Source organism: Pseudomonas fluorescens (assembly GCF_000967965.1).
In the GTDB taxonomy this organism is placed as follows: Bacteria; Pseudomonadota; Gammaproteobacteria; order Pseudomonadales; family Pseudomonadaceae; genus Aquipseudomonas; species Aquipseudomonas grandcourensis.
Genome location: NZ_LACC01000033.1, coordinates 1 through 52,415, shown reverse-complemented (window position 1 = coordinate 52,415; position 52,415 = coordinate 1). Strand labels below are relative to the sequence as shown.

The following is a 52,415-nucleotide window of genomic DNA, read 5'->3' as shown; positions in this document are numbered from 1 at the left end:
GTATACGGAACCGTACGTACGGTGGTGTGAGAGGACGGCGGGGGCAGCCCCGCCTCCTACTCGATTCTTGGGTTTTGTATTGGAGGTAATGGCCTCATCGCGAGCAGGCTCGCTCCTACAGTTGATCGTGTTTATCTGGAAAGACCCGGTCCCCTGTAGGAGCGAACCTGCTCGCGATAGCGTCAGTACAAGCCCCCATTTCCTTCAGGCAAAAGAAAACCCCCGACCCGCCAGAGGCTGATCGGGGGTTTCGAGTAAGCGCCTTGCGACGCTTACCGGCTCAGCTTATTGGCAAGCTTCGCAATCCGGCTCGTCGATGGCGCAAGCCTTTGGCACTGGAGCAGGGCCGGCAGGAGCTGCCAGGACCGAGTCGTCACCGTGGTTGCCGCCGCTGGAAACAGCGTTCAGCTTGCCGGTGTTGATGGTCGACTTCTCGGTGCTGGTCGCAGCCAGGGCGCGGAGGTAGTAAGTGGTTTTCAGACCACGGTACCAGGCCATGCGGTAGGTCACGTCCAGCTTCTTGCCCGAAGCGCCGGCGATGTACAGGTTCAGCGACTGAGCCTGGTCGATCCACTTCTGACGACGGCTGGCGGCGTCGACGATCCACTTGGTGTCCACTTCGAAGGCAGTCGCGTAGAGCTCTTTGAGTTCTTGCGGGATGCGCTCGATCTGCTGCACCGAACCGTCGTAGTACTTCAGGTCGTTGATCATGACCGAGTCCCACAGACCGCGAGCCTTCAGGTCGCGAACCAGGTACGGGTTGATCACGGTGAATTCGCCCGACAGGTTCGATTTCACATACAGGTTCTGGTAGGTCGGTTCGATCGACTGCGATACGCCGGTGATGTTGGCGATGGTCGCGGTCGGTGCGATGGCCATGATGTTCGAGTTACGGATGCCTTTCTGTACACGGGCACGAACCGGTGCCCAGTCCAGGGATTCGTTCAGGTCGACATCGATGTACTTCTGGCCACGGGACTCGATCAGGATCTGTTGCGAATCCAGCGGCAGGATGCCTTTGGACCACAGCGAACCCTGGAACGTCTCGTAGGCGCCGCGCTCGTCGGCCAGGTCGCAGGAAGCCTGGATCGCGTAGTAGCTGACCGCTTCCATCGACTTGTCGGCGAACTCGACGGCAGCGTCGGAGCCGTAAGGGATGTGCTGCAGGTACAAAGCGTCCTGGAAGCCCATGATGCCCAGACCGACCGGACGGTGCTTGAAGTTGGAGTTCTTCGCTTGCGGCACCGAGTAGTAGTTGATGTCGATCACGTTATCGAGCATGCGCACGGCGGTGTTCACGGTGCGTTGCAGCTTGGCGGTGTCCAGCTTGCCGTCGACGATGTGGTTCGGCAGGTTGATCGAGCCCAGGTTGCAAACGGCGATCTCGTCCTTGTTGGTGTTCAAGGTGATCTCGGTGCACAGGTTCGAGCTGTGGACCACGCCCACGTGCTGCTGCGGGCTGCGCAGGTTGCACGGGTCCTTGAAGGTCAGCCATGGGTGGCCGGTTTCGAACAGCATGGACAGCATCTTGCGCCACAGGTCTTTGGCCTGGATGGTCTTGAACAGCTTGACCTTGCCCGGGTACTCGGTCAGGGCTTCGTAGTACTCGTAGCGCTCTTCGAAGGCCTTGCCGGTCAGGTCGTGCAGGTCCGGTACTTCGGACGGCGAGAACAGGGTCCACTTGCCGTCATCGAAGACGCGCTTCATGAACAGGTCAGGGATCCAGTTGGCGGTGTTCATGTCGTGGGTACGACGACGATCATCACCGGTGTTCTTGCGCAGTTCGATGAACTCTTCGATGTCCATGTGCCAGGTTTCCAGGTAGGCACACACAGCGCCTTTGCGCTTGCCACCCTGGTTAACGGCAACGGCAGTGTCGTTGACGACTTTCAGGAACGGCACGACGCCCTGGGACTTGCCGTTGGTGCCCTTAATGTACGAACCCAGCGCACGAACCGGTGTCCAGTCGTTGCCCAGGCCACCAGCGAATTTCGACAGCATGGCGTTGTCGTGGATCGCGTGGTAGATGCCCGACAGGTCATCCGGCACGGTGGTCAGGTAGCAGCTCGACAGCTGTGGACGCAGGGTACCGGCGTTGAACAGGGTCGGGGTCGACGACATGTAGTCGAAGGACGACAGCAGGTTGTAGAACTCGATCGCACGGTCTTCTTTCTGCTTCTCTTCGATCGCCAGGCCCATGGCCACGCGCATGAAGAAGATCTGCGGCAGTTCGAAACGCACGCCATCCTTATGGATGAAGTAACGGTCGTACAGGGTTTGCAGGCCCAGGTAGGTGAATTGCTGATCGCGCTCGTGGTTGATCGCCTTGCCCAGTTTTTCCAGGTCGAAGGAGGCCAGCACAGGGTTCAGCAGTTCGAACTCGATACCTTTGGCGATGTAGGCCGGCAGTGCCTTGGCGTACAGGTCGACCATCTCGTGGTGAGTGGCGCTTTCGGCCACACCGAGGAAGCCCAGGCCTTCGGCACGCAGGGTGTCCATCAGCAGGCGGGCGGTCACGAACGAGTAGTTCGGCTCACGCTCAACCAGAGTACGGGCGGTCATCACCAGGGCGGTGTTGACGTCGGTCAGGGCCACGCCGTCGTACAGGTTCTTCAGGGTTTCGCGCTGGATCAGGTCGCCGTCGACTTCTTCCAGGCCTTCGCACGCTTCGGTGACGATGGTGTTCAGGCGGCCCATGTCCAGCGGCGCCAGGCTGCCGTCGGCACGGGTGATGCGGATCGACGGGTGAGCGTTGACCGCTTCTTCGGTTGGTGCGTGGGCAGCGCGCTCTTTCGAACGACCGTCACGGTAGATCACGTAGTCGCGAGCGACTTTTTGCTCGCCGGCACGCATCAGGGCCAGTTCGACCTGGTCCTGGATTTCTTCGATGTGGATGGTGCCGCCCGATGGCATGCGACGCTTGAAGGTCGCGGTGACCTGTTCGGTCAGGCGGGCAACGGTGTCGTGGATTCGCGACGAGGCAGCAGCGGTGCCGCCTTCAACTGCGAGGAACGCTTTGGTGATGGCGACGGTGATCTTGTCATCGGTGTAGGGAACGACAGTGCCGTTACGCTTGATCACACGCAGTTGACCTGGCGCGGTGGCGGACAGATCCGAATTCGAATCGGCGGCCTGCGGCAAGGTGCCCTGCGGGTTCTCGCGAGTTGTGTCGGTTTGCATGGGGGGTGTCTCCACATTCTCTATGTTTGTTTGGGCACCATCACGGTGCCCACCGTTCCGTCCTGAAGCACTACAACCGGCGAGCGCCGGGCATAACAACTTCGGGACAGATCAGGAAGGGGGCTATAGGGCGCCGCTTCCATGCCGAAGTCTTTGGTCTCGTGCCGTGGGCGCAAGACCGGGGGTCCTTTGAGGTGACAGTTCAGGACTGCAACACCCGTACCGTTTTCACCACTTGGGGTCGAAATACAGTAGCCATCCGCACGCGCGGTTTGGTCTTTCAAAAATACGTATGGTTCAACCGGACAGAGGCAATAAAAGCGCTTGAAATTGGTGTCTGGTTTGTGTTTGGTTTTTTGCGCAAAACCCTACATCTAGGGGTTTTTTAGCGCCGGGGTACAAGATAATGCGTTTTAGGGGGGGATTGCAACGTACTACCTGTGGATAAACCTGTGCGTAAATTGTGTGTGAAAGAGGTAACCGGCGTGTAGGCCGCGACGCTGCTGGACCGGACCTTTTTTCAGCGATTTTCAACCATCGAAATCGCACGGGCGGATTTTTAAGGGCGCGAACCCTATCACAAAAAACCCTGTTGTCCGAACGCATTTACCCGCTTGTGTTCTCGACGGGCGGCGTTTATACAATCGGCCCAGCGTGTATACATATTTATCCCCCCGAATCATTACAAAAAGACGGGCGGATCCTTCCTTATTAGTGTTTTTGGCAAGCAGAGGTCACCCGTGGAGCAAGAAGCCTGGCAGGTATTGATTGTGGAGGACGACCAGCGACTGGCCGAACTGACCCGCGATTACCTGGAAGCCAATGGCCTGCGTGTATCGATCGAAGGCAATGGTGCGCTCGCGGCGAATCGCATCATCAAGGAACAGCCGGACCTGGTGATCCTCGACCTGATGCTCCCCGGTGAAGATGGCCTGAGCATTTGCCGCAAGGTCCGCGCCCGCTATGACGGCCCGATCCTGATGCTCACTGCCCGCACCGATGACACTGACCAGATTCTCGGCCTGGACCTGGGGGCTGACGACTACGTCTGCAAACCAGTACGCCCGCGTCTGCTGCTGGCGCGCATCCAGGCGTTGCTGCGCCGTAGCGAAACGCCCGAAGTCGCCCCGGAAAAACAGCGGCGTCTACAGTTCGGTCCGCTGATCGTCGACAACGCCTTGCGCGAAGCCTGGTTGCAGGGCAACGGCATCGAGCTGACCAGCGCCGAATTCGACCTGCTCTGGCTATTGGTGGCCAATGCCGGGCGCATCCTCTCCCGGGAAGAGATCTTCACCGCGCTGCGGGGCATCGGCTATGACGGTCAGGACCGCTCCATTGATGTGCGCATCTCGCGCATCCGCCCGAAGATCGGCGATGACCCGGAGCATCCACGGCTGATCAAGACCGTGCGCAGCAAGGGCTATCTGTTCGTTCCCGAGGCTTGCGTAGACCCGTCCCTGTGAACTCGATCTTCCTGCGTATCTATGGCGGCATGTGCGCCGCGCTGATTCTGGTGGCGGTGCTCGGTGTGCTGGCGTTGCACCTGCTCAATCAGGTGCGCAGCGAGCAATACCGCGAGCGCCTGGCCCACGGCACGTTCTCGCTGATGGCCGACAACCTGCAACCGATGAACCAGACCGAGCGCCACCGGGCTTTGCTGGTGTGGGAGCGGCTGCTGGGGATTCCGCTGGCGCTGAAAACCTTTGCCGAGACCGACCTCGACTTGACCCAGCGCACCCGTGTATTGCGCGGCCAGGCATTGGTGGAACAGACCGGGCCGCATGCGGCGAAGGTCTACAAACTGGTCAGCGACAAGGAGCAGTTGATGCTCACCGGGGAAGTGCAGCAGATCAGCGAGCAACTGGCCCGGGCGACCATCTACCTGTTGACCGATGAACTGGTGCGCACCCCGGTTGCCGACCAACCCTTGCGCCTGGCGCAATTGAAGGAAAGCAAAGGCTTCGGCTTCGACCTGCGCCTGGTCACGGTTGACGAGGCGGACATGGACGAAGACCAGAGCCGCCGGGTATCCGAGGGCGACACGGTGATGGCGTTGGGCAAGGGGGGCGATTCGATCCGGGTGTTTGCCGGCATGGTGGGCACGCCGTGGGTCCTGGAAATCGGCCCGTTGTATCAGATGAATCCTTATCCGCCGGAGTGGCTGGTGCTGATTGCCGCGCTGGGCCTGACGCTGATCGGTTTGATCGTCTATCTGTTGGTGCGCCAGCTCGAGCGACGCTTGCGTGGCCTGGAAGCCGCCGCCACGCGCATCGCCAAGGGCAGCCTGGAAACCCGCGTGCCGGCGCGCGGTGCGGACTCGGTGGGGCGGCTGGCGTCGGCGTTCAACGGCATGGCCGAACACTTGCAGCAGTTGCTGGCGATCCAGCGCGAACTGGTGCGCGCGGTGTCCCACGAATTGCGCACGCCGGTGGCGCGCCTGCGCTTTGGCCTGGAGATGATCGGTTCGGCCACCACGCCGCAAGCTCTGGAAAAATACTGCCAGGGCATGGACCACGACATCGAGGACCTCGACCGGCTGGTGGACGAGATGCTGACCTACGCGCGGTTGGAGCAGGGCTCGCCGGCGCTGAACTTTCAACGCATCGATCTGGATGCCTTGGTCGATCAGGTGATCGAAGAACTGTCACCGTTGCGCGCCGACGTCACGGTGCAACGCGGGTTGTGCTTGTCGGCCGCCGATAACGACGATGCCTGGGTCGAGGCCGAACCGCGCTATCTGCATCGGGCGATCCAGAACCTGGTGACTAATGCCATGCGTCACGCGCAATCCCGGGTGACCATCAGCTATCAGGTGGGGCAGCAGCGATGCCGGGTGGATATCGAGGATGACGGGCCGGGTGTGCCGGAGTTGGCGTGGGAGAAGATATTTACGCCGTTCCTGCGCCTCGACGACAGCCGCACCCGCGCGTCTGGAGGCCATGGGTTAGGCCTGTCCATTGTGCGACGCATCATCCATTGGCATGACGGGCGCGCGTTGATCGGCAAGAGCAAGAGCCTGGGCGGGGCGTGCTTCAGCCTGAGCTGGCCGCGCAATCAGGAGAAGCGTTGAGTTTTTTGGTGACTGTTTTGCCCGCGATGTGGGCCCGACAGGCGCCAAAAAACTCAGGCCTTGATGCTGACCAGACTCAACAACTGCCCGTCCTTGACCCCAAACTGCGCATCCAGCTCGGTGCCATTGCGCCATTCGCTGGACAAATCAGTGAGCAATCGCAACCGCACCTCACCCGACTCACGCCACTCCAGCACTTCGGCGTGTTCGAAATAAAAGCGTTGCTGAACGATCGGATAGAGCGCCTTGAACAGGCTTTCCTTGACCGAGAATGTCAGGGTGACCAGCAACGCCCGTTGATCGTGATCACCGGCCGCCAAGCGCTGGAGCTCCGGTGGATTGAGGATTTCCCCGGCCAGGCGTTCGGCCCGTTCGGCATTGAGCAGGTTTTCCAGATCCATGCCCAGGCCGCGCCAATGGCTTTTGTTCGCCACGATTGCCGCGGCCCGGCCTGTGCTGTGGGTGATCGAGCCTGTGATATGACCAGGCCAGACCGGTGCCCGGTCTTCACCGATGGCCGGAATGAAGCTCAAGCCTTCCAGTCGCTGTAGCGCGGCCCGGGCACATACCCGTCCGGCGAGAAACTCCGCCTGTCGTTTGGCCACCGAGCGCTGGATGCTTGCCGGCACTTCGACAGAGCTGCGCTGAAAGTCATCGCTGGCCAGTTGGGTGCTATCGAAATGAGTACTCAGCAGGACCGTATCGGGCAGCACAAACGGCAGCGGCCAATGGTCATCGAGGGGCGTACAGCAGGCAGGCAGGACGGGGGCTGGATTCATGTCGGGCATTTTGCCGTTAAGCACCAAGGCTGGGTAGTAGCGGCGTGGCTTTTGTGGCGAGGGAGCTTGCTGTGGCGAGGGGGCTTGCCCCCCGTTGGGTGGCGAAGCCACCCTAAAACCTGCAATCGCATTGTGTCAGATAGGGCGCGTTTGCCGGATATACGACTGCTTCGCAGCCGAACGGGGGCAAGCCCCCTCGCCACAGGGAGCCTTGCTCAGCTTCAGTCGCTGTATCTCAACCAAAGATCTTCTTGAAAAACGCCTGCATGTCCGCCCATGATTTTTCATCCGCGGCCTTGTTGTAGCCTATGTCCGGCCCGCCATGATCGCCATGGCCCAGTCGATCGGCATCCGGGTTGGTGAAGCCGTGCCTGGCGCCGTCGAGGCTGACGAACTTGTAGTCGGCACCTGCCTTGTCCATCTCACTTTTGAACGCCGTGATGTTTTCCGGGGTGACGATGCTGTCCAGCGCCCCGTGTTCCACCAGTATTTTCGCTTTGACACTGCCCGGCGTTGCTGGCGTGTTGGTCGCCAGCGCGCCATGGAAACTCACCACGCCCGCCAATGGCACGCCCTGTCTTGCGGCATTGAGCACCACGGCACCGCCGAAGCAGTAGCCGATGGCGGCGATTTTATGCGGGTCGGTCTGTGGCTGTTTTTTCAGCAGGTCGAGCCCGGCCTGAAACCTTGCGCTCGACACGGCACTGTCTTTCGCCACGGCTTGCATGAAAGCCATGGCGTCCTTGGGATGCTCGGTATTTTTACCGTCGCCGTACATGTCGATGGCCAGGGCGCTGTAGCCCAGGCCGGCGAGATCACGGGCGCGACGCTTGGCGTAGTCGTTCAGGCCCCAGAACTCATGCACCACCACGACCCCGGGGCGCGGGCCTTTGATGGCATCGTCATAAGCGTAATAGCCGATCATCTTCGTGCCGTCGGCACTTTGGTAGGGGATTTCCCGGGTCTGGATAGCGGCCTGGCTGAGCCCGCTCAGGGCCAGCAGGAGGACGGCGAGTAACAGGCGCATGGTCGGATCTCCTGTTGAAACGTGTCGAAACATACGGAAGGGGGCGGTTCAGCCCAGGTTCAGAGTGCGTTCAGGGGGAGTTCAGGGCGCGGTGCGTAACCTTGCCTCGTACCCAAAAAACAAACGGCACATGAGGAAACTCCCCAATGACTGGATTCAAAAAACTGCTTCTGGCATTCACGGTTCTGGGCGCAAGCACCGCAGCTTTCGCGTCCGACGACAACTTCGCCAGTCTTACTCTTGGACAGACCAGCGACAAGGTCAAAAAATCCCACGCCCTGAACGACAACCTCAATCACCCGAACGCCGATGGCGTAATCGGCAAGGACACCACCTGGGGTGTTCGTCTGGGCCAGCAAAACACCAAGGGCCGCTACTACGCCACTTACGACAATGTGTCGGGCTCCCACAATGGCATTAAACTGCGTCAGGAAAACCTCCTGGGCAGCTACGATCTGTTCTACCCGGTGGGCGGCAGCACCAAGCTGTTCGGTGGCGCCACGGCCGGCCTGACCAAAATGACTCAGGAGTCGCCAGGCTTCAGCCGCGACAGTGATATCGGCTACGCCATCGGTGGCCAGATGGGTGTGCTGCAACAGGTTTCGCAGAACGCCTCGGTTGAACTGGGTTACCGTTACCTGCGCAGCAACGCCAGCACCGAGATGAGTGAGCGCGGCGGTAGCAAGCAGGGTTCGCTGGACCTGACCAGCAGCGCCCAGACTTATCTGTCCGCCAACTACGCTTTCTGACAAGCGTTTCGTGAACGGCCTGCGCCGGATCAGCCCGAGTGACTGATCCGGCGTTGCCATGTTAGCTATTGAGGTGCGACGTTGCGCCTCTGGAGATATTGATTTGCCCGGGAGTGCAATATGAAATTGCTGGTCGTCGAAGATGAAGCGCTGCTGCGTCATCACCTGCAAACCCGTCTGACGGAGAGCGGCCACGTGGTCGAGTCCGTGGCCAACGCCGAGGAGGCGCTGTACCAGACCGCACAGTTCAACTTTGACCTGGCGGTGATCGACCTCGGTTTGCCGGGCATGAGCGGGCTCGACCTGATCCGCCAGTTACGCTCAGGTGGCAAAACCTTCCCGATCCTGATCCTCACCGCGCGTGGCAACTGGCAGGACAAGGTTGAAGGCCTGGCCGCGGGTGCCGATGATTATCTGGTCAAGCCGTTTCAGTTCGAAGAACTGGAGGCCCGCCTGAATGCCTTGCTGCGACGTTCCAGCGGTTTCACCCAGTCGACCATCGTCGCTGGCCCGTTACTGCTGGACCTGAACCGCAAGCAGGCGTCCCTCGACGAACAGCCGCTGGCACTGACCGCGTATGAGTACCGTATTCTCGAATACCTGATGCGCCATCATCAGCAAGTGGTGCCCAAGGATCGCTTGATGGAGCAGCTCTACCCGGATGACGACGAGCGTGATCCGAATGTGATCGAGGTGCTGGTCGGCCGTCTGCGCCGCAAACTGGAGGGGCCTGGCGGGTTCAAGCCGATCGACACCGTGCGAGGCCTGGGCTACCTGTTCAACGAGCGTTGCACTTGATCCGTTCGCTGCGCATACGCTTGATGCTCGCCGCCACGCTGTTGGCGGTGTTGTTCATGTTGGCGTTGCTACCGGCGATGCAAGGCGCCTTCAGCCTGGCGCTGCAGGACTCCATCGAGCAGCGTCTGGCATCCGACGTGACCACGCTGATCTCGGCCGCCCGGGTGGAGAACAACAGCCTGCAGATGCCGGCGCAATTGCCTGACGAGCGCTTCAACCTCACCGACAGCCGATTACTCGGCTACATCTATGACCGTGAAGGACATCTGGTGTGGCGTTCGAAGGCGACCCAGGAAGAACATATCAACTACAAGCCGCGCTACGACGGACGTGGCAGTGAGTTTGCGCGGATCCGCGAAGCCAATGGCCAGGAGTTCTTCGTCTACGACGTAGAGGTCAAGTTGCTCGGCGGCAAAAGTGCAGCCTTCAGCATCGTGGCGTTGCAGCCGGTTCGCGAGTACGAGCTGACCCTCGAAGGCCTGCGGGAAAATCTCTATCTGGGTTTTGGCGCGGCACTGCTGGTGCTGCTGGCGTTGCTGTGGATCGGCCTGACCTGGGGCTTGCAGGCTTTGCGGCGCTTGAGCCAGGAGCTGGACCAGATCGAAGGTGGTACCCGCGAAAGCCTCAGTGAGGAACATCCCCGGGAATTGCTGCGCCTGACCGGCTCCCTCAACCGTTTGCTGCACAGTGAGCGTGAGCAGCGCAGTCGCTACCGTGATTCCCTCGACGACCTGGCCCATAGCCTGAAAACGCCACTGGCGGTGTTGCAAGGCGTCAGTGAAGACATGGCCCAGCGTCCAGAGGATCGCGATCAGGCCTGGGTGCTGCAAACCCAGATCGAACGCATGAGCCAGCAGATCAGCTACCAGCTGCAGCGCGCCAGCCTGCGAAAAAGCGGCCTGGTACGTCATCAGGTGCACTTGCGACCGGTACTGAAAAGCCTGTGCGACACGCTGGACAAGGTCTATCGCGACAAGCGCGTGCACGTCGCGTTCGACCTGCCCGACCCGTGTTACGTACCGATCGAGCAGGGAGCTCTGCTGGAGATGATGGGCAACCTGCTGGAAAACGCCTATCGCCTGTGCCTGGGCGAAATACGCATCAGTGTGCGCGAAACCCTCAGCGGCACTGAGTTGTGTGTCGAGGATGACGGCCCCGGCGTACCACAGAATCAGCGCGCACGGATTCTCGAGCGCGGAGAGCGCCTGGACCGCCAGCACCCTGGGCAGGGTATCGGCCTGGCGGTGGTCAAGGACATCATCGAAAGCTACAGCGCCAAGCTGACCCTGGGGGATTCACCGATGGGCGGGGCGGCGTTCCGGATTCATTTTCCGGCGGTGTGAACGGATATTTGATAGCAGTCTTTTCGGGCTACAGGTATCAGGCGTTAAACGACCGGCAACAATGTTTTGTTGGCGTTCCGCCGTTTGGTGGCAAGTAATAAGCCCCGCCTTATTGACGACATGCACACGCAGAGCCTGTGTTGGTTGCATGAGTGGATAGGGGCTGAAGCGTTACAAGCCACCAATGGAGATAAAAATGGAAAGGAAGAAAGTTTGGCTGACGTTTGACGACGGTCCTCGGCAAGCCCAGACCGAAACCGTGCTCGAAACACTGGAGCTGTTTGATATCAAGGCAACGTTTTTTATTGTTGGCAATCTGGTTGCCAGGCATGGCGAGCGTATCAAGCGCATCCTGGACGAAGGGCACCGGATCGGCAATCACACTTACGATCATCTAAGACTGGTCGGTCAGGACAAAGATACCATCATCGATCAAATCAAGATGACGGAGCAGGCACTGACTCCCTACCAGCAGCCGGACCTGATCATGAGGCCGCCTTATGGCGCTCACGATGCGATGGTCGATCGCACTGTCGCCGAGTTGGGGTATCGGCAGGTTCTCTGGAGCGTGGATACCCTGGACTGGAGCAGCAACTATCAACCTGGGGGCTGGGTATCCCATGGTGTTGAGCAAATAAGGAAAAGAAAGAACTCCATTGTGCTGATGCATGACATACACGCGACCACGGCCAATAATCTTGGCCGGTTCATCGGACAAATAAAACTGCTGGGCGATGTGGATTTCGAATCACCAGCCACACTGGCGATTCCGCCGGTCAGTCAGTTGAATATGTATGTGGTTGTAAGGGGCGATACATTGTCCAAAATTGCCAGAGAGTTTTATGGTGATGCTGCCAAGTACCCACTGATCTTTAATGCGAACAGGTCGGCGCTGGATCATCCAGACAAAATTTACCCTGGCTTGTCACTGATCATCCCGCCTCTGGAGTAAGCGTTCGCAAATCCTGGACGGGGTATTACCGGGTGCGTTCGGGAGACGCCAGTGATCACTGCGCAACGCAGGTGCTGAAACTCAGCTCTCCTGCGCCCGATATGCCCCTGGCGTCAGCCCCGTCCACTTCTTGAACGCCCGGTGAAACGCCGACGGCTCGGAAAACCCCAGCTGCTCGGCGATCTGTTGCAACGACAGGTCGGCGCGGCTCAGGTGATAAATCGCGATATCCCGGCGCAACTGGTCCTTCAATTCCTGAAAGCTCGAACCCTCTTCCCGCAAATGCCGGCGCAGGGTCTGCGGGCTGATGTGCAGGTGCGCGGCCACGGCTTCAAGGTCAGGCCAGCGTGAGCTGTCGCGACTGAGCAAGCGCCGCAGGCGGCTGCTCAAACTGTCGCCATCGTCCGGGCGCGAGAGCAGGTCGGCGGGGGAGCGCTCGAGGAAATGCTTGAGGGTACGTTCGTCCTGCAGCAGCGGCATGGCCAGGTAGCGGCTGTGAAACAACAGGCTGCTCTGGGGCCTGGAAAACTCAAGCGGGCAGGAAAACAGCAGGTCGTACTCGGCGCCGTGTTCCGGCCGGGGGTAGCTGAACGTGGCCTGCTCCAGGCGAATGCGCTGGCCGATCAGCCAGCTGCCGAAGCGGTGCCAGATCACCAGCAGGCTCTCGCTGAGGAAATGATCCGGGTCCCAGAGTTGTGAGTCGTCCAGGCTCAGGCGCACCCATTCATCTTCGCGGCTCAGGGTCAAACGCGGAGCCCCGGGGAATAGGCTATAAAACAATAAGCCGCGATGGAGTGCCTTATCCAGGTTGCGGCAGTGAATCACGGCATGGCACATCATCGCGAAGCTGCCCGGCCTGCTTGGGGCTTGCCCGAACCCCAGGTACTCGTCGTCCAGCGCCAGCCACAACGCCTGGATCAATTGGGTGAATTGCTCCGGAGCGATGCGTGCCCGGGGCTCGTCCAGCAACTCGGGGCTGATTCCCAGTTGCTGTAGCAGGTCCGAATAGTCGTAGCCGTGCCGATGCGCACCACCCAGGGCGGCGCGGGCGAAATGACTGGCGATGGTGCGTTCGCGCATGGCAGTAGATCTGACCGTTGATCGACGGATGTTAGCTGCGCACCGCGGGCATGAACAGGGCGGATATCCGCCAAATAGCAGGACGACTGTTAATGGAAGGGCGGAAATCCGCCACATGCTTATAACCGTTCGGTGACAGGGAGTTCGCTGCAACCCCGGAGATCAAAAGGCTTGCAGGGTTTTTACGGAAGGTGGCACGGGCCTTGCGATACAACGAGCAGATGCCTGCCGTTGCGCAGCTCGAAAAAACAAATCCCTCCAGTGCAGGAGGGTTCGCAATTGCGGTGTTGCGGGCAACAGATGGATGTTGTCACCGGGCACCCTTGAGGAACTTTGCAATGACGACTCGTCAGCCACTGTACAAATCCCTGTATTTCCAGGTGATCGTTGCAATTGTCATCGGTATTTTGCTCGGTCACTTCTATCCGCAGCTCGGTGTGGCGGTAAAGCCGCTGGGTGACGGGTTCATCAAACTGATCAAAATGATCATCGCCCCGATCATCTTCTGCACCGTCGTCAGCGGTATCGCCGGCATGCAGGACATGAAAGCGGTCGGCAAGACTGGCGGTTACGCACTCCTTTACTTTGAAATCGTTTCGACCATCGCATTGCTGGTGGGTCTGGTCGTGGTCAACGTCGTGCAGCCAGGCGCGGGCATGCACATCGACGTAAGCACCCTGGATGCCTCCAAAGTCGCTACCTACGTAGCGGCTGGTGCTGATCAAAGTGTCATCGGCTTCCTCCTCAACGTGATCCCGGCCACCATCGTTGGCGCATTCGCCACGGGCGACATCCTGCAAGTGCTGATGTTCTCGGTGATCTTCGGTTTCGCCCTGCATCGCCTGGGTGCCTACGGCAAGCCGCTGCTGGACTTCATCGATCGCTTCGCCCATGTGATGTTCAACATCATCAACATGATCATGAAGCTCGCGCCGATCGGTGCCTTCGGTGCCATGGCGTTCACCATCGGTGCCTACGGTGTCGGCTCGCTGGTGCAGCTGGGTCAACTGATGGCGTGCTTCTACATCACCTGCCTGCTGTTCATCCTGATTGTGCTGGGCTCCATCGCCCGCCTGCACGGCTTCAGCGTGCTGAAAATGATCCGCTACATCCGTGAAGAACTGCTGATTGTGCTCGGTACTTCTTCTTCGGAATCGGTGCTGCCACGCATGCTGGTCAAGATGGAGCGTCTGGGCGCGCAGAAATCTGTCGTGGGTCTGGTGATCCCGACCGGTTACTCGTTCAACCTCGACGGTACCGCCATCTACCTGACCATGGCCGCGGTGTTCATTGCCCAGGCAACCGATACGCACATGGACATCACGCACCAGATCACCCTGCTGGTGGTGTTGCTGCTGTCCTCCAAAGGCGCTGCGGGTGTGACCGGTAGCGGCTTCATCGTACTGGCTGCCACCCTGTCCGCCGTGGGCCACCTGCCGGTCGCCGGCCTGGCGCTGATCCTCGGTATCGACCGCTTCATGTCCGAAGCCCGTGCCCTGACCAACCTGGTCGGTAACGCCGTGGCCACCATCGTTGTGGCCAAGTGGGTCAAGGAACTGGACACCGACGTGTTGCAAGCGGAGCTGGCATCGGGCGGTCGCGGCATCGCCGACGAGCCTAAAGACGATGCACTGGGCCACGTCGAAGGGGCAACCCCGACGAACGCCAAGTAAGCCTTGTTGTAATGAAAAACCCGCTTCGGCGGGTTTTTTCATGCCCGGCGATTGAGCGCAACGGTCACTGCACGTGGCGTATAAGGTGATTGCTGCAAAGCAATCGGCTGCCTAGGCTGTGGGCATCGTTAAGGGAGAACGCTCATGTTCGGTCCACTGGCATCACTCAAGGTTCTGGATTTCTCGACACTGCTGCCGGGGCCGTTCGCCTCGTTGCTGCTGGCGGACATGGGCGCCGAAGTGCTGCGCATCGAATCACCGACCCGCATGGACCTGCTGCGGGTGTTGCCGCCCCACGATCAAGGTGTGTCAGCCAGTCATGCCTACCTCAATCGCAACAAGCGCAGCCTCGCCCTGGACCTCAAGCAGCCTGAGGCGCTGGAGGTGATCAGGTCGTTGCTGCAGGACTACGACATTGTGCTCGAGCAGTTCCGCCCAGGTGTCATGGAGCGTCTGGGCCTGGGTTACGAAGCCCTGAGGGCGATCAATCCGAAATTGATTTATGTGTCGATCACCGGCTATGGCCAGACCGGCCCCTACAAGGACCGCGCCGGCCATGACATCAACTACCTGGCCCTGTCCGGGCTGGCGAGCTACACCGGCCGTGCCGACACCGGGCCGCTGCCGTTGGGCATGCAGGTGGCGGATGTCGCCGGTGGTTCGCTGCACGGAGTGATTGGTTTGCTGGCGGCAGTCATTGCCCGGCAGCAAACCGGTCAGGGTCAGCACTTGGATGTCAGCATGACCGACTGCGCGTTCAGCCTGAATGCGATGGCAGGTGCCGGGTATCTGGCCTGTGGCGTCGAGCCGGCTCCGGAAAACCAGGTGCTCAACGGTGGCAGTTTCTACGATTACTACCGCTCCCGGGATGGGCGCTGGCTGTCGGTGGGCAGCCTGGAACCGGTATTCATGAAACAGTTGTGCACGGCATTGGGGCTGGAGGAATTGGCCGGCCTCGGCCTGTCACCGCAACCGGCGCATCAGAAACAGCTTAAAGACGCGCTGAGGGTCGAGTTCGAAAAGCATGACTTTGCCGAGTTGCGTACGCTGTTCGCCGAACGGGATGCGTGTGTCGAGCCGGTATTGAGCCTGGGAGAAGCGCTGCATCATCCACAGTTGCAAGCGCGGGAGTTGGTGACCGACGTGCCCCGTGGCGATGGCTCGTCCCAGGCGCAGATGGCGTGTCCGCTGAAGTTTTCGCAAGGGTTGCCTGAGCCCCGGCATATTGGCGCGGCGCTGGGGCAGCATACGGATCAGGTGTTGGGGGAGTTGGGGTTCAGTGCTGAGCGGATTGCTCAATTGCGGTTCGCCAAGGTAGTTCTCTAGCGTCTGCCTGCGAAGAGGTTAGTACGGCCAGCACACATCCCGCTACTCGACCCGCATCTCCCCACTGAACACCAAGGTATTGCGACACCGCCGGCACAGGTACCGCCGTCCCTGCCGAACCAGGCTGTGGCGCTGTGCCGAGAACGGGAAGTCGCTGTCGGCGCACGGACACTTGTAGATGTAGCGGGTCACGCTGCGGCGTTTGACATCATAGGTGTGGCAGCGGTTGGGCGGCAGTTCGTACACGCCGCGCATGATCAATTGCCACTCTTCGCCATGGGGCTGGATGCGGTCGCCGAACAGCTGGTGGGCGATCAGATGTGCGACTTCATGGGCCACGGTCTGCTTGAGGAAATCTTCGGTGTTTTCCCGGTACAACTGCGGGTTGAAGCGCAGCAGGTTCTCGTGCAAATGCGCGACACCGGCTTTTTGCCCGCGCAGCTTGAGGCTCACCACGGGGCGCTTGAAAGGTCGTTTGAAAAAGGATTCGGCTAGTTGGAAACAGTCTTCGACGCGGGTATTGAGTTGCTCGGGCATGCTTGATGGATCTCCAGAGCGGTCGAGTATGCCGCAACCCTGGGACCTTGCGAATCGCCAAGGTGCCGAATGGTCGTGTGCCGTCTCGTTGCTGAAGAATGAAAAGGCCGCCTTGCGGCGGCCTTTGTCAGCAGTTCCGATTTTCAGTGATGAGCGACTAACTGGTGTAGACCGGGCCCACGCCGAGTCCCCAGACAATGACTGTGAACGCCATGATGGCGACCAGCACCACCAGGCCTACGGCGAGCACCGAACTTGAAAACAGGAAGCCCTCGTCAGATGGAATGTTCATGAATGTCGGCAAGCCCACATACAGCAAATACACCGTGTAGCAGATGGCGGCGGTGCCGACGATCATCCCCAGCCACAAGTGCGGGTACAAGGCAGCGAGTCCGCCGATGAACAACGGTGTGGCGGTGTAGGTTGCAAACGCAATGCAACGGGCGAGGCTTGGGTTGGCGTCATAGGTGCGGGCCATCCAGTGGATGAACGCGCCCATTACCGCAACACCACCGAGCATCGCCACGTACGACATGATCGTCATCCATATCGCGCTTTCTACGGTCAGCATCACGGGAGCCCGATTGCCGATGACCCAGCCGACCTGCGTGGTGCCAATAAAGGCAGACACGGCGGGGATCGCCGCCAGAATCAGTGTATGGGTCAGGTACATGTGGCTGATGCTTTCCTCCTGGTCGCCACGGATTTCTTTCCATTCTTGGTCAGGGTGGGTGAAGAGCCCCACTACGTGATGGATCATGCCAGTCACTCCTCTTGTTTTACCGTCGCCCCCCAGTGGAGCGCCTACGGGCCAATGCGGCCAAGTAAGTCATAGGTCTGAATTTGTATGTGACCTTATGTCGCAGTATAGGGAGGAGTTTCCCCAGAGGGAGTAGGGGCTTTAGAGCAAATCGCGCTGTAAACCCGGTTGTTAATCGCTGCAGGGTCTGTAGGTGAGCTGGAGATGTTGCCCCCTCGCCACAAGTGCAAAGAATTTGCGTAAAATGCCGGCCTTTCGTCACACCTCACGGATTTCGCGTCATGGGCACTCTCACGGTCAACCAGAACAAACTGCAAAAGCGCCTTCGCCGACTGGCCGGTGAGGCAGTTGCCGATTTCAACATGATTGAAGACGGCGACAAGGTCATGGTCTGCCTGTCCGGTGGCAAGGACAGCTACACCATGCTCGATGTGCTGATGCACTTGCAGAAGGTCGCGCCGATCAAGTTCGAGATCGTGGCCGTGAACATGGACCAGAAGCAGCCGGGTTTCCCGGAGCACGTGCTGCCGGCCTACCTCAAGGAACTGGGGATCGAGTACCACATCGTCGAGAAAGACACTTACTCGGTGGTCAAGGAACTGATTCCGGAAGGCAAGACCACCTGCTCGCTGTGCTCGCGCCTGCGTCGCGGCACGCTCTATACCTTCGCCGATGAAATCGGCGCGACCAAGATGGCTCTTGGTCACCACCGCGACGACATCGTCGAAACGTTCTTCCTGAACATGTTCTTCAACGGTTCGCTCAAGGCCATGCCACCGAAGCTGCGCGCCGACGATGGTCGTAATGTGGTGATCCGCCCGCTGGCCTACTGCAACGAAAAAGACATCCAGGCCTACTCGGACTTCAAGCAATTCCCGATCATCCCGTGCAACCTCTGCGGTTCCCAGGAGAACCTGCAGCGTCAGGTGGTCAAGGAAATGCTGCTGGACTGGGAACGCAAGACCCCGGGCCGTACCGAGAGCATTTTCCGCAGCCTGCAGAACGTGATCCCGTCGCAACTGGCGGATCGCAATCTGTTCGACTTCACCAGTCTCAAGATCGACGAAAGCGCCGCATCGCGCTTCGTCAATGTGGTCAACCTCTAGTCAAAAACTGTAGGAGTAAGCCTGTGGCGAGGGGGCTTGCCCCCGTTGGGCTGCGAAGCGGCCCCAAATCTCTGATGAGCCAAAGATTTTGTGAGTGCTGCGCACTCAAACGGGGGCAAGCCCCCTCGCCACAGGTCGCTCCCACATTTGGTTTTTGTTTCATTCCTCAGGAGAGGGCATGCGCGATTACAAGTGGCTCAATGAATACTGTCTGAACCGCTTCGGTTCGGCGGCTGAACTGGAAGCCCATCTGCCCGTTCCCAAAACCCCGGCGCAACTGCGCAAAATCAGCGACGATCGCTACCTCTCGACGATGGCGTTGCGGGTATTCCGTGCCGGGCTCAAGCACAGCCTGGTGGATGCGAAGTGGCCGGCCTTCGAAGAAGTGTTCTTCAAGTTCGACCCGGAAAAAGTCGTGCTGATGAGTGCCGAGCACCTTGAACGCCTGATGCAGGACACGCGGATCATCCGTCACCTGGGCAAGCTCAAGAGCGTGCCGCGCAATGCACAGTTCATATTGGATGTGGCCCATGAAAAGGGCAGCTTCGGTGCGCTGATCGCCGATTGGCCGGTGACCGATATCGTCGGGCTCTGGACCTTCCTGAAAAAACGCGGACATCAGTTGGGCGGTCTGTCGGCCCCGCGTTTCTTGCGGATGATCGGCAAGGACACTTTTGTGCCGAGCTATGACGTGGTCGCGGCATTGAATGCGCAGGACATCATCGACAAGGTGCCGAGCAGTCTGCGCGACCTGGCGTTAGTGCAGGACGTGTTCAACCAGTGGTATGAGGAAAGTGGCGGGCGGCCGATGAGCCAGATTTCGATGATGCTGGCTTACACAGTGAATCATTGAGACCGAGTCGCCCCAATCGCGAGCAGGCTCGCTCCCACATTGGATCTGTGTCGTTCACAAAATCCCCTGTGGGGGCGAGCTTGCTCGCGATGGCGTCAGATCAGGTGGCAGAGATTTCACCTTCACCCACCAGCTTGCGGTTCAACTGATACCGCCAGCGCACATACAACAGTGCCGAACAAAACACCGCCAGACTCGCGCCCATCTCCAACAAACCGAAGATTTGCCGGTTCGGGTCATAGGCAGCCAATGCGCCCTTGATGAAATACAGGTTCACTACAAAGCACATCCACGAATGCCCGCGAGGGCTGCCGATGATCATCCCCGGTGCCAGAATCAGCAGTGGCACCAGCTCGATCAACAGAATCACCCAGGGGCGTGCCCCGTGCAGGTCGGCAATCGCCAGGTAGTAAACACACAGCAGTCCCACCAGGCCGAAAAAGCACAGCAGGCTGATGGCGCGCATCGCCTTGACCCGTGGTTCGAGCCATTCGAGGGCGGGCAGGATCTTCGGCTTCTTGGCCACCTCAGCTCTCCAGTTTCTGTGCAGTCTTGGCCAGGCGCATACCCAGCGCGCGGCACAACGCCACTTCATGGGCATCCAGACCGCTTTTGCCGTCGGCACCGGCGTGGTGGCTGGCGCCGTATGGCGTACCGCCGCCCTGGGTTTCCAGTAGCGCCGACTCGCTGTAGGGCAGGCCGGTGATCAGCATGCCGTGGTGCAGCAGTGGCAGCATCATCGACAGCAGCGTGGTTTCCTGGCCGCCGTGCAGGCTCGCGGTGGAGGTGAATACACCCGCCGGTTTGCCCACCAGGGCGCCGGTCAGCCACAGGTTGCTGGTACCGTCGAGAAAGTACTTGAGTGGCGCGGCCATGTTGCCGAAACGGGTCGGGCTGCCGAGCGCCAGGCCGGCGCAGTTCTTCAGGTCGTCGAGGCTGGCATACAGCGCGCCTTCGTCGGGAATTTCCGGCGAAACGGCTTCGCACTCGGTGGAAATCGCCGGCACCGTGCGCAGGCGGGCCTCAAGCCCGGCCTGTTCGACACCACGGGCGATCTGCCGGGCCATTTCGTTGGTCGAGCCGCTGCGGCTGTAGTACAGGACCAGAATGTACGGTGCGCTCATGGCAACAGTTCCAGGATCTGCTCCGGTGGGCGGCCGATGATGGCCTTGTCACCGACTTCGAGAATCGGTCGCTCCATCAGTTTCGGGTGGGCGGCGATGGCGGCGATCAATTGCGCTTCGCTCAGGCTGCTGTCAGCCAGGTCGAGGGTCTTGTACTCGTCCTCGCCGGTGCGCAGCAATTGCCGGGCGCTGATCCCGAGTTTGCCCAGCAGGCCTTGGATCTGCGCGGCGTCCAGCGGGGTTTCCAGGTAACGGACCACGGTCGGCGTCAGGCCACGGGCTTCAAGCAGTTCGAGCGCACCGCGGGATTTCGAGCAGCGCGGGTTGTGATAAAGCGTCAGATCGGTCATGAGCGGGTCGCATCTTGCGTAAGGTGGCGGCTATTCTAACTGTGCAACGCGCAATCCAGAACCGTGAGAGGCGATGGGTCGCAGGTGCATTCAATTTTTGACAAGGAACACGACATGACAAGGCGACTGGCAGCAGCATTGGCGATCATCGGAGCGTTGATGCTGGGGGGCTGCGGTAATGACTATGGCATCGACCAAGATGGTCATAAAATCGCCTCTGACCGCCTGGATGGCAAATGGCTGGTGCTCAACTACTGGGCAGAATGGTGCGGACCTTGCCGTACCGAGATACCGGAGTTGAACACCCTGGCCGAGCAGCTCAAGGACAAGAAAATCGGTGTGTTCGGAGTCAATTTCGACAACGTCCAGGGGCAAGAGCTGAAGGGCGCGAGCGAGAAACTGGGGATCAGGTTCACCGTGCTGGCGCAGGACCCTTCCGAACTGTTCGAGTTGCCGCGCAGCGAAGCGTTGCCGGTGACCTACATCATCGATAACAAGGGCAAGGTACGTGAGCAGTTGATGGGTGAACAGACGGCGGCGGGGGTGATGGCGAAGCTTGAGGCGTTGCAGGCTAAAAACTGATCGGATGATCGATTCACTGTGGCGAGCGGGCTTTTTGTGGCGAGGGGGCAAGCCCCCTCGCCACAGGTTTCTCGGGATACCCAGGGGGGATCAACCCTCCTCAAGCCACCAACGCAGCGGCTTGCCTTCGGCTGGCCAGAAGCGTATTTGCTCGATCGGGGAGACGTCCCAGCGCTGGACGTTTTCCAGGGCCTGAAGGAAGCGTTTTTCCTGTTCCATCAGCGCCGGCGCGCAAAATTTGCGGGTGCTGCCGATTTTGCCGAAGGTCAGTTTGTCGCCATCGAGGGTGTACGGCGCAAACCAGTGGTTGCAGCCGCCATTGCCGTAGGCCCGGCCGTCTTCGCCGAGGGTGATGGTCAGGTGGCTGTAGTCCATCAACGGCCGCTCGCCAATCCATTCCAGAATGTAGCTGCTGTTCTGTTGCAGTTGCACCGGCTCGGCGGCGCAGCCCAGCAGGCTGGCGCCGACCATGGCGGTCAGAGCGAGGCGTTTCATCACGCAGGCTCCTGGCATTTCGGGCACAGGTGTTTCTCGCCGACAGTGGTCCAGCCCAACTCGGCAATCCGCGCGGTGGCGGCAGGCTTTTCGGCCTTGTTGCCCAGCTTGGCATCGACGGCGAACTCGAAGCTCAGCTCTTTGGCGCAGCTGTCACAGTTCACTTGCCAGGTGTGGATGGCCAGTTCACCGAACACCGGGCCACTGGCCACCGCGACCCATTGGCCGGGCGGGTTGATCAGGTGGCGAACCGTTTCGACGGTCAGGCGCATGGACAAGTCCTTCGCACCCTTGAGGGTCACGACCAGCACGTCATTGTTGCGAATCGAACCACCGTTGCCAGTGACTTGATAACGCCCCGGCACCAGGGCGCGGCATTCAGTGAGGGTGTGTTGCGGGTTCATCAGGCTGTAGCGGAAATCGTGTTCGACCATGGGTCCTCCAAATATGCGCGATATGCTAGCACGGGCTTGCACGCCGCATCGCGCAGGCAGATGACCTTCGATCCGTTTCAGTTTCCCGTCACCAGGTTTTCCGGGGTGCCCGCTGCCCAGGCTGAAATGTTGCGCAATGTGATGGTGGCAATCGCGTCCAGCGCTTCGCGGGTCAGGAAGGCCTGGTGCGCAGTGACGATCACGTTAGGAAAGGTCAGCAGCCGTGCCAGCACATCGTCTTGCAGCGGCAGGTCGGAGCGGTCCTCGAAGAACAACTGCGCCTCTTCCTCATACACATCCAGCCCGAGGTAACCCAGGCGACCGTCTTTCAAGGCATCGATCAGCGCCGGGGTGTCCACCAGGCCGCCACGCCCGGTATTGATCAGCATCGCGCCCGGTTGCATGTGCGCCAGGGATTGACGGTTGATCAGGTGCTTGCTCTGCTCGTTGAGCGGGCAGTGCAGGCTGATGATCTGCGATTCGGCAAGCAGCTGCGGCAGGCTCAGGTAGCGCGCGCCGAGGGCTTTGACCTGTGGGTTGGGGTAGGGGTCATAGGCCAGTAACTGGCAGCCAAACCCGCTCATGATTTTGGCGAAGGTCGCGCCAATCTGACCGGTGCCGACCACGCCGACGGTCTTGCCTACCAGGTCGAAACCGGTCAGCCCCTGTAGTCTGAAATCCCCATCTCGGGTGCGGTTGTAGGCGCGGGGCAAGCGGCGGTTGAGTGCGAGGATCAGCGCCACTGCATGTTCGGCCACGGCGTGGGGCGAATAGGCCGGGACGCGCACGATGGTCAGTCCCAGACGCTTTGCCGTCGGCAAGTCGACATGGTTGTAGCCGGCCGAACGCAGGGCGATCAGGCGTGTGCCACCGGCGGCCAGGCGCTCGAGCACCGCCGCGCCGAGGTCATCATTGATGAACGCGCAGACCGCTTCATACCCTTGGGCGAGCGCTACCGTGTCGAGGCTCAGGCGCGCAGGCTGAAATTGCAGCTCGATGCCGGCCGGTTGCTCGGCCGCGAGAAAGCTCTCGCGGTCGTAGTTCTGGCTGCTGAAAAGAATCGTACGCATGCGGTGCTCCTTGAAGGTGGCCTGCACCGTTGAGCAAGCCTGCATTCGACAGTCGTCAGGTTAGCTCGCCGGCAGCCTTTAACGATTGCGCTGCATCAAGCATTCATGCGCGCCTGGGCCGCCAGGCGATTGATTGCCCGGTCGAGCTCATCCAGTGCCACGCTGGCTTTCGGGTCCTGTTGCTTGAGCAGGGTTTCGCTGCGTTGGCAGGCCGCACGCAATTGCGGTACGCCGCAATAACGCGTCGCGCCATGCAGGCGATGGACCCGTTCGATCAGGGCGTTGTGGTCGTTGCTTTGCTGAGCGAGGCGGATGGCTTCGCGGTCGGCTTCCAGGGATGCGAGCAGCATCGCCAGCATGTCCGCCGCCAGATCTGCCTTGCCGGCGGCCAGACGCAATCCTTCGTCGTGGTCGAGCACCAACAGGTCATGGGCACCAGCATGCCCATCGCCGGAGCGCTCCGGGCTGTGATTGCGCAGCGCCAGGCCGGTCCATTTCAGCACCACCTGGGCCAATTGCCGTTCGCTGATCGGTTTGGTCAGGTAGTCGTCCATGCCGCTTTGCAGCAGCGCGCGTTTTTCGTTGGCCATGGCGTGGGCGGTGAGGGCCACGATCGGCAGCGGGGTGCAATGGCGTTCGCTTTCCCACTGGCGGATCGCCTCGGTGCTCTGGCGACCGTCCATGCCGGGCATCTGCACGTCCATCAACACCAGATCGAATGTCTCGTTCTGTACCGCCTTGATGGCAGCATAACCGCTTTCCACCGCGAGCACCTTGGCGCCCATGTCTTCGAGCAGGGTCTGCACCAGCATCAGGTTGGCCGGATTGTCGTCGACGCAAAGTACCTTCGGGGCACGGCTGGACACCGGTTCGCCCGGTTCGCTGCGCATCGGTCGCGGGTTGACCAAGTCAGAAAGGGAGCGGCGCAGCTTGCGGGTGCAGGCCGGTTTCGCCTGGAGCTGGCTGTGGGGGTTGGGCACGGAAAGATGGAACAGCGTCTGTTCCGTGGTCGGGCATAGCACCAAGACTTTGCAGCCAAGATGCTCGAGGTCCCAGATGTGCTGGTTGAGGCGTTCCGGCGGCATGTCGTTACTGGTGATGCCGAGCACGGCAAGCTCGATCGCCTGGTCGGTCTGGTGGGCGGCGGTGACGCCATTGGTCAGGCTTTCCAGGGTATTGAACGGTGTGGTGCTGAGGCCGCAGTCTTCCAGTTGATGCTGCAACGCCTGCCGCGCCAGTTCGTGGTTTTCCAGTACCGCCACCCGTCGCCCGAGCAAGGGCGCGGAGGGCAGGTCTTCGGCATCGTCGCGGGTTTTCGGCAGGCTCAGGCTGATCCAGAACTCCGAGCCTTCCCCCGGCGTACTGTCGACGCCGATCTCACCGCCCATCTGTTCGATCAGGCGCTTGGAAATCACCAGGCCCAGGCCAGTACCGCCGGGTTGCCGTGACAGCGAGTTGTCGGCCTGGCTGAAGGCCTGGAACAGGGCGCGCACGTCCTGGTTCGACAGACCGATGCCGGTGTCCTGAATGCTGATGCGCAACTGCACGGTGTCTTCGTGTTCTTCTTCGAGCATGGCGCGGGCGACGATGGTGCCTTCGCGGGTGAACTTGATCGCGTTGCTCACCAGGTTCGTCAGGATCTGCTTGAGCCGCAGCGGGTCGCCTACCAGTGACAGCGGCGTGTCCCGGTACACCAGGCTCACCAGTTCCAACTGCTTGGCGTGGGCGGCCGGGGCGAGGATGGTCAAGGTGTCCTGGAGCAGGTCGCGCAGGTTGAACGGAATATGGTCGAGCACCAACTTGCCGGCCTCGATTTTCGAGAAGTCGAGAATCTCGTTGATGATGCCCAGCAGGCTGTCGGCGGACTTTTCGATGGTGCCCAGGTAGTCGAGCTGGCGTGGGGTGAGCTCGCTTTTTTGCAGCAGGTGGGTGAAGCCGAGAATGCCATTGAGCGGCGTGCGGATTTCATGGCTCATGTTGGCCAGGAATTCGGACTTGATCCGGCTCGCTTCCAGGGCTTCCTTGCGCGCCAGGTCCAGCTCGATGTTCTGGATCTCGATGGTTTCCAGGTTCTGGCGCACGTCTTCGGTGGCCTGGTCGATGCTGTGCTGCAATTCTTCCTGGGCATTTTGCAGGGTGCCGGCCATGCGGTTGATGCCGGAGGCCAGCTCGTCCAGTTCCTGACTGCCGAGGGGTGGCAAGCGGGTTTCCAGATGACCGTCCTTGAGTTGGGCCACGGCCTGCTTGATCTGGCTCAACGGCCGATTGATCGTGCGGCCCATGCGCAGGGCCAGCAGTGCCGCACCCGTCAGTCCCGCAATGATCAGCATCAGGCTGGCGAACAGGCTGCGGTAACCACGCAAAAGCATGCTGTTATGGGACAGTTCAAGCTCGACCCAGCCCAGCAGGCGATCGGCTTCTTCGGGAATCACGTCCCCGGCCAGGTTGCGGTGTTTGCCGAATACCGGCAGCAGATAGCGGGTCGCATCGTTGCCACTGCGGCGCAGCATCTGCGTGCCACTGCCGGAAGGTGTCTGGTTGAGCATGGTCGGGCCGGCGTGGGCCAGCAGCGTGCGGTCAGGAGCCAGGAAGGTCACCGCCCGCACGTCGGTTTGTTCCAGGGCCTGGGTGGCGATGCGTTCGAGCAGTTCGTTGTCCTGATGGCCCATGGCGGGCGCCGCCAGTGGGGCCAACTGCTCGGCGATCATTTCGCCGCGCTGCATGAGCTGGATGTGCAGGTCAGCCTGTTGCATCCAGGTAAAATAACCCCCCAGCACCAACGCCATCAGGCTGGTTGGCAACAGGGTCAGCAACAGCACGCGGCCTTTGATTCCCAGTTTCTTGAGCACGCATCTCTCCTGCATCCCGCTATTTATAGACCCGTACATGCATCCGCCATGCACCACTTGCGCAGTGTAGCGATTTGCTCGCGGGCAATCCTCGTAAAAATGGTGCCGTCATTCGTCGGTCCGGGCGGCTCTTTGGCAAAACGGACAAACCGTGGGTTGCCCCTGGCGAGGCAATCTTGAATAATCACTTAACTGAGAATTGTTTGCAGATAGTCATGGCTCCCATCACTGCTGGCCTCCCCCGAATCCTGTCCATCGAAGACGACCTTGTGCTCGGCGCCTACGTGCATGAGCATCTGGACCGCAGCGGCTTCCAGGTGACCTGGTGCCAGAACGGTCAGGAAGGCCTGGATATTGCCCGCAGGGAACCTTTCGACGTGGTGCTGATGGATATCCTGTTGCCGGGCATGGACGGCCTGGCGGTGCTGACCCAATTGCGCCAGAGCCATTCCACCCCGGTGTTGCTGATGTCGGCCCTCGGTGCCGAGGCCGATCGCATCAGCGGCTTTCGCCTGGGGGCCGATGATTACCTGCCCAAGCCCTTCAGCATGGTGGAGTTGAGGGTACGCATCGAAGCCATTCTGCGGCGGGTGGCACTCGACCGTCGACCCGCGCCCGCAGTGCTGGCCTCGTCAATGGACAGCCTGCGTTTCGACGATGAAAGCTTCGAGGTCTTTTACGGCGAACAGGCCGGTGGCCTGACCCGCAGCGAGTATCGGTTACTGGAGACGCTGCACCGCAGCGCCGACGAAGTACTGAGCAAAGCCTTCCTTTATCAACAGGTGCTGCAGCGCGGCTACGCGGCCCATGACCGCAGCCTGGACATGCACATCAGCCAGATCCGCCGCAAGCTCAAGGCCATTGGCTACACCGAGCGTGAAGTGCGCACGGTATGGGGCAAGGGCTACATCCTGAGCGCCGCCGATGAAATGTAATTTGCCGGGCAGGCATTCGCTGTTCTGGAAGCTGGCTTGTCTATTGGTCGCTTTCTGCCTGCTGATGATCTGGCTGAGTTGGTCTTGGGGACGTTACATGGAGGAGCGTAACCAGTTCCTCTCCGATGAGGCTCGCGGCACCCTGTCCGGTTATGCCGCCGAAGCCGAGCAGGCGTGGCAGCAGCGCCAGAACGTCGGTGTCGATGACTGGCTGCAAGGCATGCATCATCGGGAAAAAGGCTGGGTCGGTGTCATCGGCGGTGATTTGCAGTCCTTGAGCAACCAATCGCTGACGGACAAGGAAGTCGAACGCCTGACTTTTTTGCGCGGCCTCGATTGGCCAATCCACAAGAAAGGCCAACCGTGGATGCGCATACCGTTTCCCGGTGATCCGTCCGCCGGCAGCCTGGTGATCGAGCTGCCCAAGCGCTTCGTACCCGGGCGTTACCGGGTGTTCTGGCGGGTGATCACCAATGGCGTGATTCCGGGATTGTTCACCTTGCTGCTGTGCGTCGGGCTGTATCGCGTGTTGGTGGTGCCGCTCAACAGCTTGCGTGAACAGGCCAATGCCTGGCGTGCCGATCAACTGAACGTACGGCTGTCGACCCGGACCACCAATCGATCGGATGAACTGGGTGAGTTGGGGCGGGCGTTCGATCACATGTCTGAGCGCCTGCAAAGCACCGTGGCTTTGCAACAGCAACTGCTGCGCGATCTGTCCCACGAGTTGCGTACCCCCTTGAGCCGCCTGCGAGTGGCCAGTGAAAGCGAGCAGGGGCTGGAGCCATTGCGCGAGCGCATTGGTCGTGAGGTCGATGGCATGCAGCGCTTGGTGGAGGACACGCTGCAACTGGCGTGGCTTGATACCGAGCGCACCCGATTGCCCGACGAAGCGATCCAGATCCAGGCCCTGTGGGAAATGCTCACGGAGAACGCCTGCTACGAAAGTGGCTGGCCCGATACGCAGTTGCAATGCACGGTGGATGCATCCTGCTGGGTTCGCGGTCATCTCAACACCCTGGCCCAGGCGTTGGAAAATATTCTGCGTAATGCCATTCGTCATTCGCCGGCGGGAGGCATTGTCCAATTGGGCGGTCGTCGTGATGGCGATTTCTGGCACCTGTGGCTGGAGGATCAGGGTGGCGGTGTGGCAGAAGCTGATCTGGAGCGGATCTTCCTGCCGTTCACCCGACTCGACGGTTCGCGGCCGGGGGATGGTGGGTTTGGCCTGGGCCTGAGCATCGCCAGGAATGCGGTGCAGCGTCAGGGTGGACAGCTGTGGGCGCAGAACACCGGGAGCGGGTTGCGGATGAATATGTGCTTGTTGGCGGATGCTAATAGCGCCAGTGCCGACGCCATCGCGAGCAGGCTCTCTCCCACATTGACCGTGTTTGAATCGCGAAACCTGTGATCACCGCGGTACCCTGTGGGAGCGAGCTTGCCCGCGAAGAGGCCCTCAAGTTCACCGCAAAATATCTGCTTATTCCCATTAACCATAAGCACCATACTTTGCGTGATATGGCCTGCGAACGTTTGCCGGTATGATAGGCACCCCCGCAGTCTGGATTGCGAATACGCCATGACCTTGCAGTACCCAACCATCGCCGATTGCGTCGGCAACACTCCGCTGGTTCGTTTGCAGCGCCTGCCCGGCGCCACCAGCAATACCCTTTTGCTCAAGCTCGAAGGGAACAACCCGGCGGGTTCGGTCAAGGACCGTCCGGCGCTGTCGATGATCACCCGCGCCGAACTGCGCGGGCAGATCCACGCTGGCGATACGTTGATCGAGGCGACCTCGGGCAACACCGGGATCGCTCTGGCCATGGCCGCCGCGATCAAGGGTTACAGGATGATCCTGATCATGCCGGACAACTCCAGCGCTGAGCGCAAGGCAGCCATGACGGCCTATGGCGCCGAGCTGATTCTGGTCAGCCAGGAACAGGGCATGGAAGGCGCCCGTGACCTCGCGCAGAAGATGGAAGCCGAAGGTCGCGGCAAGGTACTGGATCAGTTTGCCAACGGTGACAACCCTGAGGCGCACTACACCACCACCGGTCCGGAAATCTGGCGCCAGACCCAGGGCACCATCACCCATTTCGTCAGCTCCATGGGCACCACCGGCACCATCATGGGCGTGTCGCGCTACCTCAAGGAGCAGAACGACAACGTGCAGATCATCGGCCTGCAGCCGATGGAAGGCTCGGCGATCCCGGGTATCCGTCGCTGGCCTCAGGAATACCTGCCGAAGATCTACCAGGCCGACCGCGTGGACCGCATCGTCGACATGGCCCAAAGCGAAGCCGAAGACGTGACCCGTCGTCTGGCCCGCGAAGAAGGCATTTTCTGTGGCGTGTCCTCGGGCGGTGCCGTGGCGGCAATGCTGCGCCTGTCCAAAGAAGTTGAAAACGCGGTGATCGTCGCGATCATCTGCGACCGTGGCGACCGTTACCTGTCGACCGGCATTTTCGACGCGCCCAACTGATGGCCAAACATGAAAGAGGCCTGCGCTTCCAGCCCACCGGCGGCAGCAAGGCCCCGCAAGTCCCGACCGGCAAAAAGCAGCGCCTGACCATCGAGCGCCTGGCCAATGACGGTCGCGGTATCGCGTTTTTCGAAGGTCGCACCTGGTTCGTCATCGGCGCATTGGCCGGTGAAGAGATCGAGGCGCGCGTCCTCGGTGCCCACGGCAAAGTGGTCGAGGCGCGCACCGAACGGGTATTCAAGGTCAGCGAATTGCGCCGCCCGGCACCGTGCGCACATGCCGGCCGCTGCGGCGGTTGCAGCGTGCAGCATCTGCCCCACAACGAACAGCTTGCCCTGAAACAGCGCATGCTCGCCGAGCAGTTGTCGAGGGTCGCGGGCGTCGAGCCCGAAGAGTGGGCGGCGCCATTGAGCGGTGCGGAGTTCGCTTACCGGCGTCGCGCCCGCGTGGCGGTGCGCTGGGACATGAAGGCGAAAAAACTCGAAGTCGGTTTCCGTGCCGCCGGCAGCCAGGACATTGTTGGCATCGATGACTGCCCGGTGCTGGTACAACCCTTGCAACCGATCATGAGCCGCTTGCCGGAGATGCTGCGGCGCTTGAGCAAACCCCAGGCACTCGGGCATGTGGAGTTATTCAGCGGCTCGACGCTGGCCGTGTTGCTGCGGCACATGGCGCCGTTGTCCGACGCCGATCTGACGATCCTCAAGGATTTCTGCGCGTTCCATGAAGCCCAGTTGTGGCTGCATGGCGACGGCGAACCGCAACCGGTCGAGGCCGATCAGTCGTTGGGCTATCGTCTTGAGCAGTGGGACCTGGAACTGGCGTATCGTCCCGGGGATTTCATCCAGGTCAACGCCGCCGTCAACGAAGCGATGGTCGCCCAGGCACTGGACTGGTTGAGGCCGACAGCGGATGAGCGCGTCCTCGACCTGTTCTGTGGTCTGGGCAACTTTGCCTTGCCGCTGGCCAAGGCCGCTCGTGAAGTGGTGGCGGTCGAAGGCGTGCAGGTGATGGTCGATCGGGCAGCGGCGAATGCGGCTAGTAATAATCTGCATAACGCGAAGTTTTTTCAGGCCGATTTATCCCAGCCTTTGACGGACGCCGAATGGGCCGCCGAAGGCTTTTGTGCGGTACTCTTGGACCCACCGCGTGACGGTGCTTTCGAGGTCGTGCGCAAGCTCAAGAGCCTTGGCGCCGAACGTTTGGTGTATGTGTCGTGCAACCCTGCAACTCTGGCGCGCGACACGGTCGAATTGATCAAGCAGGGCTACCGGTTAAAACGTGCCGGGATTCTCGATATGTTTCCTCAAACGGCACATGTCGAGGCCATGGCGTTATTTGAAGCGAGCTAGGATGCTCGTCTGGTCCGACTGGCCCGCCCGTGCAGCCGCGCACCCAGCCCGACGTGGGCGCACGGGCAACGAAGGTCAGCGATTTGACGCATTGAATCTGCGTCGTAGGGAAGGTAAGCAAGATGGTACAGGTGAGAGCACACCAGCCGATCAACACCGACGGCAGTATCAATCTCGAGGCTTGGCTCGATCATGCGGTCAGTGTCGATCTGGCACTGGATCGCGAAGCCTTGAAAGAGGCCTGCGAGTACGCTCGCGAGGCCGAACAACAAGCCAATGCGGCACAGAATCTGTGGTCGGAAGGTAACTCGACTTTCCGTACCGGGCTTGAGATCGCCGAGATCCTCGCCGACCTCAAGCTCGACCAGGATTCACTGGTCGCCGCGATCCTGTATCGAGGCGTGCGCGAAGGCCAGATCAAGTTGCCGGCCGTCAGCCAGCGCTTCGGTCCGGTGGTGTCCAAGCTCATCGACGGCGTGCAGCGCATGGCCGCGATCAGCGACAGCCTGAGCCCGCGCAAATCCCTGGTGCTGGGCACCCAGGGCCAGGTGGAAAACCTGCGCAAGATGCTGGTGGCCATGGTCGACGACGTTCGCGTTGCCCTGATCAAACTGGCCGAACGCACGTGCGCGATCCGCGCGGTGAAGACCGCCGACGACGAAAAACGCAACCGCGTGGCCCGTGAAGTCTTCGACATCTACGCTCCGCTGGCCCATCGCCTGGGTATCGGTCACATCAAGTGGGAACTGGAAGACTTGTCCTTCCGTTACCTGGAACCGGACCAGTACAAGCAGATTGCCAAGTTGCTCCATGAGCGGCGACTGGATCGCGAGCGTTTTATCAGCGATGTGATGAGTCAGCTGAAAAACGAACTGCAGGCCACCGGCGTTGATGCCGACATCAGCGGCCGGGCCAAACACATCTATTCGATCTGGCGCAAAATGCAGCGCAAGGGGCTGGAGTTCAGCCAGATCTACGACGTGCGTGCCGTGCGTGTGTTGGTGCCGGAAATGCGCGATTGCTACACCGCGCTCGGCATCGTCCACACCCTGTGGCGACACATCCCGAAAGAGTTCGACGACTACATCGCCAACCCCAAGGAAAACGGCTATCGCTCGCTGCACACCGCGGTGATCGGGCCCGAGGGCAAGGTGCTGGAAGTGCAGATTCGCACCCACGCGATGCATGAAGAAGCCGAACTCGGCGTGTGCGCGCACTGGCGCTACAAGGGCACCGACGTCAAGTCCGGTTCCAATCACTACGAAGAGAAAATCTCCTGGCTGCGTCAGGTGCTCGAATGGCACGAAGAGCTGGGTGACATCGGTGGCCTGGCGGAACAGTTGCGGGTCGATATCGAGCCGGACCGGGTCTACATCTTCACCCCGGACGGTCACGCCATCGACTTGCCGAAGGGCGCGACCCCGCTGGACTTCGCCTACCGCGTCCACACCGAAATCGGTCACAACTGCCGTGGCGCCAAGATCAACGGGCGCATCGTGCCGCTCAACTACAGCCTGCAAACCGGTGAACAGGTCGAGATCATCACCAGCAAGCACGGCACCCCGAGCCGCGACTGGCTGAACCCGAACCTGGGCTACGTCACCACGTCGCGAGCACGGGCGAAGATCGTTCACTGGTTCAAGCTGCAGGCTCGCGACCAGAACGTCGCGGCCGGTAAAACCCTGCTCGAGCGCGAGCTCAATCGCCTCGGCCTGCCGGCGGTGGATTTCGACAAGCTGGCCGACAAGGCCAACATGAAAACCGCCGAAGACCTGTTCGCCGCCCTCGGTGCCGGGGACCTGCGCCTGGCGCAACTGGTCAACCTGGCGCAGCAACTGGTCGAGCCGGAGCGTGGCAACGAGCAGCTTGAACTGATTCCACGCAAGGCCACCGGATACAAACCGGGCAAGCGCGGCGACATTCAGATCCAGGGCGTCGGCAACCTGATGACCCAGATGGCCGGCTGCTGCCAGCCGCTGCCGGGGGATGCCATCGTCGGTTACATCACCCAGGGCCGTGGCGTGAGCATTCACCGCCAGGACTGCGCCTCGGTGCTGCAACTGAGCGGGCGGGAGCCAGAGCGGATCATCCAGGTCAGCTGGGGCCCGGTACCGGTGCTCACCTATCCGGTGGACATCGTCATCCGCGCCTACGACCGTTCCGGTTTGCTGCGTGATGTTTCGCAGGTGCTGCTCAACGAGCGGATCAACGTGCTGGCGGTCAACACCCGCTCGAACAAGGAGGACAACACCGCGCTGATGTCCCTGACCATCGAGATTCCGGGGCTGGATGCATTGGGGCGGTTGCTGGGGCGGATTTCCCAGTTGCCGAACATCATCGAAACCCGGCGTAACCGTACGCCGTGATGGTGTTCATGTCTGGCACCGTTCTACTGTGTGAGCGAGCTTGGCTCCGGGCGGCGATCCGACGATGGCTGCTTGAAGGACACATTGATGTTGAATGTGACGACGCTATCGCGAGCAAGCTCGCTCCCACAGGTTCTCGCAGAGTTTAATAAATGTATTCACTTGAAGACCTGCTTCACCTGATGAACCGCCTGCGCGATCCGCAGTACGGTTGCCCGTGGGACATCAAGCAAACTTACGCCAGCATCGTCCCCCACACTCTGGAAGAAGCCTACGAAGTCGCCGACGCCATTGAGCGCGGTGACTTCGATCACTTGCAGGGTGAGCTGGGCGACCTGTTGTTCCAGGTGGTTTATTACAGCCAGTTGGCCCGGGAAGAAGGGCGCTTCGAGTTCGCCGGCGTGGTCGACAGCATCACCCGCAAGCTGATCCGCCGCCATCCTCACGTGTTCCCCACCGGTGATCTGTATGCGCCAATGGATGTCCCGCGCCTGAGTGAAGCGCAGGTCAAGCAGCGTTGGGAAGAGATCAAGGCCGAGGAGCGCGCGGAGAAATCTTCAGCCCCCGAACAGCTGTCGTTGCTTGATGACGTCCCCGCGGCCTTGCCGGCGTTGTCACGGTCGGCGAAATTGCAAAAGCGCGCAGGGCAGGTCGGTTTCGACTGGCCGGACGCCTTGCCGGTGCTCGATAAAGTACGTGAAGAGCTCGATGAAGTCCTCGAAGCCATGTCGGAAAATGATCCCGAGGCCGTGGCCGACGAGATCGGCGACCTGCTGTTTTCCGTGGTCAATCTGGCGCGGCATCTCAAGGTCGATCCGGAAACCGCACTGCGTGGCGCCAACAGCAAGTTTGAAAGACGCTTTCGTTTTATCGAACAGGCATTGCGCGACACCCGCCGTCCCATGGAAGATTGCACCCTCGAAGAGTTGGACGCCTTGTGGGGCGAAGCCAAACGTCAGGAAAAGAATTTGCCCAGCTGCGGTTGAGCAGTAGCCTAAGTGAGTAATAAGCACCATGAGCATTTCCCTTCGCGACCAGTTGCTCAAAGCAGGGCTGGTCAACCAGAAGCAGGCCAAGCAGGTCAGCAAAGACAAGCAGAAACAGCAACGCCTGGCCCACAAAGGCCAGATCGAGCTGGATGACTCCCAGCAACGCGCGGCACAGGAAGCCATGGCCGAGAAAGTCAAGCGCGACCAGGAGCTCAACCGCCAGCAGCAGGAAAAGGCTGAGGCCAAGGCCCGTGCCGCGCAGGTCAAGCAATTGATCGAAGTCTCGCGCCTGCCGAAATTGACGACCGAGGATTACTACAACTTCGTCGACGACAAGAAGGTCAAGCGCATCTCCGTCAACACCCTGATGCGCAACAAGCTCAGCAGCGGTTCGCTGGCCATCGTGCATCACGCTGGCGGGTACGAAGTGATTCCGCGCGAGGCTGCGCTGAAGATTCAGGAGCGCGACCCGCAACGCATCGTGCAGTTGAATGTGCAGACCGAAGAAGTCAGCGTCGAGGATGATCCGTACGCAGCCTACAAGATCCCTGATGATCTGATGTGGTAATCGCTTCTCTGGCATTACATGTTTGTTAGTACATTGCTGGATTAATCAATTGAACCCGAAAGATCGCGTCGATACGATCTCTCGGGTTTTCTTTTGCCCGAAATATTCTCAGGGGAGAGAACTAATGGAATGAACTTCAATGAATAAGGATATTCTCAATGCTGGTAAGTATCGCCTCGTTACGCCAACCCACTTTTAAATCGCAGCTTTCACGGCCGCGACAACTCGATCAATCCATTCACGATTATCTTGACGACGAGCTTGTCGCGCGAGCGGAGCTTGTACGCCGAAAGATCAAGATTGCTGCGAAAGCTGCTCGCGACGATCACGGCGGGTCTGCTTGCGTTTTCGTAACCTTGCCTGAGTTTTTCTGGAACATTCCCTGGCACGAAGTCCGCAATGAGCAAGAACTTCACGAACTGAACTCTGCCTATCTGACGAAGGTGACCGAGTGTGTGACGCTGTTGATAAGCGATCTGCCAGTGGAACTGTACGGCAAGATCGTTTTATTGGCGGGAAGTTGTGCGACGCTGATCAAAGTGGGAGAGGGGGAGTCGAGCTATTACGATGTCGTTAATTATGTGCTGACCATTTCCAATAAGGAGTACGAGGCTGACATTCCGCTTATGTCGATGTGGCCGAAACGTTATGTGTCTGGAATCGATTTTGGAAGGCATGTAGGCGCGGAAGACGGGTACTGGTTTTTCAAGTTGTTCGATGAGGTCGTGGTAAGGGTAAAGAAAGTCAGTGATGTACGGGCCGAGCACAGTTACTTTGGTGGTTACGAAGGGATATTCATTAATAGTCTTGTCGCGGGTTGCCCATTCGGTATCAACTTGTGCCTAGATTATGCGGTGTTGAAAGACGGTGAACGGGATAAGGAAGTTGAACAGGCGGGGGCAAAAATCGATTTTCTGATTGCCTGTGGCATGAACTTCGATTACGGCAAGCGTCATCTGTCTTCGCTTCAGTTTGCCGTCCGCAATGACGGCATGGGTGATGGTGAGTGCGAGGTGGTGAAACTTGAGGCGGGCTGGATCGTCGGTGTTGTTCCTTCGGTGGAGATCGACGACTCGCTTCATTTAGCGGCCATTCAGATTGCCTGAGCCGCGTCCTCCGGTCGCAGCCTGCCCGTGCGGGGAGGGGGCAGGCTGCATGGTGTGGAGTCTGTCTTCAACCGGTTGCGAGCTCGCTTTTGCGCTCGAGCATTTCCAGTTCGGCCCTGTAGTTTTGTGCGTCGATCTCGGAATGGAACATCCCGACCAGCAGGTCTTGTTGATGCACATCCCAGATCCGGATACCGGCGGCTACACCCTCGTGGGATTTATGTGAATCGTCGCGTTCAGTTACTTTTACAGTCATCTGCTAGCTCCAATCTCTGTTATCTGCAGCAAGGCGTGTGCAGGCCTTTGTTATATGTTTTGTTAGCTTGCTAAGTAAATAACTGAGTTTGGTAACGGTTTTTTGCAAAAACGGAAACAGTCCTGCAGCCCGCTAAACACGCGACATTCGGTCACAGGGCATTAAGTTTCATGACAAAAGCTTCATCTTCAGAACGCACCGCAGACGCTTGTAGGAGTGAGCCTGCTCGCGATAGCGGTGGGTCAGTTACCAGTGATGTTGCCTGGAATACCTCTATCGCGAGCAGGCTCACTCCTACAGAGGACTTGTGTATGTCTTGAGGCTTTTCTCAAGGCAAAAAAAACGCCCCGAACCAGTCGGGGCGTTTTCTTGTGCGGCGTTATGGTGGGGTGTTACTTGCCCTGCCAGCGCTTCAGTACCAGGGTGGCGTTGGTGCCACCGAAACCGAAGCTGTTGCTCATCACGGTGTTGATGGTGGCGTTTTCGCGGGTCTTGGTCAGCACCGGCAGATCGGCCACTTCAGGGTCGAGTTCGTCGATGTTGGCGGAGCCGGCAATGAAGTTGCCTTCCATCATCAGCATGCAGTAGATCGCTTCGTGAACGCCGGCGGCGCCCAGCGAGTGACCGGACAGGCTCTTGGTGGAGCTGATGGCCGGAGCCTTGTCGCCGAACACTTCACGCACACCTTTCATTTCCGCGACGTCGCCGACCGGGGTCGAAGTGCCGTGGGTGTTCAGGTAGTCGATCGGGGTGTCGACGGTGGACAGTGCCTGCTGCATGCAGCGGATCGCGCCTTCGCCACTCGGGGCAACCATGTCGTAGCCGTCGGAGGTCGCGCCGTAGCCGACGATTTCCGCGTAGATTTTCGCGCCACGGGCCAGAGCGTGTTCCAGCTCTTCAACCACGACCATGCCGCCACCGCCGGCGATGACGAAACCGTCACGGTCGGCGTCGTAGGCACGGGAAGCTTTTTCCGGGGTGTCGTTGCGCTTGCTGGACAGGGCGCCCATGGCGTCGAACAGGAACGACTGGCTCCAGTGCTCTTCTTCACCGCCACCGGCGAAGACGATGTCCTGCTTGCCCATCTGGATCTGTTCCATGGCGGTACCGATGCAGTGAGCACTGGTGGCGCAGGCAGACGCGATGGAGTAGTTCAGGCCCTTGATCTTGAACGGAGTGGCCAGGCACGCGGAAACGGTGCTGCTCATGGTCCGCGTTACGCGGTATGGGCCGACGCGCTTGACGCCTTTCTCGCGCAGGATGTCCAGCGCTTCCATCTGATTCAGGGTCGATGCGCCACCGGAACCGGCGATCAGGCCGGTACGCGGGTTGGACACCTGCTCTTCGGTCAGGCCGGAGTCGGTGATGGCGTCTTTCATGGCCAGGTAGGCATAAGCTGCCGCGTGGCCGACGAAGCGATAGATCTTGCGATCGATCAGTTCTTCAAGGTTGAGGTCAATGGAGCCGGAAACCTGGCTACGCAGACCCATTTCGGCATATTCCGGGTTGAACCGGATGCCAGGGCGGCTTGCACGCAGGTTAGCGGAGACGGTCTCTTTGTCATTGCCCAGGCAAGAAACGATGCCCAGACCAGTGATAACGACGCGGCGCATGCGGATAACCCTTAGAAGTTGTCAGTGGAGGTGAACACGCCGACCCGGAGGCCTTCGGCGGTGTAGATTTCGCGACCGTCGACAGTGACCGAACCGTCGGCGATGGCCAGGTTCAGCTTGCCCTTGAGGACGCGCTTGATATGAATGTTATAGGTGACTTTCTTGGCGGTCGGCAGGACCTGGCCGAAGAATTTCACTTCGCCCGAACCCAGCGCACGGCCACGGCCCGGCAGGCCTTGCCAGCCCAGGAAGAAACCGACCAGTTGCCACATGGCGTCGAGGCCCAGGCAGCCCGGCATCACCGGGTCGCCTTCGAAGTGGCAGGCGAAGAACCACAGGTCCGGATTGATATCCAGCTCGGCGACCAATTCACCTTTGCCGTACTTGCCACCTTCTTCGCTGATAAGGGTGATGCGATCAACCATCAGCATGTTCGGGGCGGGCAGTTGCGCGTTACCAGGGCCGAACAGCTCACCGCGACCGCAGCGCAGCAGGTCTTCCCGGGTAAAGGCGTTTTGTTTGGTCATGCGAGCTCCTCAATAGTCCCATGCGGCAGGTGGGGCAAATCTTCCCGGCCGATCGAAGCGTTCATGCCTCGAACCGGCAGCCTACTCATAGACTATTGCGTTGTGGTGAAAGTCACAGCACCAAGGACATGAATGTACACTTGTGCACTGAAATTATTATTCAAGCCCCTTTTCGGGCCTGTTCGGGTGACTAAGACTGCCGCACTTTCGCCTTTCACGCCAGTCGCAGATGCTCGAAAGGCCTGTACTACTGCACCCATCGCTGCAGAATTTGCTGCAGATCAGTCCGTTTGAACGGCTTGGCCAGGTAATCGTTCATCCCTGCCGACAGACAGGCTTCGCGGTCACCCTGCAAGGCGTTGGCGGTCAGGGCGATGATCGGCAGGTCGGTGCAGCCGGGTAGCTTGCGGATTTGTCGGGTGGCTTCATAGCCATCGATGATCGGCAAGCGGCAATCCATCAGGATCGCTTCGAAAATCAGGCTCTCGGCACTGCGTACCGCCTGCGCGCCGTCGGCGGCGACACTGACCTTGAAGCCCAGGCTGCGCAACATGGCTTCGATGACGGTCTGGTTGACCGGGTTGTCTTCGACCAACAGCACATTGCGCCCCTCGCCATTGCTGTTGCGCGATTGCGCGCGAGGGGGCAATAGCGGTTGGGTCTGCTGGTGCAGAGCCAGGGGAATTTCCAGGGTGAACACCGAACCGCGGCCTTCCTCACTTTGTGCGCGCAAGGTGCCGCCCATGCGTTCGGCCAGGGTACGGGCAATCGGCAGGCCCAGCCCCGTGCCGCCGTAACGTCTTGAAATGGAGCTGTCGGCCTGCTGGAAAGCGTTGAACATCAATTCCAGGCTTTGCGCCGGGATGCCGATGCCGCTGTCGCGCACGGTGCAGGTGAACCACAGCAACTCGTGGTCCAGCGACTGCCACTGCGCCTCGATGGTGACGCGGCCCTGCTCGGTGAATTTCAGTGCATTGCCAACCAGGTTGACCAGTATCTGCCGGATACGCGTCGGGTCGCCCTTGGCCTGCAAGCCGCGCATGTCGTCGGGGATCATCAGTTGCAGGTCCAGACCACGTTGCGCGGCGCTGTGCTGGAACGACTGGGCGCAACTGCCGATCAGGTCGGCGAGGTTGAACGGGATGTGCTCCAGTTCCAGCTCTGAACGTTCGATCCGCGAGAAATCCAGGATGTCGTTGATGACCTTGAGCAAGTGCTCGGTGGATTCCGAGGCCAGCGCCGCGTATTCCACCTGTTCCTCGGTCATGTCGGTGGTTTCCAGCAACTGCAGCATGCCCTGTACGCCATTCATTGGCGTGCGCAGTTCATGGCTCATCATGGCGAGGAAATCGGATTTGGCGTTGTTGGCCTTTTCCGCTTCTTCGCGGGTCTGGATCAGCTGCGCCATGGCCTGATGCTGTTCGCGGCTGGCCTGCTCGAGACCGCTGGCGAGGTTGTTGATGTGTTGCGACAGCGCCCCCAGCTCGGTGTCATCGACAATCGGTAGCGGTGTCTTGTAGTCGCCGTCCTGGATCGCCTTGACCGCATTGCCGATATCGCGGATCGGTTGCGACAGGCTGCCCGCCAGACGCCGGGCCACAATGAAGGTAAACAGCAGGGCAAACAGTGCCAGGATGGCGGCCTTGAGCACGATTTCCTGTTGGCGCCGGCTGAAGGCGTCGTTGGAAAGCCCGACGATCACCCGGCCTAGATAGTCTTCGACAGGGGCCACGGTGGCGGTTTTGCTGCTCTGGAAAAAATCATTGTGCAAAGCGATGCGCTGGAGCCGTATCGGTGCCTGGAACACTTCGAGCTGTTGCGCGCGATTATGATGTTCGTTCGGTTGTTCGACGTACACCAGAACCCGGTTGGCGCTGTCCTGGATTTCCAGAAAGCTCACGTTGGGTGTGGCCAGCGTCGCCTTGAGCAAGGTGTCGAGCACTTCGATGTTGCCCGAAATCACTCCGTACTCGGTGGCCGGGGCCAGTTGATTGGCGATCAGCTGGCCGGTGTGGGTGATTTCCTGACGCAGATCCTGAATACGCACGAACGTGAAGAAACTGATCAGCAACAAGGTCAGCAGCAGTGCAGGGCCGAGGCTGATCAGTTGGGTGCGGGTGTTGATGTCCCAGCGACGGCGCAAACTCATGGACGGCGTTCTCCTTCAGCCAGCAGTGTGGCGACAGACGCTTCGTTTATCTGTTCGATACCCAATGAACGCGCCACCTGCGGATTGCTCGCGACCTTGAATCGATGGGGATAGTACGTGTGCGGCCAGGTGGCCGGAGGCCGGTCGAGCAATTCGTCGAGGACCGCCAACCAATCGCTCTGATCGCTATAGGTACTGGCCAGGCTCCCGGCCTTGACGAATCCGGCGTTGGGTCCGATCAGCGCCACTTGCCGGGAGTAGCTGCTCAGCAGCAGGTTCTTTGCGGTTTGCGGGTTGTACAGGTCGGCATCGTCCAGGCCCAGCAACACGTCGCTTTTATTTAGCAGGGCCTGTAATGGACGACTGTCGTGAATGTTGTCCCAGCGCTGGGTGACCACCTCAAGATCCAGGGGGAGGGCGGCCTGACGCAGCTCATTCAAGAGGAATTCACTGTGGGTGTCGTAGAGCACGCCGACGCGTCTGGCCTGGGGCAACAGGGTGCGGGTCAAGCGCAACTGGCGATCCAGTGGTGGATCGCTCCATAGCAGGCAAAGGCGTGCAGGCAGCGAGTTGTTCAAGCGCTGCCGGGCCTGCAGGCGGCTGATGCGCAATACCAGTGTCGCCGGGCCCTGGGCGTTCTGCAGGCGCCAGTCGAGGCTGGGCAGGTCGAGCAGTATCAAGCGGATGTTTTCCGGCAACTTGTCCGGTATCGGCATTTTGGCCAGCGTCTGGAAGCGTACGCTATCGCTTGGTCGCAACTCGCTCAGGGCCTGGGTAAACGCCCGCACAGCGGGGCTGTCTTCGGCACCCGTGAGCAAAATGTCGGCCGCATTACTCGCCAGGCTGCCCAGCAGGCCGCTTGATAGCAGGCAGAGTATGGCCAGCAGCCGACCCAGGGTCGGCATTCTGCAGGCCGGACGATTCGGCATCTTAAAGCTCCAGCTCCGCGCTGAAATACATTACGTGGCGCTGGTCATAGTTGTTGTCGATGAAGGTGGTCGGCTGATTGTCCAGCCGTTGCTGGAGCACTCCGGCCAGCTCCAGGCTGGCCTTGCCCAAGGCGATACGTTTGGCGATGCGCGCATCGACCCGTTCGAAGCGGTAGCCGTTGAGGGCGTCATCGCCATAATAGAAAAGCGCACTGTTCCAGCCCTGGCCCCAATCGCGCAGCCATCCGGCCGAACCACTGTTGCTTGCAGTCTGCCTGGCATCCAGCGGATTGCTGGCGTCGGCATCGACGTAGGCATAGGTCAGTCGCAGGCGATCGAGGCTGCCGACACGCCAGTCGAGCTGGGTTTCGCCCCCCGAAAAGCGTGCCTTGTTGGCGTTGCTGGCGATGTACTGATTGTTGCGCAGCGGTTCACTGATCATGCCGGTGATTTCGTCGTGGAACAGCTTCACGTCGAGCGCCAGCCCCGGTTCGGGAAAATAGCCGTTGTAGCCCAGTTCCCGGGAGCGCATGTGCTCTTGGTCGAGGTCGCCGGGGCCACGGGTCTTGACGAAATAACGGGCGCTGGACTGGCCAAAGGCGCCGGGCTTGAGGTTGGTGACCTGATAACTCCAGTTGACGTTGTTCTCGAACATGTCCGGTGAACGGACGGCCTCGGAGTACACCGCACGCAAGCCGTGACGCGGATTGATCAGGTAGTTGACCGCCATGCGAGGTGTCAGCGAACTGCCGATCAACCGGGTGTCCTCGAACATGGCACCGCCTTGCAGCAGCCAGTGTTCGGTGGCACGCCACTCGAACTGGCCGAACGCCCGCCAGATGGTGTCATCGAGAGTGCCATTGAAGTAGGTCTCGGAATCGGCCCGGTCGTAACGATAGTTCAACCCGCTGACCAGCCGCAGGTTATCGGCAAGGCTCAGGGTGTCCTGCAGTTCGAGGTCGTAGCGCGACTCTCGGGTGCTCTGGTCGATGTCGCCGCAAACGGTCTGGCTTGCGCCGTTGCGCCATTGATCGAGCACCTGATTGGCCAGCGCCTGCTCGGCGAGCGTGCCGGCCGGCGCACCAGGGCCGGTGAAGCGCGTGATATTGCGGGCCAGGCGTTCGGTGTAGTTCGGGTTCAATTGCCAGAGTTCGGTCAGTTGCGGGCTGAAGGATATTTCAGCATCGCAGGCGCGCCAGGTTTGCTGACGATCCCAGTGTTGGGCCGAACCCTGGATATAAAGGCTGTGGTCGGGATCGATGTCCAGGTTCCAGCGCAATGACCCGGCGTAGTCCTTGGCGGTGACGTCGGAGTCGTTGCCCGCGCGGGTAATCCCCGGGAACACCGGCCGGTAGGTATAGGGCCGTTGGTTGGTGCCATCCTTGGCATTCAATTGCCAGTCGAGGCTTTGCCGTTCGTCGAGGCTCTGGCTGACGGCGAGATTGAAGCGATCGAGGCGACGGCTGTCATGGTAGTCCGCGCCGGTTCGATCGGTGTCGAAGCCGTCGTCTTGCTGGCCGGACAGGGACAGGCGCATGTCACCGTCCTCCCAGCCCAGGCCCTGGCTGGCGTAAAAGTCGTTGATGCCGCGCTGGCCCTGGGTGACCTTCATGCGCGTACCGTGACTGTCGGCCGGCCGCCGGGTAATGATGTTGACCACCGCCATCAGGGCATTGGCGCCGTAGCTGACGGTATTCGGTCCGCGAAAAACTTCGATGCGCTCGATATCTTCCATGGCCACCGGAATGTCGCTCCAGTCGACGGTGGCCAGGCCGGCGCGATACACCGAGCGCCCGTCTATCAGCACTTGCATGCGTCGCGCTTCAGTTGCATTGGTGCCGTGGTAGTTCACCGCTGCCTGGTTGCCGCTGATGTTGCCGACCATCATCCCCGGCACCAGACGCAGCAGTTCACTGATGTCGCGGGCTCCGCTGGCGTGGATCAGGGCGCTGTCAATCACCGTCATGCTTCCCGGCACGGCCGCCGGCGACTGCTTCAGGCGCGTGGCGGTGAGCACTTGCGGCAGTGGTTCACTGTCCAGGAACAAGTCGTCGGCCAGCACCGGCGAGCTGAAAATCAGCGCCAGTACCAGAGGCGAATGCGGTGAAGGAGAGCCCGGAGACACAACTGATCCCTGTCAGTGATTGTTGGCGCGCATGTTAACCGAGCCGAATGACTTTTCCATTCACGATGTCTGCATTTTCCTCGGTTTTATTGGTCTTCTTCCTACGGTTGCAGGTATTTGATGTCGGGGCTGGCCGCCGAGGGGCTGCCCCGTATAATGCCGACATCGCCACTGGTATGGATTAACGGATTGCATATGACTGAACAGCGCCCGATTGCGGTCCTGGGAGGCGGAAGTTTTGGAACCGCCGTGGCTAATCTGCTGGCCGAGAACGGGCATCAGGTCCTTCAGTGGATGCGTGACCCCGAACAGGCCGAGGCCATTCGGGTCAATCGCGAAAACCCGCGTTACCTCAAAGGCATCAAAATTCTGCCCGGCGTCACACCGGTCACCGACCTGCAAGCCACCCTGGACGCCTGTGACCTGTGTTTTGTCGCATTGCCCTCCAGCGCGCTGCGCTCGGTGCTGGTGCCGCACGCCGAACGCTTGACCGGCAAATTGCTGGTGAGCCTGACCAAAGGCATCGAAGCCCACACGTTCAAGCTGATGAGCGAGATCCTCGAAGAGATCGCCCCGCAGGCGCGCATCGGCGTCCTGTCCGGACCCAACCTGGCCCGAGAAATCGCCGAACATGCACTGACCGCCACGGTGGTCGCCAGTGAAGACGAAGAACTCTGCCAGCAGGTTCAGGCCGCGCTGCACGGGCGCACCTTTCGTGTGTACGCCAGCGCCGACCGTTTCGGCGTGGAACTGGGTGGGGCGTTGAAAAACGTCTACGCGATCATCGCCGGCATGGCGGTGGCGCTGGGCATGGGCGAAAATACCAAAAGCATGCTGATTACCCGGGCATTGGCGGAAATGACCCGCTTCGCGGTGAATCAGGGCGCTAACCCGATGACCTTCCTGGGACTGGCGGGCGTGGGCGATCTGATCGTGACCTGTTCGTCGCCCAAGAGCCGCAACTATCAGGTCGGTTTCGCCCTCGGCCAGGGCCTGAGCCTGGACGAGGCGGTCACGCGCCTGGGTGAAGTCGCCGAAGGGGTCAACACCCTTAAAGTGCTCAAGGCCAAGGCCCAGGAGGTTGGCGTGTACATGCCGCTGGTCGCCGGTCTGCACGCGATCCTGTTCGAGGGCCGCACGCTGGAGCAGGTCATCGGACTGTTAATGCGTGGCGAGCCGAAAACCGACGTCGACTTTATTTCCACCAGTGGTTTCAACTAATTTCACGCTTGCCAGAAAAGCAGGGAGTTGCGCATGAACGATCCAAAAGTAGAAGCCAAGTACGAATCCATCCTGCTGCGGGTGCTGTGGATGATCCTCTTCGTGCTGGTGTGGCAAGTGGCGCAGTTCATCCTCGGCGCCGTCGTGCTGGTGCAGTTGATCTATCGTTTGTTCTATGGCGCCCCAAGCGCCAGCCTGATGAATTTCGGCGACAGCCTGAGCCAGTTTCTGGCGCAGATCGGTCGTTTCGGCAGCTTTCACAGCGACCAGAAGCCCTGGCCGTTCGCCGACTGGCCGACGCCGCGTACACCGGAAGGTGAGGCGCCGCATGTCGTGGCACCGGCACCCCATCCGACCCGAGATGAGGAACCCAAGCTATGAAACTCTGGGTATTGCGTCATGGTGAAGCCGAGCCTTATGGAGCGCGACCTGATTCCGAGCGGGCACTGACCGACCACGGCCGCAAGGAAGTGTTGAGCAGCGCCGCGCGGTTGATGGGTGAGCCGCTGACGGCGATCTATGCCAGCCCCTACCTGCGTGCACAGCAGACAGCGCAACTGGTGCGCGAGGCATTGGGCTTCGAGCCCGAGATCCGTACCGTCGAATGGCTGACCCCGGACACCGACCCGGACAAAGTGGCCGAGCAACTGGTATCGGTGAGCAACGTCCTTTTGGTCAGTCACAACCCGCTGGTGGGGCATTTGTTGAGTTACCTGCAACATGGTGCCGGGCATCCGCCGGAAAAAGTCAGCACCGCCGGGTTGGCCGAACTCAAGGGCGATGAGTTACTGATCGGGTCGATGAAACTCGACAGCATCAAGCACCCTTAACACCGCTTTTCTGTGGGAGCGTGGCTTGCCCGCGAAGGTATCGACTCGGTTTACCTGATAAACCGCGGCGCCTGCATCGCGGGCAAGCCACGCTCCCACAGGTACGTCATAACCCGAAAAGTTTTGTATGAAATAGTCAACCAAGCACTTGCTTGGTTGGCTACGCTTGCTCCAGACCAAAATCACAGGAGCGAGTCGCATGTCTGCTGCTTTTCGTTTGCCACTGGACGTCTTCTACGAGCGTGAGGCCCGTCATCCCCGCCAGCGCTTTCTGGTCCAGCCTGTCGGAGGCGGCCAGGTCGAGACCTTGACCTGGGCCGACGTCGGTCATCAAGCACGCTGCGCCGCCCACTGGCTGCGAGCGCGGGAACTGCCGCAGGGCAGCCATATCGCCCTGATCTCGAAAAATTGTGCGCACTGGATCATTGCCGATCTGGCGATCTGGATGGCCGGGCATGTGTCGGTGCCGTTGTACCCAAACCTGACCGCCGAGACCGTTGCCCAAGTGCTCGAACATTCGGAAGCAGCGCTGGCGTTCATTGGCAAGCTCGATGACTGGCCAGGCATGTCCCGTGGCGTCAGCCCCGACCTGCCGACCATCAGCCTGCCCCTGCATCCTCCCGGTGACTTTGATTTCAGCTGGGACGACCTGCAACGCAGCTCGCCCATCCAGGACAATCCCAAGCCTGACGCCGATCAACTGGCGACCATCATTTACACATCCGGCACCACGGGCATGCCCAAGGGCGTGATGCACAGCTTCGGCAATCTGGGGTTCGCCACGACACGCGGCACTGCGTTGTTCGGCCTCAACGAGTCGGACCGGCTGTTGTCCTACCTGCCGCTGTGCCACGTTGCTGAGCGGATGTTCGTCGAACTGGCGTCGATCTATACAGGTCAAACAGTGTTTTTCGCTGAGAGCCTCGATACCTTCCTCACCGACCTGCGACGTGCGCGCCCGACCGCACTGTTTGGCGTGCCGCGTATCTGGACCAAATTCCAGATGGGCGTGTACAGCAAGATCCCGGCAAAACGTCTCGACTTCCTGCTTGGCCTGCCGATCATCGGCAAACGGGTCGGGCATAAAGTCCTCGCCGGGTTGGGGCTGGACGCGTTGCGCATCGCGTTGTCCGGCGCAGCTCCGGTGCCGCAGACCTTGTTGCAGTGGTACCGCAAACTGGGGCTGGACGTGCTGGAGGTCTACGGCATGACCGAGAGTTGCGGCTACTCCCACATCGGTATGCCGGGCCAGAACAAACCGGGCTGGATCGGCAAGCCTTGCCCGGAAGTCGAAGTGCGGATCGCCGAGACGGGGGAGGTCATGGTGCGCAGTGGTGCGACCATGCTCGGGTATTACAAGGAACCGGAAAAAACCGCCGACACCATTACCGAGGACGGCTTCCTGCGTACCGGCGACAAGGGCGAGCAGGACGCCGAAGGCAATCTGCGCCTGACCGGACGCCTGAAGGAAATCTTCAAGACCAGCAAAGGCAAGTACGTGGCCCCGGCTCCGATTGAAAATCGCCTGGCCGTGCATTCGCGCATCGAACAGGTCTGCGTGGTGGGCGATGGTTTGAGTGCGCCGCTGGGTTTGTGCGTGTTGTCGGCGGTCGGCCAGCAGGATGCCGACGGGGCCGCGCGCGCCGGCCTGCATTCGAGCCTGGAAAAATTGCTGGAAGAGGTCAACGGCGCCCTCGACAAGCATGAACAACTGCGGCGCCTGGTAGTGGTCAAGGACAGTTGGGCCGTGGAAAACGGCTTTCTCACCCCGACCCTGAAGATCAAGCGCAACGTGATCGAAGCGGCTTACGGTGAGCGCTTTGAGGAATGGAGCGAGCGCAGCGAAGCGGTGCTGTGGCAGGATTGATTCACGAAGAAAACCAACAAGGAAATTCTGCGATGAGCTTGTGGCGCACCACCCCGAACATCGAGCAGTTGAACGCAATCCAGAAAAACACCATTGGCGAAGTGCTGGACATCCGTTTCGAGTCCTTCGACGAAGAGTCCCTGACCGCCAGCATGGTCGTCGATCACCGCACCCATCAGCCCTACGGCTTGCTGCATGGCGGTGCCTCGGTGGTGCTGGCCGAATCGGTCGGCTCAATGGCCAGCTACCTGTGCATCGATGCCAGCAAATTCTATTGCGTGGGCCTGGAAATCAACGCCAACCATTTGCGCGGCCTGCGCAGCGGACGGGTGACGGCGGTGGCCAAGCCGATCCACATCGGCCGCACGACCCACGTCTGGGACATTCGCCTGACTAGCGATGAGGGCAAGGCCAGTTGTGTGTCGCGACTGACCATGGCAGTGGTGCCATTGGGTGAGAATCCACCGACTCGTTGAACCAAAGCCATAGCTTTGACCGGACTGTCATCATTCCTGTCAGTTACGGTCATTGCTGTAGGACGCGGTCTTGCGGACAATCGACGTCTGTTCTCGCTCATGGATTTGCAGGTATGTCGCAACAGATCTTTTTCGCCCACGCCAATGGTTTTCCTTCGGGGACCTACGGCAAGTTGTTTGCGGCGCTGGCACCCGAGTTTCAGGTGACGCATCTGGAGCAGCACGCCCACGATCCGCGTTTCCCGGCGGACGACAACTGGTACAACCTGGTGGATGAGCTGATCCATCACCTGCAACAACAAGCCGAACCCGTGTGGGGTGTCGGTCACTCCTTTGGTGGCGTGCTGCATCTGCATGCGGCGTTGCGCTGCCCTGAGCTGTATCGCGGGGTAGTGATGCTCGACTCGCCCGTGCTGACCCGCACCGACCAATGGGTCATACGGGCGGCCAAACGCTTTGGTTTCATCGACCGCTTGACCCCGGCCGGGCGCACCCTGGGTCGCCGTGAAGAATTCGCCGACCTGGAAAGCGCCCGGAAATATTTCGCCGGTAAAACCCTGTTCCGCGGTTTCGACCCGGAATGCTTCGATGCCTACCTGCAACACGGCTTGCACCAGGTCGGCGACAAGCTGCGCCTGCGGTTCGACCCGGCCACGGAAATCAGCATCTATCGCGGTGTGCCGCACACCAGCCCGGGCAGCACCCGGCAGTTGCAAGTGCCGCTGGCGGTGGTTCGCGGGCACAACAGCCGCGTAGTGATGCGCCATCACGCCAGTTCGGTGGACCGCCTGCCGCTGGGCGAGTCGTTGACCATGCCCGGCGGCCACATGTTTCCGCTCGAACGTCCCCTTGATACCGCTGACATGCTCAAAGGCCTGTTCTATCGCTGGGGCGGCCGTCGACAGCAGGATTGCGCATGAACCACGTCGTCGAAGAAGTCCGCCTGAGCCTGCCGCACATCGAACTGGCGGCGCACCTGTTCGGTCCTGAAGACGGTCTGCCGGTGATTGCCCTGCATGGCTGGCTGGACAACGCCAACAGCTTTGCCCGTCTGGCGCCGAAGCTCAAAGGCTTGCGCGTCATCGCGCTGGACATGGCCGGTCACGGTCATTCCGGGCATCGCCCGCCGGGCGCCGGTTACGCCATGTGGGACTATGCCCACGATGTGCTGCAAGTCGCCGAACAGCTAGAACTGCGCAAATTTGCGCTGATGGGGCATTCGATGGGCGCCATCGCTTCGCTGATCATCGCCGGGTCGATGCCCGAACGGGTCACCCACCTGGCGTTGATCGACGGCATCATTCCTCCTACAGACAAAGGTGAAAACGCTGCCGAGCGCATGGGCATGGCCCTGCAAGCTCAACTGGATTTGCGGGAGAAGCGCAAGCCGGTCTACGACACCCTCGACCGAGCCATCGAAGCGCGCATGAAGGGCCTGGTTGCGGTCAGCCGCGAGGCCGCTGAACTGCTGGCGCAGCGCGGCCTGATGCCGGTGCCGGGCGGTTACACCTGGCGCACCGACAATCGCCTCACGTTGCCATCGCCGCTGCGTCTTACAACCGAACAGGCCATGGCCTTCGTCCAGCGGATCAAGTGTCCTGCAACGCTGGTGGTTGCCGCCGACGGCATGCTCGCCAAACACCCTGAGTTGCTGGAGCGTCTACCCTTTAGCCGGGAACAGCTGCCAGGCGGCCACCATTTGCACCTCAATGACGAGTCCGGTGCCGATCTTGTCGCAGACTGTTTCAATCGGTTTTTCGCCATTCCTTGACTTGCGCCGGGCAACTGTCGAGGCTTGGCGGGTTGAAAAGGGAGACAACCATGATAGATCTCTACACCGCTGCGACTCCGAATGGCCACAAGGTCTCTATCGTGCTCGAGGAACTCGGCCTGCCCTACACGGTGCATGCCTTGAGTTTCGACAAAAAGGAGCAGAAGTCCACGGACTTCCTCAAGATCAACCCCAATGGCCGGATTCCGGCGATTGTCGACCGCGCCAACGGCGATTTCGCCGTGTTCGAATCCGGCGCCATCCTGATTTACCTCGCTGAACAGACCGGCAAACTGATGCCATCGGACCCGAAGGGGCGTTCGCTGGTATTGCAGTGGCTGATGTTTCAGATGGGCGGGATCGGCCCGATGCAGGGCCAGGCCAACGTGTTCTTCCGCTACTTTCCGGAAAAACTCCAGGGTGCCATCGACCGCTATCAGCATGAAACCCGTCGCCTCTACGAAGTGCTCGAGACGCGTTTGCAAAGCGTGGAGTTCCTCGCGGGCGAGTACAGCATTGCCGACATCGCCACCTTTCCCTGGGTGCGCGGCTACGAGTGGTCGGGCGTCTCGGTGGAGGGCTTGACGGCGTTGCAACGCTGGATGGCAACCATGGAGGCCCGGCCCGCGGTGCAGCGTGGTCTGCAGGTACCGATACGCGCCGATGAAGCCAGTGTCATCAAGGGCGCCCAGGCCATGCTGATCCGATGAGTCTATCCATGCGTTCATTCAGTTTATTGGTGCTGTGCAGTTTCAGTCCCTTGTTGTTCGCCGCTGATATTCCGGGCAGTCAGGACCTGCCGATAGTGCCGCGCATGACCGACGCCCAGATTGTCGACTATCGCCCCGCCGCCGAACTGGAGCGGATCTACCCGTTGGGCTCGATCCGTAAAATCAGTGGCCAGTTACGTTTCGACGGCCAGGTCAGTGCCCGCGGCAACGTCACGTCGGTGACCTACGAGTTGCCACCGGAGCATTCATCCATCGAGGCGTTCACCGCTGCCCGCGAGGCTTTGCAACAGCAGGACGCCGGGTTGCTCTTTTGGTGCCAGGCGCGCGATTGTGGCGAAAGCAGCCTCTGGGCCAATGAAGTCTTCGGTAACGCCAAGCTGTACGGCGCCGACGATCAACAGGCCTATCTGCTGCTGCGTCTTGCCGCACCAAGGGACAACACGCTCATTGCGCTGTACAGCATCACCCGGGGTAATCGCAAAGCCTACCTGCATGTCGAACAGTTCGAAGCTTCGGCACCGCTGGGCGAGTTGTTGCCGACCTCCGCGACCTTGCTGCGTGAACTCAAGAGCACCGGCGAGCTGGATTTTTCCACGTTGAACAGCGCACCTGACGAGACCTGGCTGCGCCTGATTTCTCGCGGACTGAATCTGGACACCACCTTGCGGGTCAGCATTTCCGGAGCGAACTCCGAAGCCTGGCGTCAGGCACTGATTGCCCAGGGCGTGCGTGCCGCGCGGATGGAAACCGGCAGTGCCGAGGGCTCTGGCCTGCACATCGAGCTATTGCGCTAGGCTGTACCGGGCGAGCGTGCAAGCTGCGTTCGCCTACTCTTTTGCTGACTGACTTTTTCGAGACTTTTGATGATCAATAACGATCGCCTGTTGGTGCAGATCCTGCTCGTGGTGTTGTTCGGCGCGAGCTTCTGGGTGATGGCGCCGTTCTGGTCGGCGATGTTCTGGGGCGCGGTCCTGGCGTTTGCCAGTTGGCCGCTGATGCGCTTGCTGACCCGTTGGCTTAACGGTCGCGAGTCGCTGGCGGCGGCATTGTTGACGCTGGGCTGGATGGTGCTGGTAGCGGCACCGCTGGTGTGGCTGGGTTTCAACCTCGCCGATCATGTGCGCGATGCCACCGCATTCATCAAGGATGCGCAGGTCGAGGGGCTACCCGAAGCACCGGTGTGGCTGGGTTCGATTCCCTTTGTGGGCGAGCGGCTGGTAGGCATCTGGAACAGCATCGATGAGCAGGGCGCGGCGATGATGGTGTCGCTCAAGCCTTATTTGGGGCAGGTGGGTAACTGGTTGCTGGCGCGCAGTGCGCAGATCGGCGGCGGTATTCTCGAGCTGACCCTGAGCATCGTCTTCGTGTTCTTTTTCTATCGTGACGGGCCGCGACTGGCGGCGTTTGTACACACGTTGCTGGAGCGGCTGATCGGTCAGCGGGCCGGCTATTACATCGAGCTGGTGGCGGGCACGGTACAGCGGGTGGTGAACGGCGTGATCGGCACCGCGGCGGCCCAGGCGATCCTGGCGCTGATCGGGTTCCTGATTGCCGGCGTACCGGGAGCGCTGGTGCTCGGTATCGTGACGTTCATGCTCAGCCTGATCCCGATGGGCCCGCCGTTGGTATGGATTCCGGCGACCGCATGGCTGGCCTGGAAAGGCGAGTACGGGATGGCCATATTCCTCGGCATCTGGGGCACATTCATCATCAGCGGTGTCGACAACGTGCTCAAACCGTACCTGATCAGCCGTGGCGGTAACCTGCCGCTGGTCATTGTGCTGCTTGGGGTGTTTGGCGGGTTGATTGCCTTTGGCTTTATCGGCCTGTTCATTGGCCCGACATTGCTGGCGGTGGCCTACAGCCTGTTGATCGACTGGAGCAAGACTCAGGCGCGGGTTGAAGATCGCCGGCCCTGAAGTTCCAGGGTCCGTAGCCCACTGAGCCCCTGAGGGTCAGTGGGCTTTTTGTTGGTGCGCCAGGCA

Annotated in this window: 48 protein-coding genes; 29 read left to right on the top strand and 19 right to left on the bottom strand. The window is 60.4% G+C overall.

Annotated features, from left to right (window positions below; genetic code table 11):
* Window positions 1-285: 285 nt before the first annotated feature.
* Window positions 286-3,180, bottom strand: a complete 2,895-nt coding sequence (locus VC35_RS24170) for a ribonucleoside-diphosphate reductase subunit alpha (protein WP_046043035.1) — start codon at window positions 3,178-3,180, stop codon at window positions 286-288.
* Between the two features lie 740 nt (window positions 3,181-3,920).
* Here VC35_RS24170 and VC35_RS24165 point away from each other — a divergent pair.
* Together VC35_RS24165 and VC35_RS24160 are read left to right on the top strand one after the other, a co-directional pair.
* Entirely contained in the window at window positions 3,921-4,643 is a 723-nt protein-coding gene (locus VC35_RS24165; RefSeq protein WP_008051517.1) for a response regulator, read from the top strand.
* The gene (locus tag VC35_RS24160; RefSeq protein ID WP_046043033.1) at window positions 4,640-6,250 is read left to right on the top strand and encodes an ATP-binding protein; all 1,611 of its coding nucleotides are present in this window, start codon (window positions 4,640-4,642) and stop codon (window positions 6,248-6,250) included. Before VC35_RS24165 ends, VC35_RS24160 begins: the two co-directional genes overlap by 4 nt.
* 53 nt (window positions 6,251-6,303) lie before the next feature.
* Here the strand turns inward: VC35_RS24160 and VC35_RS24155 are convergent, their stop codons facing one another.
* Together VC35_RS24155 and VC35_RS24150 are read right to left on the bottom strand one after the other, a co-directional pair.
* Window positions 6,304-7,029 (bottom strand): 4'-phosphopantetheinyl transferase family protein, encoded by a 726-nt coding sequence (locus VC35_RS24155; RefSeq protein WP_221174497.1) that lies wholly within the window; start codon window positions 7,027-7,029, stop codon window positions 6,304-6,306.
* A 235-nt stretch (window positions 7,030-7,264) separates the two neighbouring features.
* Window positions 7,265-8,056, bottom strand: a complete 792-nt coding sequence (locus VC35_RS24150) for a dienelactone hydrolase family protein (RefSeq protein ID WP_046043031.1) — start codon at window positions 8,054-8,056, stop codon at window positions 7,265-7,267.
* Between the two features lie 146 nt (window positions 8,057-8,202).
* Between VC35_RS24150 and VC35_RS24145 the strand changes: the two genes are divergently transcribed.
* The 4 genes from VC35_RS24145 (at window position 8,203) to VC35_RS30405 (ending at window position 11,898) form a co-directional block, all read left to right on the top strand.
* Window positions 8,203-8,805: a membrane protein gene (locus VC35_RS24145; protein WP_046043030.1), complete on the top strand. Its 603-nt coding sequence runs from the start codon at window positions 8,203-8,205 to the stop codon at window positions 8,803-8,805.
* A 120-nt stretch (window positions 8,806-8,925) separates the two neighbouring features.
* Window positions 8,926-9,603, top strand: a complete 678-nt coding sequence (locus tag VC35_RS24140; protein WP_046043028.1) for a response regulator transcription factor — start codon at window positions 8,926-8,928, stop codon at window positions 9,601-9,603.
* A complete protein-coding gene (locus tag VC35_RS24135; protein ID WP_046043027.1) occupies window positions 9,600-10,946 on the top strand; it encodes an ATP-binding protein in 1,347 nt (448 codons plus the stop codon). Before VC35_RS24140 ends, VC35_RS24135 begins: the two co-directional genes overlap by 4 nt.
* A 196-nt stretch (window positions 10,947-11,142) precedes the next feature.
* Window positions 11,143-11,898, top strand: a complete 756-nt coding sequence (locus VC35_RS30405) for a polysaccharide deacetylase family protein (protein ID WP_052960579.1) — start codon at window positions 11,143-11,145, stop codon at window positions 11,896-11,898.
* Between the two features lie 81 nt (window positions 11,899-11,979).
* Here the strand turns inward: VC35_RS30405 and VC35_RS24125 are convergent, their stop codons facing one another.
* The gene (locus VC35_RS24125; protein ID WP_046043026.1) at window positions 11,980-12,978 is read right to left on the bottom strand and encodes an AraC family transcriptional regulator; all 999 of its coding nucleotides are present in this window, start codon (window positions 12,976-12,978) and stop codon (window positions 11,980-11,982) included.
* A gap of 338 nt (window positions 12,979-13,316) precedes the next feature.
* Here VC35_RS24125 and VC35_RS24120 point away from each other — a divergent pair, with 338 nt between their 5' ends.
* Together VC35_RS24120 and VC35_RS24115 are read left to right on the top strand one after the other, a co-directional pair.
* Complete coding sequence (locus VC35_RS24120; RefSeq protein WP_046043025.1) at window positions 13,317-14,651, top strand: dicarboxylate/amino acid:cation symporter; 1,335 nt, start codon at window positions 13,317-13,319, stop codon at window positions 14,649-14,651.
* A 144-nt stretch (window positions 14,652-14,795) separates the two neighbouring features.
* Entirely contained in the window at window positions 14,796-15,977 is a 1,182-nt protein-coding gene (locus tag VC35_RS24115) for a CaiB/BaiF CoA transferase family protein (RefSeq protein ID WP_046043024.1), read from the top strand.
* A gap of 42 nt (window positions 15,978-16,019) precedes the next feature.
* Here VC35_RS24115 and VC35_RS24110 read toward each other — a convergent pair whose 3' ends face one another.
* Together VC35_RS24110 and VC35_RS24105 are read right to left on the bottom strand one after the other, a co-directional pair.
* The gene (locus VC35_RS24110; protein ID WP_046043022.1) at window positions 16,020-16,514 is read right to left on the bottom strand and encodes a SprT family zinc-dependent metalloprotease; all 495 of its coding nucleotides are present in this window, start codon (window positions 16,512-16,514) and stop codon (window positions 16,020-16,022) included.
* Between the two features lie 157 nt (window positions 16,515-16,671).
* Window positions 16,672-17,274 (bottom strand): Yip1 family protein, encoded by a 603-nt coding sequence (locus VC35_RS24105; RefSeq protein WP_046043020.1) that lies wholly within the window; start codon window positions 17,272-17,274, stop codon window positions 16,672-16,674.
* Between the two features lie 281 nt (window positions 17,275-17,555).
* Between VC35_RS24105 and ttcA the strand changes: the two genes are divergently transcribed.
* Both ttcA and VC35_RS24095 read left to right on the top strand, forming a co-directional pair.
* On the top strand, window positions 17,556-18,380 hold the full coding sequence (gene ttcA / locus VC35_RS24100) for a tRNA 2-thiocytidine(32) synthetase TtcA (protein ID WP_008051493.1): 825 nt from the start codon (window positions 17,556-17,558) through the stop codon (window positions 18,378-18,380).
* Window positions 18,381-18,558: 178 nt separating this feature from the next.
* Window positions 18,559-19,233: a DNA-3-methyladenine glycosylase I gene (locus VC35_RS24095; protein ID WP_046043019.1), complete on the top strand. Its 675-nt coding sequence runs from the start codon at window positions 18,559-18,561 to the stop codon at window positions 19,231-19,233.
* Window positions 19,234-19,333: 100 nt separating this feature from the next.
* On the opposite strand, the gene VC35_RS24090 is transcribed toward VC35_RS24095, so the two are convergent.
* The 3 genes from VC35_RS24090 to arsC are packed head-to-tail and all read right to left on the bottom strand — an operon-like array spanning window position 19,334 to window position 20,707.
* Entirely contained in the window at window positions 19,334-19,759 is a 426-nt protein-coding gene (locus VC35_RS24090; protein WP_046043017.1) for a DUF2069 domain-containing protein, read from the bottom strand.
* A 1-nt stretch (window position 19,760) separates the two neighbouring features.
* On the bottom strand, window positions 19,761-20,357 hold the full coding sequence (gene wrbA / locus VC35_RS24085; RefSeq protein WP_046043016.1) for an NAD(P)H:quinone oxidoreductase: 597 nt from the start codon (window positions 20,355-20,357) through the stop codon (window positions 19,761-19,763).
* Window positions 20,354-20,707, bottom strand: a complete 354-nt coding sequence (arsC, locus tag VC35_RS24080) for an arsenate reductase (glutaredoxin) (RefSeq protein ID WP_046043015.1) — start codon at window positions 20,705-20,707, stop codon at window positions 20,354-20,356. The genes wrbA and arsC overlap by 4 nt, the downstream gene beginning before the upstream one ends.
* 114 nt (window positions 20,708-20,821) lie before the next feature.
* On the opposite strand from arsC, the gene VC35_RS24075 reads away from it, so the two are divergent.
* Window positions 20,822-21,289 carry a TlpA disulfide reductase family protein gene (locus tag VC35_RS24075; protein ID WP_046043014.1) on the top strand — a complete coding sequence of 156 codons (468 nt, stop codon included), beginning with the start codon at window positions 20,822-20,824 and terminating at the stop codon, window positions 21,287-21,289.
* Window positions 21,290-21,379: 90 nt separating this feature from the next.
* Here VC35_RS24075 and VC35_RS24070 read toward each other — a convergent pair whose 3' ends face one another.
* The 4 genes from VC35_RS24070 to VC35_RS24055 form a co-directional block, all read right to left on the bottom strand.
* On the bottom strand, window positions 21,380-21,784 hold the full coding sequence (locus VC35_RS24070; RefSeq protein ID WP_046043012.1) for an META domain-containing protein: 405 nt from the start codon (window positions 21,782-21,784) through the stop codon (window positions 21,380-21,382).
* Window positions 21,784-22,218: a hypothetical protein gene (locus VC35_RS24065; RefSeq protein ID WP_007988765.1), complete on the bottom strand. Its 435-nt coding sequence runs from the start codon at window positions 22,216-22,218 to the stop codon at window positions 21,784-21,786. The genes VC35_RS24070 and VC35_RS24065 overlap by 1 nt, the downstream gene beginning before the upstream one ends.
* 77 nt (window positions 22,219-22,295) lie before the next feature.
* Entirely contained in the window at window positions 22,296-23,288 is a 993-nt protein-coding gene (locus VC35_RS24060) for a 2-hydroxyacid dehydrogenase (protein WP_046043010.1), read from the bottom strand.
* Between the two features lie 95 nt (window positions 23,289-23,383).
* Window positions 23,384-26,137: a response regulator gene (locus VC35_RS24055; protein WP_046043009.1), complete on the bottom strand. Its 2,754-nt coding sequence runs from the start codon at window positions 26,135-26,137 to the stop codon at window positions 23,384-23,386.
* A gap of 215 nt (window positions 26,138-26,352) precedes the next feature.
* Here VC35_RS24055 and VC35_RS24050 point away from each other — a divergent pair, with 215 nt between their 5' ends.
* The 8 genes from VC35_RS24050 (at window position 26,353) to VC35_RS24015 (ending at window position 35,935) form a co-directional block, all read left to right on the top strand.
* Complete coding sequence (locus tag VC35_RS24050) at window positions 26,353-27,072, top strand: response regulator transcription factor (RefSeq protein WP_046043008.1); 720 nt, start codon at window positions 26,353-26,355, stop codon at window positions 27,070-27,072.
* Window positions 27,062-28,483 carry a sensor histidine kinase gene (locus VC35_RS24045; protein WP_046043006.1) on the top strand — a complete coding sequence of 474 codons (1,422 nt, stop codon included), beginning with the start codon at window positions 27,062-27,064 and terminating at the stop codon, window positions 28,481-28,483. Before VC35_RS24050 ends, VC35_RS24045 begins: the two co-directional genes overlap by 11 nt.
* A gap of 168 nt (window positions 28,484-28,651) precedes the next feature.
* Window positions 28,652-29,554: a cysteine synthase CysM gene (cysM, locus tag VC35_RS24040; protein WP_046043004.1), complete on the top strand. Its 903-nt coding sequence runs from the start codon at window positions 28,652-28,654 to the stop codon at window positions 29,552-29,554.
* Window positions 29,554-30,906: a 23S rRNA (uracil(1939)-C(5))-methyltransferase RlmD gene (gene rlmD / locus VC35_RS24035; RefSeq protein WP_046043003.1), complete on the top strand. Its 1,353-nt coding sequence runs from the start codon at window positions 29,554-29,556 to the stop codon at window positions 30,904-30,906. Before cysM ends, rlmD begins: the two co-directional genes overlap by 1 nt.
* Window positions 30,907-31,028: 122 nt before the next feature.
* Window positions 31,029-33,272 (top strand): GTP diphosphokinase, encoded by a 2,244-nt coding sequence (relA, locus tag VC35_RS24030; protein ID WP_046043002.1) that lies wholly within the window; start codon window positions 31,029-31,031, stop codon window positions 33,270-33,272.
* Window positions 33,273-33,424: 152 nt separating this feature from the next.
* Window positions 33,425-34,258, top strand: a complete 834-nt coding sequence (mazG, locus tag VC35_RS24025; protein ID WP_046043001.1) for a nucleoside triphosphate pyrophosphohydrolase — start codon at window positions 33,425-33,427, stop codon at window positions 34,256-34,258.
* A gap of 28 nt (window positions 34,259-34,286) precedes the next feature.
* Entirely contained in the window at window positions 34,287-34,829 is a 543-nt protein-coding gene (locus tag VC35_RS24020; protein ID WP_007988773.1) for a DUF2058 domain-containing protein, read from the top strand.
* Window positions 34,830-34,987: 158 nt separating this feature from the next.
* On the top strand, window positions 34,988-35,935 hold the full coding sequence (locus VC35_RS24015) for a hypothetical protein (RefSeq protein WP_046042999.1): 948 nt from the start codon (window positions 34,988-34,990) through the stop codon (window positions 35,933-35,935).
* A 67-nt stretch (window positions 35,936-36,002) separates the two neighbouring features.
* Here the strand turns inward: VC35_RS24015 and VC35_RS24010 are convergent, their stop codons facing one another.
* The 6 genes from VC35_RS24010 to VC35_RS23985 form a co-directional block, all read right to left on the bottom strand.
* Window positions 36,003-36,191 carry a hypothetical protein gene (locus tag VC35_RS24010; RefSeq protein ID WP_046042998.1) on the bottom strand — a complete coding sequence of 63 codons (189 nt, stop codon included), beginning with the start codon at window positions 36,189-36,191 and terminating at the stop codon, window positions 36,003-36,005.
* A 392-nt stretch (window positions 36,192-36,583) separates the two neighbouring features.
* Window positions 36,584-37,804 (bottom strand): beta-ketoacyl-ACP synthase I, encoded by a 1,221-nt coding sequence (gene fabB / locus VC35_RS24005; RefSeq protein ID WP_046042997.1) that lies wholly within the window; start codon window positions 37,802-37,804, stop codon window positions 36,584-36,586.
* An 11-nt stretch (window positions 37,805-37,815) separates the two neighbouring features.
* Window positions 37,816-38,331, bottom strand: coding sequence for a 3-hydroxyacyl-[acyl-carrier-protein] dehydratase FabA (gene fabA, locus VC35_RS24000; RefSeq protein WP_046042996.1), 516 nt, complete (start codon window positions 38,329-38,331; stop codon window positions 37,816-37,818).
* Window positions 38,332-38,578: 247 nt separating this feature from the next.
* Window positions 38,579-40,480: an ATP-binding protein gene (locus tag VC35_RS23995; RefSeq protein WP_046042995.1), complete on the bottom strand. Its 1,902-nt coding sequence runs from the start codon at window positions 40,478-40,480 to the stop codon at window positions 38,579-38,581.
* Entirely contained in the window at window positions 40,477-41,409 is a 933-nt protein-coding gene (locus tag VC35_RS23990) for an ABC transporter substrate-binding protein (protein ID WP_046042993.1), read from the bottom strand. Before VC35_RS23990 ends, VC35_RS23995 begins: the two co-directional genes overlap by 4 nt.
* Window position 41,410: 1 nt before the next feature.
* Window positions 41,411-43,534 (bottom strand): TonB-dependent receptor plug domain-containing protein, encoded by a 2,124-nt coding sequence (locus VC35_RS23985; protein WP_046042991.1) that lies wholly within the window; start codon window positions 43,532-43,534, stop codon window positions 41,411-41,413.
* Between the two features lie 195 nt (window positions 43,535-43,729).
* Between VC35_RS23985 and VC35_RS23980 the strand changes: the two genes are divergently transcribed.
* From VC35_RS23980 to VC35_RS23935, 10 genes are all read left to right on the top strand, one after another.
* A complete protein-coding gene (locus VC35_RS23980; RefSeq protein ID WP_046042990.1) occupies window positions 43,730-44,755 on the top strand; it encodes an NAD(P)H-dependent glycerol-3-phosphate dehydrogenase in 1,026 nt (341 codons plus the stop codon).
* Window positions 44,756-44,788: 33 nt separating this feature from the next.
* Entirely contained in the window at window positions 44,789-45,136 is a 348-nt protein-coding gene (locus VC35_RS23975) for a DUF4389 domain-containing protein (protein WP_046042988.1), read from the top strand.
* A complete protein-coding gene (sixA, locus tag VC35_RS23970) occupies window positions 45,133-45,585 on the top strand; it encodes a phosphohistidine phosphatase SixA (RefSeq protein ID WP_046042987.1) in 453 nt (150 codons plus the stop codon). Before VC35_RS23975 ends, sixA begins: the two co-directional genes overlap by 4 nt.
* 199 nt (window positions 45,586-45,784) lie before the next feature.
* Window positions 45,785-47,452 (top strand): AMP-binding protein, encoded by a 1,668-nt coding sequence (locus VC35_RS23965; protein ID WP_046042986.1) that lies wholly within the window; start codon window positions 45,785-45,787, stop codon window positions 47,450-47,452.
* Between the two features lie 32 nt (window positions 47,453-47,484).
* Entirely contained in the window at window positions 47,485-47,928 is a 444-nt protein-coding gene (locus VC35_RS23960; RefSeq protein ID WP_046042985.1) for a hotdog fold thioesterase, read from the top strand.
* 113 nt (window positions 47,929-48,041) lie between these two features.
* Entirely contained in the window at window positions 48,042-48,848 is an 807-nt protein-coding gene (locus VC35_RS23955; RefSeq protein ID WP_046042984.1) for an alpha/beta fold hydrolase, read from the top strand.
* Window positions 48,845-49,699, top strand: coding sequence for an alpha/beta hydrolase (locus VC35_RS23950; protein WP_046042982.1), 855 nt, complete (start codon window positions 48,845-48,847; stop codon window positions 49,697-49,699). Before VC35_RS23955 ends, VC35_RS23950 begins: the two co-directional genes overlap by 4 nt.
* 50 nt (window positions 49,700-49,749) lie before the next feature.
* Window positions 49,750-50,409 (top strand): glutathione S-transferase family protein, encoded by a 660-nt coding sequence (locus VC35_RS23945; protein ID WP_046042981.1) that lies wholly within the window; start codon window positions 49,750-49,752, stop codon window positions 50,407-50,409.
* An 8-nt stretch (window positions 50,410-50,417) separates the two neighbouring features.
* On the top strand, window positions 50,418-51,224 hold the full coding sequence (locus VC35_RS23940) for a DUF4892 domain-containing protein (RefSeq protein ID WP_046042980.1): 807 nt from the start codon (window positions 50,418-50,420) through the stop codon (window positions 51,222-51,224).
* A gap of 69 nt (window positions 51,225-51,293) precedes the next feature.
* Window positions 51,294-52,349, top strand: coding sequence for an AI-2E family transporter (locus tag VC35_RS23935; protein WP_046042978.1), 1,056 nt, complete (start codon window positions 51,294-51,296; stop codon window positions 52,347-52,349).
* The last annotated feature ends 66 nt before the right edge of the window (window positions 52,350-52,415 follow it).

Coding starts and splice junctions, on each gene's coding strand:
- VC35_RS24170 (WP_046043035.1), bottom strand. CDS start 3,180: ATGCAAACCGACACAACTCGCGAGAACCCGCAGGGCACCTTGCCGCAG.
- VC35_RS24155 (WP_221174497.1), bottom strand. CDS start 7,029: ATGAATCCAGCCCCCGTCCTGCCTGCCTGCTGTACGCCCCTCGATGAC.
- VC35_RS24150 (WP_046043031.1), bottom strand. CDS start 8,056: ATGCGCCTGTTACTCGCCGTCCTCCTGCTGGCCCTGAGCGGGCTCAGC.
- VC35_RS24145 (WP_046043030.1), top strand. CDS start 8,203: ATGACTGGATTCAAAAAACTGCTTCTGGCATTCACGGTTCTGGGCGCA.
- VC35_RS24140 (WP_046043028.1), top strand. CDS start 8,926: ATGAAATTGCTGGTCGTCGAAGATGAAGCGCTGCTGCGTCATCACCTG.
- VC35_RS30405 (WP_052960579.1), top strand. CDS start 11,143: ATGGAAAGGAAGAAAGTTTGGCTGACGTTTGACGACGGTCCTCGGCAA.
- VC35_RS24125 (WP_046043026.1), bottom strand. CDS start 12,978: ATGCGCGAACGCACCATCGCCAGTCATTTCGCCCGCGCCGCCCTGGGT.
- VC35_RS24120 (WP_046043025.1), top strand. CDS start 13,317: ATGACGACTCGTCAGCCACTGTACAAATCCCTGTATTTCCAGGTGATC.
- VC35_RS24115 (WP_046043024.1), top strand. CDS start 14,796: ATGTTCGGTCCACTGGCATCACTCAAGGTTCTGGATTTCTCGACACTG.
- VC35_RS24110 (WP_046043022.1), bottom strand. CDS start 16,514: ATGCCCGAGCAACTCAATACCCGCGTCGAAGACTGTTTCCAACTAGCC.
- VC35_RS24105 (WP_046043020.1), bottom strand. CDS start 17,274: ATGATCCATCACGTAGTGGGGCTCTTCACCCACCCTGACCAAGAATGG.
- ttcA (WP_008051493.1), top strand. CDS start 17,556: ATGGGCACTCTCACGGTCAACCAGAACAAACTGCAAAAGCGCCTTCGC.
- VC35_RS24095 (WP_046043019.1), top strand. CDS start 18,559: ATGCGCGATTACAAGTGGCTCAATGAATACTGTCTGAACCGCTTCGGT.
- wrbA (WP_046043016.1), bottom strand. CDS start 20,357: ATGAGCGCACCGTACATTCTGGTCCTGTACTACAGCCGCAGCGGCTCG.
- arsC (WP_046043015.1), bottom strand. CDS start 20,707: ATGACCGATCTGACGCTTTATCACAACCCGCGCTGCTCGAAATCCCGC.
- VC35_RS24075 (WP_046043014.1), top strand. CDS start 20,822: ATGACAAGGCGACTGGCAGCAGCATTGGCGATCATCGGAGCGTTGATG.
- VC35_RS24070 (WP_046043012.1), bottom strand. CDS start 21,784: ATGAAACGCCTCGCTCTGACCGCCATGGTCGGCGCCAGCCTGCTGGGC.
- VC35_RS24065 (WP_007988765.1), bottom strand. CDS start 22,218: ATGGTCGAACACGATTTCCGCTACAGCCTGATGAACCCGCAACACACC.
- VC35_RS24060 (WP_046043010.1), bottom strand. CDS start 23,288: ATGCGTACGATTCTTTTCAGCAGCCAGAACTACGACCGCGAGAGCTTT.
- VC35_RS24050 (WP_046043008.1), top strand. CDS start 26,353: ATGGCTCCCATCACTGCTGGCCTCCCCCGAATCCTGTCCATCGAAGAC.
- VC35_RS24045 (WP_046043006.1), top strand. CDS start 27,062: ATGAAATGTAATTTGCCGGGCAGGCATTCGCTGTTCTGGAAGCTGGCT.
- cysM (WP_046043004.1), top strand. CDS start 28,652: ATGACCTTGCAGTACCCAACCATCGCCGATTGCGTCGGCAACACTCCG.
- rlmD (WP_046043003.1), top strand. CDS start 29,554: ATGGCCAAACATGAAAGAGGCCTGCGCTTCCAGCCCACCGGCGGCAGC.
- relA (WP_046043002.1), top strand. CDS start 31,029: ATGGTACAGGTGAGAGCACACCAGCCGATCAACACCGACGGCAGTATC.
- mazG (WP_046043001.1), top strand. CDS start 33,425: ATGTATTCACTTGAAGACCTGCTTCACCTGATGAACCGCCTGCGCGAT.
- VC35_RS24020 (WP_007988773.1), top strand. CDS start 34,287: ATGAGCATTTCCCTTCGCGACCAGTTGCTCAAAGCAGGGCTGGTCAAC.
- VC35_RS24015 (WP_046042999.1), top strand. CDS start 34,988: ATGCTGGTAAGTATCGCCTCGTTACGCCAACCCACTTTTAAATCGCAG.
- VC35_RS24010 (WP_046042998.1), bottom strand. CDS start 36,191: ATGACTGTAAAAGTAACTGAACGCGACGATTCACATAAATCCCACGAG.
- fabB (WP_046042997.1), bottom strand. CDS start 37,804: ATGCGCCGCGTCGTTATCACTGGTCTGGGCATCGTTTCTTGCCTGGGC.
- fabA (WP_046042996.1), bottom strand. CDS start 38,331: ATGACCAAACAAAACGCCTTTACCCGGGAAGACCTGCTGCGCTGCGGT.
- VC35_RS23995 (WP_046042995.1), bottom strand. CDS start 40,480: ATGAGTTTGCGCCGTCGCTGGGACATCAACACCCGCACCCAACTGATC.
- VC35_RS23990 (WP_046042993.1), bottom strand. CDS start 41,409: ATGCCGAATCGTCCGGCCTGCAGAATGCCGACCCTGGGTCGGCTGCTG.
- VC35_RS23980 (WP_046042990.1), top strand. CDS start 43,730: ATGACTGAACAGCGCCCGATTGCGGTCCTGGGAGGCGGAAGTTTTGGA.
- VC35_RS23975 (WP_046042988.1), top strand. CDS start 44,789: ATGAACGATCCAAAAGTAGAAGCCAAGTACGAATCCATCCTGCTGCGG.
- sixA (WP_046042987.1), top strand. CDS start 45,133: ATGAAACTCTGGGTATTGCGTCATGGTGAAGCCGAGCCTTATGGAGCG.
- VC35_RS23965 (WP_046042986.1), top strand. CDS start 45,785: ATGTCTGCTGCTTTTCGTTTGCCACTGGACGTCTTCTACGAGCGTGAG.
- VC35_RS23960 (WP_046042985.1), top strand. CDS start 47,485: ATGAGCTTGTGGCGCACCACCCCGAACATCGAGCAGTTGAACGCAATC.
- VC35_RS23955 (WP_046042984.1), top strand. CDS start 48,042: ATGTCGCAACAGATCTTTTTCGCCCACGCCAATGGTTTTCCTTCGGGG.
- VC35_RS23950 (WP_046042982.1), top strand. CDS start 48,845: ATGAACCACGTCGTCGAAGAAGTCCGCCTGAGCCTGCCGCACATCGAA.
- VC35_RS23945 (WP_046042981.1), top strand. CDS start 49,750: ATGATAGATCTCTACACCGCTGCGACTCCGAATGGCCACAAGGTCTCT.
- VC35_RS23940 (WP_046042980.1), top strand. CDS start 50,418: ATGCGTTCATTCAGTTTATTGGTGCTGTGCAGTTTCAGTCCCTTGTTG.
- VC35_RS23935 (WP_046042978.1), top strand. CDS start 51,294: ATGATCAATAACGATCGCCTGTTGGTGCAGATCCTGCTCGTGGTGTTG.